Origin of the sequence: Micromonospora sp. NPDC048930, assembly GCF_043197935.1 — a bacterium.
In the GTDB taxonomy this organism is placed as follows: domain Bacteria; phylum Actinomycetota; class Actinomycetes; order Mycobacteriales; family Micromonosporaceae; genus Micromonospora.
In genome coordinates this window covers 430,594-488,264 of the sequence record NZ_JBICUB010000001.1, presented here as the reverse complement: position 1 = coordinate 488,264, position 57,671 = coordinate 430,594, and the positions used below count along the sequence as shown (strand labels likewise).

General features: G+C 69.4%; 41 protein-coding genes and 1 pseudogene (1 of these 42 running past the window's edge). 31 read left to right on the top strand and 11 right to left on the bottom strand.

Annotated elements, in window-relative coordinates; genetic code table 11:
* Positions 1-284 carry the 3' end of a TetR/AcrR family transcriptional regulator gene (locus tag ACGFI9_RS02375; protein ID WP_393174009.1) on the top strand. 343 nt of this gene lie to the left of the window's left edge, so 284 of the gene's 627 nt are visible here — the last part of the coding sequence; the start codon falls outside the window, past its left edge; it ends in the stop codon at positions 282-284.
* Positions 285-348: 64 nt separating this feature from the next.
* On the opposite strand, the gene ACGFI9_RS02370 is transcribed toward ACGFI9_RS02375, so the two are convergent.
* Entirely contained in the window at positions 349-768 is a 420-nt protein-coding gene (locus tag ACGFI9_RS02370; RefSeq protein WP_393174007.1) for a MarR family winged helix-turn-helix transcriptional regulator, read from the bottom strand.
* A gap of 80 nt (positions 769-848) precedes the next feature.
* On the opposite strand from ACGFI9_RS02370, the gene ACGFI9_RS02365 reads away from it, so the two are divergent.
* The 3 genes from ACGFI9_RS02365 (at position 849) to ACGFI9_RS02355 (ending at position 4,105) form a co-directional block, all read left to right on the top strand.
* On the top strand, positions 849-2,642 hold the full coding sequence (locus ACGFI9_RS02365) for an ABC transporter ATP-binding protein (protein ID WP_393174005.1): 1,794 nt from the start codon (positions 849-851) through the stop codon (positions 2,640-2,642).
* A gap of 102 nt (positions 2,643-2,744) precedes the next feature.
* Positions 2,745-3,431, top strand: coding sequence for a VOC family protein (locus ACGFI9_RS02360; RefSeq protein WP_393174003.1), 687 nt, complete (start codon positions 2,745-2,747; stop codon positions 3,429-3,431).
* A gap of 113 nt (positions 3,432-3,544) precedes the next feature.
* Entirely contained in the window at positions 3,545-4,105 is a 561-nt protein-coding gene (locus ACGFI9_RS02355; protein ID WP_393174001.1) for a M23 family metallopeptidase, read from the top strand.
* Positions 4,106-4,114: 9 nt separating this feature from the next.
* Here the strand turns inward: ACGFI9_RS02355 and ACGFI9_RS02350 are convergent, their stop codons facing one another.
* Entirely contained in the window at positions 4,115-5,155 is a 1,041-nt protein-coding gene (locus ACGFI9_RS02350; protein WP_393173999.1) for a hypothetical protein, read from the bottom strand.
* Between the two features lie 215 nt (positions 5,156-5,370).
* On the opposite strand from ACGFI9_RS02350, the gene pglW reads away from it, so the two are divergent.
* Positions 5,371-9,798, top strand: a complete 4,428-nt coding sequence (gene pglW, locus ACGFI9_RS02345; RefSeq protein WP_393173997.1) for a BREX system serine/threonine kinase PglW — start codon at positions 5,371-5,373, stop codon at positions 9,796-9,798.
* A gap of 144 nt (positions 9,799-9,942) precedes the next feature.
* On the opposite strand, the gene ACGFI9_RS02340 is transcribed toward pglW, so the two are convergent.
* The gene (locus tag ACGFI9_RS02340; RefSeq protein WP_393173995.1) at positions 9,943-10,482 is read right to left on the bottom strand and encodes a hypothetical protein; all 540 of its coding nucleotides are present in this window, start codon (positions 10,480-10,482) and stop codon (positions 9,943-9,945) included.
* Positions 10,483-10,542: 60 nt separating this feature from the next.
* On the opposite strand from ACGFI9_RS02340, the gene brig1 reads away from it, so the two are divergent.
* The 5 genes from brig1 to ACGFI9_RS02315 all read left to right on the top strand — a co-directional run bounded on the left by brig1 (position 10,543) and on the right by ACGFI9_RS02315 (position 16,544).
* Positions 10,543-11,427 (top strand): anti-phage DNA glycosylase Brig1, encoded by an 885-nt coding sequence (brig1, locus tag ACGFI9_RS02335; RefSeq protein WP_393173993.1) that lies wholly within the window; start codon positions 10,543-10,545, stop codon positions 11,425-11,427.
* The gene (locus ACGFI9_RS02330) at positions 11,424-12,335 is read left to right on the top strand and encodes a hypothetical protein (RefSeq protein ID WP_393173991.1); all 912 of its coding nucleotides are present in this window, start codon (positions 11,424-11,426) and stop codon (positions 12,333-12,335) included. The genes brig1 and ACGFI9_RS02330 overlap by 4 nt, the downstream gene beginning before the upstream one ends.
* A 563-nt stretch (positions 12,336-12,898) precedes the next feature.
* Positions 12,899-13,162, top strand: a complete 264-nt coding sequence (locus ACGFI9_RS02325) for a hypothetical protein (RefSeq protein ID WP_393173989.1) — start codon at positions 12,899-12,901, stop codon at positions 13,160-13,162.
* Between the two features lie 40 nt (positions 13,163-13,202).
* Entirely contained in the window at positions 13,203-13,922 is a 720-nt protein-coding gene (locus tag ACGFI9_RS02320; RefSeq protein WP_393173987.1) for a hypothetical protein, read from the top strand.
* 63 nt (positions 13,923-13,985) lie between these two features.
* The gene (locus ACGFI9_RS02315; RefSeq protein ID WP_393173985.1) at positions 13,986-16,544 is read left to right on the top strand and encodes a hypothetical protein; all 2,559 of its coding nucleotides are present in this window, start codon (positions 13,986-13,988) and stop codon (positions 16,542-16,544) included.
* Between the two features lie 12 nt (positions 16,545-16,556).
* Here the strand turns inward: ACGFI9_RS02315 and ACGFI9_RS02310 are convergent, their stop codons facing one another.
* Positions 16,557-16,817 carry a hypothetical protein gene (locus ACGFI9_RS02310; protein WP_393173984.1) on the bottom strand — a complete coding sequence of 87 codons (261 nt, stop codon included), beginning with the start codon at positions 16,815-16,817 and terminating at the stop codon, positions 16,557-16,559.
* Positions 16,818-16,819: 2 nt separating this feature from the next.
* Positions 16,820-17,098 carry a DivIVA domain-containing protein gene (locus ACGFI9_RS02305; RefSeq protein ID WP_393173982.1) on the bottom strand — a complete coding sequence of 93 codons (279 nt, stop codon included), beginning with the start codon at positions 17,096-17,098 and terminating at the stop codon, positions 16,820-16,822.
* Positions 17,099-17,411: 313 nt separating this feature from the next.
* On the opposite strand from ACGFI9_RS02305, the gene ACGFI9_RS02300 reads away from it, so the two are divergent.
* The 12 genes from ACGFI9_RS02300 to ACGFI9_RS02245 all read left to right on the top strand — a co-directional run bounded on the left by ACGFI9_RS02300 (position 17,412) and on the right by ACGFI9_RS02245 (position 35,980).
* Entirely contained in the window at positions 17,412-17,651 is a 240-nt protein-coding gene (locus ACGFI9_RS02300; RefSeq protein WP_393173980.1) for a winged helix-turn-helix domain-containing protein, read from the top strand.
* A gap of 72 nt (positions 17,652-17,723) precedes the next feature.
* Positions 17,724-21,299, top strand: coding sequence for a BREX-2 system adenine-specific DNA-methyltransferase PglX (pglX, locus tag ACGFI9_RS02295; protein WP_393173978.1), 3,576 nt, complete (start codon positions 17,724-17,726; stop codon positions 21,297-21,299).
* Positions 21,300-21,349: 50 nt separating this feature from the next.
* Positions 21,350-22,600 (top strand): hypothetical protein, encoded by a 1,251-nt coding sequence (locus ACGFI9_RS02290; RefSeq protein WP_393173976.1) that lies wholly within the window; start codon positions 21,350-21,352, stop codon positions 22,598-22,600.
* A 168-nt stretch (positions 22,601-22,768) separates the two neighbouring features.
* The gene (locus tag ACGFI9_RS02285; RefSeq protein ID WP_393173974.1) at positions 22,769-25,594 is read left to right on the top strand and encodes a hypothetical protein; all 2,826 of its coding nucleotides are present in this window, start codon (positions 22,769-22,771) and stop codon (positions 25,592-25,594) included.
* 26 nt (positions 25,595-25,620) lie between these two features.
* Positions 25,621-26,817, top strand: coding sequence for a hypothetical protein (locus ACGFI9_RS02280; protein WP_393173972.1), 1,197 nt, complete (start codon positions 25,621-25,623; stop codon positions 26,815-26,817).
* 209 nt (positions 26,818-27,026) lie between these two features.
* Entirely contained in the window at positions 27,027-27,641 is a 615-nt protein-coding gene (locus tag ACGFI9_RS02275; RefSeq protein ID WP_393173970.1) for a hypothetical protein, read from the top strand.
* A gap of 264 nt (positions 27,642-27,905) precedes the next feature.
* Positions 27,906-30,092 (top strand): EAL domain-containing protein, encoded by a 2,187-nt coding sequence (locus ACGFI9_RS02270; RefSeq protein WP_393173968.1) that lies wholly within the window; start codon positions 27,906-27,908, stop codon positions 30,090-30,092.
* Positions 30,089-30,409, top strand: a complete 321-nt coding sequence (locus ACGFI9_RS02265) for a hypothetical protein (RefSeq protein WP_393173966.1) — start codon at positions 30,089-30,091, stop codon at positions 30,407-30,409. Before ACGFI9_RS02270 ends, ACGFI9_RS02265 begins: the two co-directional genes overlap by 4 nt.
* A 493-nt stretch (positions 30,410-30,902) precedes the next feature.
* Entirely contained in the window at positions 30,903-33,539 is a 2,637-nt protein-coding gene (locus ACGFI9_RS02260) for a tetratricopeptide repeat protein (protein WP_393173964.1), read from the top strand.
* Positions 33,540-33,845: 306 nt separating this feature from the next.
* On the top strand, positions 33,846-34,298 hold the full coding sequence (locus ACGFI9_RS02255; protein WP_393173962.1) for a hypothetical protein: 453 nt from the start codon (positions 33,846-33,848) through the stop codon (positions 34,296-34,298).
* A gap of 57 nt (positions 34,299-34,355) precedes the next feature.
* Positions 34,356-34,922: a hypothetical protein gene (locus ACGFI9_RS02250; protein WP_393173960.1), complete on the top strand. Its 567-nt coding sequence runs from the start codon at positions 34,356-34,358 to the stop codon at positions 34,920-34,922.
* 101 nt (positions 34,923-35,023) lie between these two features.
* The gene (locus tag ACGFI9_RS02245) at positions 35,024-35,980 is read left to right on the top strand and encodes a hypothetical protein (RefSeq protein ID WP_393173958.1); all 957 of its coding nucleotides are present in this window, start codon (positions 35,024-35,026) and stop codon (positions 35,978-35,980) included.
* A gap of 114 nt (positions 35,981-36,094) precedes the next feature.
* On the opposite strand, the gene ACGFI9_RS02240 is transcribed toward ACGFI9_RS02245, so the two are convergent.
* Positions 36,095-36,487, bottom strand: a complete 393-nt coding sequence (locus tag ACGFI9_RS02240) for a hypothetical protein (RefSeq protein ID WP_393173956.1) — start codon at positions 36,485-36,487, stop codon at positions 36,095-36,097.
* A gap of 424 nt (positions 36,488-36,911) precedes the next feature.
* Here ACGFI9_RS02240 and ACGFI9_RS02235 point away from each other — a divergent pair, with 424 nt between their 5' ends.
* Both ACGFI9_RS02235 and ACGFI9_RS02230 read left to right on the top strand, forming a co-directional pair.
* Positions 36,912-37,484: a hypothetical protein gene (locus tag ACGFI9_RS02235; protein WP_393173954.1), complete on the top strand. Its 573-nt coding sequence runs from the start codon at positions 36,912-36,914 to the stop codon at positions 37,482-37,484.
* Positions 37,396-38,451 (top strand): hypothetical protein, encoded by a 1,056-nt coding sequence (locus ACGFI9_RS02230; protein WP_393173952.1) that lies wholly within the window; start codon positions 37,396-37,398, stop codon positions 38,449-38,451. Before ACGFI9_RS02235 ends, ACGFI9_RS02230 begins: the two co-directional genes overlap by 89 nt.
* Before the next feature lie 104 nt (positions 38,452-38,555).
* Here the strand turns inward: ACGFI9_RS02230 and ACGFI9_RS02225 are convergent, their stop codons facing one another.
* Positions 38,556-38,993 (bottom strand): hypothetical protein, encoded by a 438-nt coding sequence (locus tag ACGFI9_RS02225; RefSeq protein WP_393173950.1) that lies wholly within the window; start codon positions 38,991-38,993, stop codon positions 38,556-38,558.
* Positions 38,990-39,241, bottom strand: a complete 252-nt coding sequence (locus ACGFI9_RS02220) for a hypothetical protein (protein ID WP_393173948.1) — start codon at positions 39,239-39,241, stop codon at positions 38,990-38,992. The genes ACGFI9_RS02225 and ACGFI9_RS02220 overlap by 4 nt, the downstream gene beginning before the upstream one ends.
* Before the next feature lie 184 nt (positions 39,242-39,425).
* Here ACGFI9_RS02220 and ACGFI9_RS02215 point away from each other — a divergent pair.
* A pseudogene (locus ACGFI9_RS02215) lies at positions 39,426-40,075 on the top strand (DUF6642 family protein); the annotation flags it as partial.
* A 16-nt stretch (positions 40,076-40,091) separates the two neighbouring features.
* On the opposite strand, the gene ACGFI9_RS02210 reads toward ACGFI9_RS02215, so the two are convergent.
* The 3 genes from ACGFI9_RS02210 to ACGFI9_RS02200 form a co-directional block, all read right to left on the bottom strand.
* Positions 40,092-41,462: a helix-turn-helix domain-containing protein gene (locus ACGFI9_RS02210; protein WP_393173946.1), complete on the bottom strand. Its 1,371-nt coding sequence runs from the start codon at positions 41,460-41,462 to the stop codon at positions 40,092-40,094.
* A 370-nt stretch (positions 41,463-41,832) separates the two neighbouring features.
* A complete protein-coding gene (locus ACGFI9_RS02205) occupies positions 41,833-42,657 on the bottom strand; it encodes a hypothetical protein (protein ID WP_393173944.1) in 825 nt (274 codons plus the stop codon).
* Positions 42,658-42,758: 101 nt separating this feature from the next.
* Entirely contained in the window at positions 42,759-43,223 is a 465-nt protein-coding gene (locus ACGFI9_RS02200) for a hypothetical protein (RefSeq protein WP_393173942.1), read from the bottom strand.
* Positions 43,224-43,698: 475 nt separating this feature from the next.
* Between ACGFI9_RS02200 and ACGFI9_RS02195 the strand changes: the two genes are divergently transcribed.
* From ACGFI9_RS02195 to ACGFI9_RS02170, 6 genes are all read left to right on the top strand, one after another.
* Complete coding sequence (locus ACGFI9_RS02195; protein WP_393173940.1) at positions 43,699-44,394, top strand: hypothetical protein; 696 nt, start codon at positions 43,699-43,701, stop codon at positions 44,392-44,394.
* A gap of 144 nt (positions 44,395-44,538) precedes the next feature.
* Complete coding sequence (locus ACGFI9_RS02190; RefSeq protein ID WP_393173938.1) at positions 44,539-48,294, top strand: hypothetical protein; 3,756 nt, start codon at positions 44,539-44,541, stop codon at positions 48,292-48,294.
* Positions 48,291-51,026, top strand: coding sequence for a BREX-2 system phosphatase PglZ (pglZ, locus tag ACGFI9_RS02185; protein ID WP_393173936.1), 2,736 nt, complete (start codon positions 48,291-48,293; stop codon positions 51,024-51,026). The genes ACGFI9_RS02190 and pglZ overlap by 4 nt, the downstream gene beginning before the upstream one ends.
* The gene (gene brxD, locus ACGFI9_RS02180; protein WP_393173934.1) at positions 51,023-52,336 is read left to right on the top strand and encodes a BREX system ATP-binding protein BrxD; all 1,314 of its coding nucleotides are present in this window, start codon (positions 51,023-51,025) and stop codon (positions 52,334-52,336) included. The genes pglZ and brxD overlap by 4 nt, the downstream gene beginning before the upstream one ends.
* Before the next feature lie 9 nt (positions 52,337-52,345).
* Positions 52,346-54,469 (top strand): DEAD/DEAH box helicase, encoded by a 2,124-nt coding sequence (locus ACGFI9_RS02175; RefSeq protein WP_393173932.1) that lies wholly within the window; start codon positions 52,346-52,348, stop codon positions 54,467-54,469.
* Positions 54,470-54,639: 170 nt separating this feature from the next.
* Positions 54,640-57,546, top strand: a complete 2,907-nt coding sequence (locus ACGFI9_RS02170; RefSeq protein ID WP_393173930.1) for a M36 family metallopeptidase — start codon at positions 54,640-54,642, stop codon at positions 57,544-57,546.
* Positions 57,547-57,671: the final 125 nt, after the last annotated feature.

Below are 57,671 nucleotides of genomic sequence, written 5' to 3'. Positions count from 1 at the left end.
GCGCCTCGGCGCTGCGGGAGCCCTTCTCGCCGCAGCTGCGGCGCAACCGGGAGGCGGCGATCGCCCGGGTCCGGCGGGAGATCGAGCTGGCGTTCGACCCGGAGCTGGCCCACGCGGGGGAGGGGCGCGAACAGCTGCTGGACGCGCTGACGGTGGCCTGCACCTGGGCGGCCTGGGCGATGATGCGCGACGCGATGGGCCTCGACGTCGAGGCCGCCCGGGCCACCCTGGCGCGCACCCTCGGCGCGCTGCTCGTCGACGCCATCGCCGCCGGCCTGCGCTGATCCGCCGGCCGGTACTCACCCCTCGGGCCTGCGCCGCACGCCGGGTGGTCCGTAGCGCTGGCGCTCAGTCGTCGCGCAGGCGGCGCAGGATCCGGCCCAGCTCGGCCCGGTCGTCCGGGTCGAGGTCACCGAAGAAGCGGTCCGCCTCGGCGGCCCGCGCGACGCGGATGGCCTCGCCGACCCGGGAGCCCTCGCCGGTGAGCGCGACCAGGGTCGCCCGCCGGTCGGCGGGATCCGGCCGTCGCTCGATCAGCCCCCGCTCCTCCAGCCCGTCGACCACCTCGGTGGCCGAGCGGGGCGCGATGTGCAGGTGATCGGCGAGCGCGCTGAGCCGCAGCGGGCCGTGCCGCAGCAGCACGGCGAGCGCCCGGGCGTGCCCCGGGTTGATCTCCCACGGTTCGAGGGTGCGCTTGGCCTGGTGGCGCAGCCGCCGGGCGACCGCCCAGAAGGTCTCGGCCAGGCTCTCCTCGTCGCTGTCGGTCACCGGAATACGGTAGCAGCCATTCCTGTTGCTACCTCATGATGAGGTAACCTCAGCAATGTTCCCGACGAAAGAGGCATCCCTTGGACGGATTCCGAGACGGCCGCGGCGGCGGCCACCGCCCCCTCACCCCCGCCGAGAAGGCGCAGGCCCGCACGGTTCCGCTGCGCCGGGTCGGCGGGCTCTTCGCCGCCCACCGCGGCCGGTTGACCGCCGTCGTGGCGATCATCGTGGCGTCGTCGGTGCTGGGAATGGCGTCGCCGTTCCTGCTGCGTACCGTGATCGACCGGGCCCTGCCGGAGCGCGACCTGACCCTGCTGGCCTGGCTGGTCGCCGGCATGGTGGGGGTGGCCGCGGTGACCGCCGTGCTCGGCGTGGCCCAGACCTGGATCTCCACCCGGGTCGGTCAGGAGGTGATGCACCGGCTGCGCACCGACGTCTTCACCCACCTCCAGCGGCAGTCGATCGGCTTCTTCGTCCGCACCCGCACCGGTGAGGTGCAGTCGCGCATCACCAACGACATCGGCGGCATGCAAGCGGTGGTCACCTCCACCGCCACCTCGATCGCGGCCAACCTCACCACCGTGGTCGCTACGGCGATCGCCATGGTGGCGCTGAGCTGGCGGCTCTCCCTCGTGTCGGTGGTCGTGCTGCCGCCGGCCATCTGGCTGACCCGCCGGGTCGCCCGGCTGCGCCGGGAGATCACCGCGCAGCGCCAGCGGGAGCTGGCCGACCTCAACGTGGTCATCGAGGAGGGGCTGTCGATCAGCGGAGTGCAGCTCGCCAAGACCCTCGGCGCCGGGGCGGCGCTGGTCGACCGGTTCACCGCCTCCTCGTCCCGCCTGGTCGACCTGGAGCTGCGCTCCGAACTGGCCGGCCGCTGGCGGATGGCCGCCATGACGGTGATCTTCGCCGCGATTCCCGCCGTCATCTACCTCGGCGCCGGCCTACCCGGCACCGCCGGCACCCTCACCATCGGCACCCTGGTCGCCTTCACCGCTCTGCAGGGCAACCTGTTCCGGCCGCTCATGGGCCTGCTCAACGTGGGCGTCTCGCTGACCGCCTCGCTGGCGCTGTTCGCCCGGATCTTCGAATACCTGGACCTGCCCGTCGAGGTGGCCGACCCGCCCCGGCCGGTGCCGCTCGACCCGGCGCGGGTCCGCGGCCACCTGCGCTTCGAGGACGTCACCTTCAGCCACCCGGGCAGTGACACCGCCACGGTGGCCGGGATCAACCTGGACGTCCCGGCCGGCACCAGCCTGGCCCTGGTGGGGGAGACGGGCTCCGGCAAGAGCACCCTGGCGGCGCTGATCAGCCGGCTGCACGATCCCGACGCCGGCCGGATCACCATCGACGGCGTCGACCTGCGCGACCTGCGCCTGACCGACCTGGCCGCCGTCGTGGGCGTGGTCGGCCAGGAGACCTACCTGCTGCACGCCACCGTGCGGGAGAACCTCCGGTACGCGCGGCGGGACGCCACCGACGCCGAGATCGAGGCCGCCGCGCGCGCCGCGCAGATCCACCACCTGATCGCCGCGCTCCCCGACGGGTACGACACGATGGTCGGCTCCCGCGGCCACCGCTTCTCCGGTGGCGAGAAACAGCGCCTGGCCATCGCCCGGACGCTGCTGCGCGACCCGCGGATCCTGGTGCTGGACGAGGCGACCAGCGCGCTGGACACCGAGACCGAACGCGCGGTGCAGCGCGCCTTCGACGAGCTGGCCCACGGCCGGACCGTGGTGACCATCGCGCACCGGCTCTCCACCGTCCGCGACGCCGACCAGATCGCCGTACTGGACCACGGCCGGATCGTCGAGTCCGGCACCCACCAGAGCCTGCTCGACCGCGCCGGCCGGTACGCGTCGCTCGCCGCCTGACCGTGGGTGCCGCTGGTCCTCGGGGTGCGGCGGGGCTTCTACCGGAAAAACACCCGATCTCCAAGACATGATTTACAGGTCCACCATGGGTACAGTTGCGCGGTGCATAACGGAGTGCAGGCGCAGGTGCCGGTGCTGTACGTCGCGGACGTCGACAGCACCCGGCGCTTCTACGAGACGTTCGGCTACTCCGAGGTGCGCACCGGGGGCGATGGCGCCTCCCGCTGGTCACATCTACGGTGCGGCGAGCTGACCATGCTGCTGGCGGAGGTGAAGCCCCGCCTGATCACCGTCGAGTTGCCCCTGCACATCTACCTCTACGTCGACGACCTCGCCGCCACCATGAAGCGGCTGACCGCCGCCGGGTACGCCGTCGAGCGGGCCGGCCGCCCCGAGCACGCCCCCGGTGGCGAGTGCCGCACCACCGACCCCGACGGCAACGTGGTCGTCTTCGGGCAGCGCCGGGCGGTGCCCGAGCAGGCCCGGGACGCGGACGCCGGCAAGGAGGCCCGGTTCTCGCTGATCCGCGAGGCGGCCAAGGTGGTCCGGCGGTCCGACGGCGCGCCCGCCCGCTGCCAGATCGGCGGCCCGCGCGGCGACGCCTGCCCCGAGCCGGCCGAGGTGAAGCTCGCCGACTCCTGGGGCGACACCGTGTGGGGCTGCATGGCCCACGCGGACGAGGCGCTGCTCAACGCCCGCGGGGCGTTCCTGGCCACCGAGGACGGGTCGGGGCTGGCCGCCTTCCTGCGTAACCGCCGCTCGCAGCCGGAGCAGGTGCCGCAGCGCTGACCGGCGCCCGGATGTAGGAAAGCTTCGGTCAGCCAACCATGCACGAAGGTCTTTACCTTCCCCCGCGGCCACCCATAGCATCGATATGCATCGCTCGCTAGGGAGGGGGACCGATGACCGTGACGCTCACCGGGGCTCGGTGGCGCTTGCTCGCGCTGCTCACCACGGCGGTCGTGGCCGCCGGGACGCTGCTCGGGGCGCAACCCGCGCAGGCTGCCCGTCCGGCCTTCAAGATGCCGTTCCTGTGTGGCCAGACCTGGCAGGGCAACAACTGGAACGGGCACAGCCCGGCCCACTCCATCGACTGGAACCACTACGACGCCAACGGCAACCCCGACGACTACGGTCGCCGGGTCCTCGCCAGCGCCGGCGGTACGGTGCTCGAGTCGTACTACTCGACGACCACCGGCTACGGCAACACCATCGTCATCGGGCACGGCGACGGCTGGCGCACCCGGTACGCCCACCTCAGCGAACGCCTCGTCGCCAAGGGCGACACCGTGAAGCTGGGCACCGTCATCGGCAAGGTCGGCGCCTCCTCGGCGAAGTACGACCTCAGCCCGCACCTGCACTACGAGCAGATCCACGACGGCAGCGTCGTCGTCGCGGTCGTCCAGGGCGTCACCTGGTACGACTACCTCAAGCGCAACCAGACCAGCACCAACAACTGCTGAGCCGCCGGCTCAGGCGCCGGCCGGCCCGGGCTGTTCCGGGTCGCCCGACGCTGTCTCGCCCGGCTGAGCCGGCGTCCTCTCGCCCGGCGGGGCTGGGGCCCTCTCGCCCGGTTGGGCCGGTGCCGGGCGCGGGCCGGTGGCGGAGCGTGGGGACTGCGGGACGGGCGGCGGCAGCAATGGTTCGAGCGGAGTGAACTGCTCCACCGGGGAGTCCGGCGCGGACTGCCGCCGGCGCTGCTCCGCGGCCCGGGGTGGCGCCTCACCCGCGCGCTTGTGCGGCTGATGATCCTCCCGGAGGGCCTCCGGCATGCCAGCCGCCGGCGGCCCGTCCGGCTCCGTGGACTCCGCCGTTTCCCGTGCACGCCGTTCCTCGGCGTACTCGGCGCGCCGCCGGTCCAGGTCGCGCTCGCACTCCAGCGCGATGCGCTGGTCCCAGTACGGCTGGAGCAGTCGGCGGACCCGCTCGTCCAGGTGCACGGACACGTCCGGCTCGCAGGTGAAGCTGACGTCACCGCGTTCGTAGCGCCACGGGAGCGCGTCGTCCCCGGTCAGCGCCTCGTACAGGGCGATCTCCACCTCCCGCGGGCGGTGTGGCGGCGTTTCCCGGGCGCACCGGGCGGCGATCCGCCGCAGCCGCTGGTTCGCCTGCTGCTGGAAGTAGTCGACGTACCAGCCGAACAACTCCGGGCGCGCCGAGTCGGAGGTCCAGGTGAACGTGGCCCGCACCACGAAGCCGTACACCTGGCCCTGCGCCGGCACCAGCAGGGCCGGCGGAACCCGCCGGTCGACGATCGTCACGCTCGGCTGCGGCTCGTCCGACCAGCGGAACTGCGTCAGCACCGGCCGGAGCCTCGGCCACCACTCCTTCGCCCGGTCCCGTGCCTGGTCCCGCAGCTTCGCCGCCCGCTCCTGCCAGCGCCCGCGCCAGCCGTCGGCCGGCCGGACCCCCTGCGGTACGGGTTCGGCGGCCCCGGGCCCGCCGGGGCCGGCCGGCTCGCGGGTGTCGTCCGTCCCGCCGGCGCCGGTGCCGTCGTCGGACGTCCCGGTCATCACACCCCTTCCCGTGGCAGCGGCCATCCGGCCCGGGGCGTGGCGGTGCGCCGCGCGACCCGGGCGGTCGGGTGAGGGGTGTTGCCGAACCGCCGACGACGGATCGTCGTTCCACGCTAACAAGGCCAACCGGCGGCGGTCGACAGCCGCGCGGGCGGGGCTGCCCAGCCTGGCGGGCACCGGGGCGCGGGCGGAGTGGGCCTAGGATCTCCGTCATGCAGGAAGGCCGGTGGACGACGATCACCCCGTCGCAGTTCACGCATGAGCGGGAGGCGCTCGCGCACGTCCAGGCGCTGCTGCCGGACAGCGAGCCTTACCGGGCCTGGTCGAACTTCACCTTCACCGCCCAGACCGGCCACCCCTACGAGGTCGACCTGCTGGTGGCGGGCCCGGGCGGGCTCTACCTGATCGAGATCAAGAGCCTGACTGGCCAGCTGGTGTCCAGCGGCTCCAACTGGATCCTCTCCAGTCCGCACGGCACGCGGACCTTCGACAACCCGCTGCACCTGGCCGACATGAAGGCCAAGAAGCTCAAGTCCCTGCTCCAGGTCGCCGCCAACCAGCGCAAAGGCGCGCCGGTCAAGGTGCCGTTCGTGCAGGCGGCGGTGTTCCTGTCCAAGCCGGGCCTGCACGTCGGGCTCTCCGACCATCACCTGCACGCCGTCTACGGCCCGGAGCCGGCACCCGGGCACCAGCCCGGACCGCTGCCCACCATCACCTCGCTGCTGCAGCGGCCACCCCAGGACGAGAAACACCGGGTCACCAAGGAGATGTCGGCCGCGCTGCCCGACCTCCTCCACGCCATCGGTATCGCGCGGAGCCGCAAGCACTACGAGATCGGGTCGTGGCAGCTGGAACCGCGTCCGTTCGACCTCGGCCCCACCTGGCAGGACCACCACGCCCGCCACCGTGATCTGGAACGCGAGCACCGCCGGATCCGCATCTACCTGGTCGAGCGGAACGCCGTGCAGGCGGAGCGGGCGAGCATCGAGCGGGCCGCCAAGCGCGAGATGATGGTGCTGCACGGCATCAACCACCCCGGCATCGTGCGGGTCGACTCGATGGAGTCCCACGAGGCCGGGCCGGCACTGATCTTCCGCCACGACCCGCGCGCCCTGCGGCTGGACCACTACATCGCCCAGTACGGCGAGCGGCTCGACCCGCTGGGCCGGCTGGCGATGATCCGGCAGCTCGCGGAGGCGGTCGCGTACGCCCACCGGCGTCGCCTGCACCACCGCGCCCTCTCCGCCCGCAGCGTGCTGGTCACGCCCGGACCGAAGCGGCGCGGGGGCAGCGAGGAGGAGGCGTGGCTGGTTCCCCAGGTGCAGATCAGCGACTGGCAGGCCGCCACCCGGGCCGCCGACTCGGCCGGCGGGAGCAGCGGTGACCCCGTCACCCTCTCCTCCCACGCCGCCTCGCACATCGAGCTCTCCGCTGAGGCGTACCTCGCGCCGGAGCTGACCACGCCCCGGCCGGACCCGGTCGCCATGGACGTGTTCGGGCTGGGCGCCCTGGCGTACCTGATCCTCACCGGTCAACCGCCGGCCGCGAAGCGGCAGGAGCTGCTGTCCCGGATCGCCCGGGACAACGGCCTGCGGCCCTCGTCGGTGACCGACGGGATCAGCGAGTTCGCCGACGAGCTGATCCAGGCGGCCACCGCCCCGGTGCCCGCCCAGCGCCTCACCACGGTCGCCGACTTCGTCGAGATGCTCGAAGAGGTCGAGAACGAGCTGACCGCACCGCCGCCGGCCTCCGTACATCCGGAGGAGCCCGAGCCGGAGGAGCCCGACCCCCTCGAAGCCCGCGGCGGGGACCGGGTCGCCGAGTGGAAGATCAAGAAGCGGCTGGGCACCGGGTCGACCTGCCGCGCCTTCCTCGCCCACAACGAGCGCACCGGCCGGGACGAGGTGCTCAAGGTCGGCCTCTCCGACGAGAAGGCCGCCCGGCTCGCCCACGAGGCCCGGGTGCTCCGGCCGCTCACCGATTCCCGGGTGATCCGGCTGGCCCGGCCGGAACCGCTGCAGATCGCCAACCGTACGGTGATCGTCCTCGAACACGCCGGCGAGCTGACCCTTGCCCGGAAGCTGCGCGACGACGGCCGGCTCACCGTCGACGAGCTGGAGACCTACAGCGACTACCTGTTCGGCGCCCTCGACTACCTGGAGGGCGAGGGCGTCTACCACCGGGACATCAAGCCGGACAACATCGCCGTCCGGGTACGCCCCAACCGCACCCGGCAGCTCGTGCTCTTCGACTTCTCCCTGGCCGGGGTCTCGGTCAAGGAACTCGCCGCCGGCACCCCCCGCTACCTCGACCCGTTCCTCGGCACCGCCAGCCGGCAGGTCTACGACAAGCACGCCGAGTGGTACGCCCTCGCCGTCACGCTGCACGAGATGGCCTCCGGCGAGCTGCCGGTCTGGGGCGACGGCGGCACCGAGCCGCAGCTCACCGAGGGCCCACCCGTGCTGGCCGCCGAGGCGTTCGACCCGGCCGTCCGCGACGAGCTGGTCGACTTCTTCCACCGGGCACTGCACCGCGACCACCGGCGCCGCTTCGCCTCGCTCAAGGACATGCGCGATGCCTGGCAGCAGGTGTTCCGCCGCTCCGACGCCAGCGCCCCGGTCGGCTCCGAACACCCGGAGATCGAGGCCGAGGAGCCGGACGAGAAGGCCGCCGAGCAGGCCCGCGAGGAGGCCGCCGCCAAGGCCACCCGCGCCACCGCCCTGGAGGCCGCCGGGCTCACCCCGCGCGCCGTCTCCGCCGCGCACCGGGTGGACGCCACCACCGTCGGCGAGCTGCTCGCCGTCGGCAACAACACGTTCGCCACGCTCCCCGGCCTCGGCGCAAAGACGCGCAAGGAACTGCAACGCCGGGTCAAGGAGTGGCGCAACCGGCTGGGGGAGCGGGAAACCATCCCCACCTCGCCCGCCGCCCGCAAGGCGGCCACCGCCGAGGTGGCCACCGAGACCACCGCCGGGACCGGCGCCGCCGACCTGGTACGCGTCGGCCTGGACGCGATCGCCACCCTGCTCGTGCCGGCGAAGAATGGCCGCAACACCGCCGAGGTCGAAGCGACCCGGCTGCTGCTGAACCTGCCCGACGAGTCCGGCACGCTGCCGGCGCTGCCACTGTGGCCGCAGCAGCCGCTGGTCGCCGCCGCAGTCGGGGTGACCCCCGGCCGGATCGCCCAGATCCTCGGCAAGCAGCGCAAGCGCTGGCACGACCTGCCCGTGGTGGGCAGCGTGCGTACCCAGATCATCGAGCTGCTCCGCGACGGCGGGCAGGTGATGGGCGCCGCCGAGCTGGCCACCGCGCTGCTGACCAGCCGCGGGTCGGTGCGCACCGGCGACGACCTGCGGCTCGCGGTCGCGGTCGCCGCCGTGCGGGCCGCCGTCGAGATCGACGCCCTCGAGGAGGAGCCGCGCCTGTTGCTGCGCCGGCACGCCCGCGCCGACATCGACGGCAAGCCGCACCCGCGCGGCGACCGCCTCCTCCTCGCCCTCGAAGCGGGCGAGGACGACGCCCCGGACACCCCGGCCGCTCCCGCGCTGCTCGACTACGCCGACGCGCTCGGCAAGGCCGCCGACCGGCTCGCCGCCGCCGAGGTGCTGCCCAGCGCGGCCACGGTCATGCGTACCCTCGCGACGGTGACCGCGCCCGGCGGCGCGGCCGACGTGATCGACGAGCGGCGGCGGGTCCTGCTCGCCGCGGTGGCGTCCGAGCGGGCCGCCGCCACCGCCCGGCTGGAGCTCTACCCGCGCGACCTCGACCCGGTACGGGCGCTGCGGCTCGCCCAGGCCGGCGTCGTGCCCCCGGCGTCCGACAACCAGCGCGCCCTGAGCCCGGAACACGTGCAGCAGCGGGTCTCGGCGCGCTTCCCCGAGCTGGCACCCCTGCCGCCGCACCCGAAGCTGGGCCACCTTCTCGCCGAGGCGGGCTTCGAGCTGCGCTGGGACCGCGGCCACTACCTCCCGCCGCCGCCCCGCGCCGGCTCGTCCTCGATGTCGATCATCCAGCGACGCCCCTCGGCCACCAACGCGCCGAGCCGGTGGGCGGCCGAGTCGCCGGAACTGGCGGCGGCGATGCGGGCCGAGGAGCGGCTGACCGGGGCGAGGTCTGCAGGCGGGTTCCGGGCGCTGACGGTACGCCTCAGCCGCTACGCGCTGGCCCGCGAGGAGCTGGCCCGGCGCTTCGACGCCCGGCCGGTCAGCGTGGCGGCGGTGTTCCTGCGCGAGCTGCGCGGCCTGGTCGACGCGAAGCCCAAGCCCACCTGGGAGACCGTGGTCGGCGCGGACATCGCCGAGCCGGGCTCCCGCGGCGCCATCAAGCTGGGGGAGTACGTCGAGCAGGCGTGGCAGCTCGCCGTGCCGGCGCTGCGGGCGGAGTTGAGCGCCGACGCGGGGCCGGTGCTGCTGCACGACGCGGCGGTGCTGGCGCGGTACCGGGCGATGGAGCGGCTCCACGAGCTGGCCGACGCGGCACGCGCCGGGGCGGGGGACGTCTGGCTGCTCTGCCCGATGGAGGACCCGGGGACACTGCCCAAGCTGGACGGTGCCGTGGTGCGGGTCGGCGACAACGAGTGGATCGCCCTCCCGGACGCCTGGGTCGTCAACGCCCACCGCAGCGCCGTGATCGCCTCATGAGCTTGCCGCCAGCCGATGTGGCACGCGTACGCCGCTGGTGCGACCAGCGCGTGCCGGAAAGCGTCCGCGACCAGGTGCGAGTGGAGAGGTTGGCGGTGATCCCATCGGAGTCTTCTGGGGCTGATCGCGGCCGGGGCGGCGTGACTACCTGATTGGTGCGCCGAAGAGGGAGAGCAACGCGATCTGTTCGGGCGTCAGGCGCAGTGGGGATGCTGCGGTGGGGTTGGGGAAGATCCGAGCAGCGTCCAGATCGGCCCGTCGGATGCTCGTCGCAATGCCAATCTTGACGCCCCGACCGATCAGGGTTTCGAGCAGACGGTGGGCGTCGAAGAGGTAGGCCGCCGACAGTTGCCACTGGTGGTGCCGCACAGCGCCCAGGGGCCGCGGCGGGCCACTGAACACCAGGTAGAAGTCGCAGGGGTGCGGGCTGATGTCCAGCCCGGCGAACGCATCGCCGTAGATCTTCACGTTCACGGTCCGACCGGCGAGCGGACCGGATCGGAAGATGCCGTCGTAGCCGGCCTGGACGGCCGTACCGGCCAGCTCGATGTCGAAGACCTGCGCGGCGATGAACTCGCCGATGTCGCCCGGCCGGGCCGATCGTCCGGTGAGGGCCGCGATCCTGGCATCCAGGTCGTCGCGAGCCCGCAGCAGGGCGGCCAACTGGTGCAACGCCTCGGTCATGAGGTTGATTCTCGGCGCTGGGCACTGGCCTCACCAGTGACACATCGCTAACTTTTCGTCATGACGACCTCCGCACGGCAGCGTGTTGCGGCCTTCTGGGATGTCCACGTCGCAGCGTGGCTCGACGGCGAAGATCACTTACCGCAACGGTTGGAGGACTGGTTCGAATCCTATGTGGGCGTAGGTCCCGGCGAAGTTACCCGCGACGGCTTCCCGGAGCCGTACCACGGCGACCTCCTCGGCCTGGAGCACATGCCGCGGATGGTGGTGCTCGGCCTGAACCCAGGCGAGTTCCGTCCCCGCTACCAGGCGCGGGACGGCATCTTCGCCAAGGAGATCCGTCAGCATGGCTCGTACAGCAGGTGGGCGACGACCTGCCCGTACAACCGGCCGCCCTGGACGCTGCCGCAGGAGATGGGCAAGAACCGGTACTACCAGCAGCGCCTGGAGTTCACCCGTCGGTGGCTCCAGGACCCGAGCGCCGATCATCGCGATCTGCTGATCTTCGAGTGCTACCCGTGGCACTCGAAGGCCATCACGGCACCGCTGAGGCCGCCACCAGAGGTGATCGAGGAGTTCGTGTGGGAGCCGATCGCTGAGCTGCCAGTGCAGGACGTGTTCGCCTTCGGCCGGCCCTGGCATGATCTCGCCCAGGCCCTCGGGCTGAAGGAAACGGGCACGTTGGGATACGGCGGTGCTGACTACGGCTCGGCGATTGCCAGCCGGGCGGTGCGCATCTATTCGCTGCCGTCTGGCCAGCGTCTCGTCGTTGAGTGGCATGCCGGTGCGGCCGGGCCGCCGAGCGCGAAGGAGACCGCCCTCCTCCGCAAGGTTGTTACTGAACAGGGAACCGCCGGCAGCGGACCACCGGCTCCTCGGCCCAGGTCTGCAGCTTCAGTCGAGCCCGCAGCCATAGTCAGCCCGACCGAGGAGCCGTCGCCGTGAACGCCGCCAGCGACACTGTCGCCACCACCAGGCGCGTCGACCAGTTGCGCCAGTACATGACCGAACACGTTCTCGGGCCCTCCGGCGCCTGCGTCTGCCGGAAGCTGGGCAGCTGTCGACGGGCCGTCCTGCTCGACGGTCTTGGCGCACCCCGGCCCGGCGTGGGCTACGCCGCGGGTCAGCTTTCGCATGTCGGCCGGCACTACGACCTCGAGCTGGGCGGGGTACCGAGCCGGATCCTGGTCATCGCCATGGAAACCGCGCGACTACGGGAGGGCGTGACGCTAGAACAGCGGTATGCGGAGGTGATGGAATCCGCGAGGCTGCCGTTCACCCGCCGGAATCCCCACATGAAGGGTGTCGCCAGCGCCCTCCGGCTCGCCGTGGGCCGCGAGCCGGACTCCGACCGCGAAGGGGAGCAGCTCAACCTCGACGGCCTACCGTCACCCGTACACCTCTTCGACGCTTACGCCATGGCGAACCTGCGGCTCTGCTCAGCCACGGTCGGAGAGACGATGAAGTCGTTGAGCAATCCGACCATGAGCCGCAACTGCCTCCCTCACCTGTCAGCGACGATCAAGATCCTCCAGCCGACCTTGTGCATCGTGCAGGGAGTCGAGGTCTACAAGGCACTCACGGCACTCATGAGTTCCCGCCGCCAGCTGGCGCCGCACCTGGAACAAGCGCGACTGGCGGGCGTCGACACGCTCGTCGCGGCATTCACTCACCCCTCCGCGCGAGGTGCCCACCGCTGGGGCGGCCTCACGTACCCGTACCTCCACGAGGCCGTCGCGCCGGCGCTCCGGACCGCACACCGGATAATGACGAGCGGTCCCGCTTCGGCCGATGGTGCTGTGGTGCACCGGCAGCGAACGCCGACGGTCACGAACCGCCAGCCGCTGGGGTAACCGCTCCACCAGTACGGGCGACAGCGAGTCGGTCGCACTGCCGGGTGCCTGTCAACAACGCCCACCGCAGGTCGTCCCGGTGGACCAAGCGGTCCGGATCGGCCATGGCGTACTGTGCGAGCGGGTTCCGCCCACAGCCGATCATCCATTCCACGATGGACGATGTTCGTTGACCAAGCCCAACCGGTCCGATGGGCGGGACCGCTCTGCCCATTCGCGCCGATATTGCAATCGAGGGCCTTGATGGCGGGCCGCATTCCTCTTTACGGTGGACGTCTCACTCGGTTCGCAGCACTTCATTTCTCAACTGTCGCGAGCGCGACAGTTCGCCGTCCCCGTCGGATGCCCGATTTCTGGAGGCCAGAATGAGCCGACCGACCTGCCATTGTGGTGTGCCGATGTACGAGCGCTCCCGGGAGCGTCAGGAGCCGTACGGCTACTGGGCGGTTTTCGAGTGCAAGACAATCCGCTGTCCGAAGTGCGGAAACGGTCGCTGCCGCAACATCGAAAAGGCTTTTGTCCAGACCCGGTGACAGTCGTTTCTCAGTCAGCGGAGGACGCAGATGGAGTGCGCAGCAGCAGTTCTCTACTTCATTGGGTTTCTCGTCGCGATGGCCGTCCTGCGTCATCGTGCCGGTGTCGGGCAGGGCCGCCTGCAAATCCTGGGTCGCGAGGGCTTCGGTCTGGACTGGTTCGTCCCGCACGTCGCGGCGGTGACGTTCTGGCCGATCACGCTCGTCATCTGGCTCGCCAGGGGGCGGCCGGAGCCGCGGATCGTCTTCAACCACAAGGCGGAGGAACGGCGCCGGCGGGCCACCGGGAGGTGACCCCGGCGGCGGCAGGTCGCTCACGAAAGGGACGTAGGTCATGTCGACGAACGGACACGTACGGCCGGCGAAACTGCCGCGGGGCATCGCCGGGATGGTGGCCAATTTCGCCCGCTACGAGTGGTATGGCGAGCGCAGCGGAATGGCTCCCGAGGAGGGTTGGCGCATCCTCGTGACGCTGCTGCCGCTGAGCCAGTCCGACCCGGCGGGCCTGACCGCTGCGCTGGCCAGGGACGTCACCCCGGTCGGCGGCTGGTCGGCCTACGGGGCGAGCCGGGTGGTTGCCGAACTGCTCGGCCCCAGCTTCGCGAGCGACGACGCCAAGGCGGTGCTGGACGGCGGCATCCGCTTCCTGCGGCAGAACGGGATTCCGCCGTTGCGGGTACGCCCCTACGAGTGGAATCGCTGGGTGGACACCGGCGGAAGCGTCACCACCTGGCTCCCGCTGATTCCCCCGCCGCCGCAGGAGCGGTCCGGGCTGCGTGACCTGAGGCCGGGCGAGGTACGCCACGTCGCGACGATGACCGGGGATCGCGACTCGAACACGATTCACATCTGCCGCGACCCCTCGGGCGCATACCTTGCCCTGATCGACGCCCGCTACAGCGACGAGGACCCGACCCGGTCCCGGTCCGAGTGGAAACGGGCCAACTCTCTCTACGAGATCTTCCTCAGCGTCGGCCTGGCGCTGCAGTCGCCGCCCCACTGGGTCAGCGCCGAGTTGGCGCCCTACATCCCGCTTCCCCGGCCCACGATCTGACAACCGGCGGAACGATGCCCAACTGCGACCCGGAATGAGCCGCTCAGAGGACGGGCGATGCTGATGGATGACTTTGACTGGGTCTTCGACAACGAGGAGGTCGGTCCCGCCACCGATCTGTTCACGGACCGGGTGGCGGAGAACGTGGCCTTCGACCGGGCGGTGCTGCGCCATCTGGAGCGACTGCTGGACCGCACAGCGGTGCTCGGCAACCCGGTCCGGAACAACGTCCTCGTCTACTACGGCCAGGGCGGAATTGGCAAGACCGCCCTCTCCCGCCGGCTGGAGCGGTGGATCCGCGGGGAGTTGGCGCCCGACGAACACTGGGGACCTGCCCCGAGTTTCGACCAGCAGGTACGGACCGTGCGGGTGGATTTTCACGGGTCCTCGGTGGTGAGCCCGATCGATATTCTGCTCTCGTTGCGGGCAGCGGTGGCCGGGGTGGGCAGGCGGTTCCCCGCCTTCGACCTGGGCCTGGCGGCATGGTGGGCGATGGCCCGTCCCGGTACGCCGCTGCCGAACCTGGCCACCGGAACCTTCGACGTCCGTGCGCAGATCACGGACACGCTCAACGAGCTGCTCAGCGAGGCCGGCATGCGGCTCGGGGCCGGCCCGCTCACGGTGCGGATGGGGACGCAGCTCATCGAGGCGGTGCGCCTGCGCCGGATCCAGTCGGCGGCGTTGCGGGACTGTATCCCACTGGCCAGGATCATCGAGGAGATCCGGCTGAACCCGTCGCCCTATGTGGCCGCGACCCTTGCGGGGTTGTTCTCGTGGGATCTCGAACGGCTCGTGGTGGGTGAAGTGCCGCTGCTGATCGCGTTCGCCGACGCCTGCGAGTACGTCCAGGGCGGCAGCCGCGTACAGGAGCGCCTGGTCAACCGCATCGTCCACCTGACCCCGGGAGTGCTCTGGGTCGTCTCCACCCGAGACAGTCTCCGATGGCCCGCGTTGAAACCGGGTGGGGGTCTGCCCGCCGTCGGGCCGCAGGTCTGGCCCGGCCTGCGACTCGAAGCGGAAGCCGAACCGCGGCAGCACCGGGTTGGGGACCTCTCCGACGTCGACGTGGACCGCTACCTCGCCGCCGCCTCCGGGTCGTCCGGCAACCCGGTGCTGAGCGAGGACATCCGGCGCCGGATCCGCGAGGGCGCCCATGGTCTTCCGCTCTACCTCGACCTCTCGCTGGCGATCGCCAGAGCGGGCGCGGCCCACGGACCGCTCAACCCGGCCGACTTCGGCGGATCCCTCCCGGAGTTGGTCACCACGGTCTTCGCCGACCTGCCCCCCAGCGAACGCGACATCGCCCGGACGGCCAGCCTGATTCCCCGCTTCGATCCGGAAATCGTGGCGCAGGCCGCCGGTCACCGGCTGGCCGACGCGCAGCGCCTGTGCGCCCGCCCCCTCATCAGCCGCGACAGCCACCCCGTCCTGCCGTACCGGATGCACGACGCGGTGCGTACTGCCGTCTCCGGGGAGACCGCGGACGACGCCGACGGGTGGGCGGCAGAGGACCGGCGGGCCTGTGCGGAACGGCTGCTCGTCGCGCTCCGCGCCCGGTACGACGCGCTGACACATGTCGATCACCGGATGGACGTGCTGGAGGTGGCCGCCTGCTTGTCCGCCACCTTTGATCTGCGGGCGCCGTGGCTGCTCACCGCCCTGACCGCCATGCCCGGCATGGCGCAGACCGCCGCACGTCTGCCACAGCCGGCCATCGAGACGTGGATGGGACAGATATCCATGTTCTTCGACGGATGGCGAGACAGGACCATCCGGGAACGGATCAGTTACTTCCAGTCGCTCCTGGAGCAGCCGTTCGACCCGGACATCCGAGAGCTGATCCAGCGCTTCGTCGCGTACGGCTATCGTGGCATCCATCAGCCCGAGCCGGCCCTGGCGGTGTTCCAGGCCCTGCTCGCCCGGCACCCCGAGTCCGACCTCTACCGCTACCAGCTCGCCCGTACCTTGCGGGAGCTGCGCCGGTATCGAGAGCTGGAAACCCACCTTCGCCAATATCCGTTGGCGCCGCCGACGCACACCCGCATGGAGTGCGACATTCTCTTCGACCAGGGCTACCTGGATGAATCGATCGACGGCGTACGGGAGCGGGTTGCCTATCTGCGGTCGGTCGGCGACGAACGCCTCGCACTCGACAACGAAGCCGCCCTGCGGTGGCGAGAGGCGCTCGCCGGCAGGACCAGCGTCGCCTCGTGCGAGGACCTGATCCGCACCACGGACCGGTACGGCCAGCCCAGCAACATGAGGACCGCCATGGGCGCCAAAGCCGTCTGCCTGGCGGGCACCTCCGGCTTCGCTGCCGCCATCGCGGAACTGCACTCGGTCACCGAGGCGACTCTCGGCAAGACGGGGCACCGCGAGGTGGTCCCAGTCGTCCTGGACGCGCTACGCCGCGGCGACGCCGACGCCCTCGTGGCCGAGCGGGACCGTTGGGTGGCGCAGGAGCGGCACTGGTCGACCAACGTCGCGCTGGTCAACCTCCTGTTCGAGTACGCGGACCTGGGGCCCGTCACGTTCGCCTCCGAGCCGATCCCGGACATCGACATGACCCCGCACCGCGAGCGCTGGCTCACCACCATCGGCCGGATCGTGGCGGCGGACTGACGACCACGGCCATCACCGGTACGTCGCCCGCCGGCGGGGCACGGCCGGCGCCGGCTGCGGAGCGGGGCGGAGGCCGGCGAGCTGGACGAAGATCTCGCGCCGGTCGATCGCCTGGCCGCGCCGGTCGATGACGTAGCCGGTCAGCCAGACCCAACCGGTGTACGTCGGCTTGGGACAGACCGACGCGACGCGGAAGGTCAGGGCGCGGTCGCCGGCGAACTGCACCGAGGCGCGGCCGTCGATCCGCAGCAGGTCACCCGGTTGCGGTCGCACCGCTACCAGGGACCTTCGTTCGGTGGCCGGCACTCGCGGGCGTGCATGGTCTGCCAGTCGCGCAGCGCACGCTTGAGCCGCTCGTTCTCCTCGGTGAGCAGGCGTAGCTGCCGGTGGAGGTCGGTCAGCTCGTCGGCGACCAGAGCCTGGAACTCGCGTACCTGATCGGGGTCGAGGCCCCGGCGGCGCGGGTCGAACGTGCGGGTCCGCGCCTCGTGCGCGGTCAACCGGGCCGGCAGGCCGGTCCCGTAGAGCTGGCCGGATCGATACACCTGGGCCACGTCGGTCCTTTCCGGGGCAGGTGGGAGCGCGGAGGGTCGATGCGGTGGGTCTGGAAGGGCGGGCCGTCCGCACGCCGGCCGCGGGCGACCCGCCCGCTCCGCCGCCGCAGCTTGAGATCAGCGGTACGACGACGGAGCAGTCCGGTGGGTCGGGACGGGCACGCGCACCCGCCCCGACCAGGGGGATGAGCCGAACTCGGTGCCACGCGAGGACCGGCTCCGCTTCAACATATCTAGACATGTCAGATGAGTCAACGCTGCTTGTTAGGCGCGTCGCGGTGTGATCGAATCGGATTGCCACGCGAGGAGTGCCATGCGAGAAGTGCCGGATTACTGGCGCATCGCCGACGATGTGATCGCCGATGTCAGGACCAAGAAGCTAAAGCCGGGGGACAAGCTGCCCTCGATTGCCGAGCTGCGCGACCGCTACGACGTCAGTCACGGGACCGTGCAGATGGCCTATGCCCGTCTCGAAGCACTGCGGGTGATCCGGCGCCAGCAGGGCAAGGGCGTCTTCGTGACCGACCCAAAAACCTGGATGCGGGAGCCGTAGGTAGCGACCCGTCGGCCAGAACAGGCCCTACGGGTACCTCCGTCCCGTGAGTGGGACGGCTAGAGTCTTCGCGTGATCGACCGGAAGCTGCTCTTGTCCGACCTGCAGAAGCAGGTCAAGAACCTGGAGAAGGACCTGCGGGAGCAGGCCGAGTCGGTCGAGGAGGTGCGCCTCAAGCTACGCGGCGAGTACGACCACGCCTTCAAGGTCGGGCGTACCGCCGCCACCTGGGCGGCCTGGCGGGACGAGCGGGTCACTCAGGTCGCCGTCGCCTGGGTGCTCGGCACCGTCTTCGTACGCTTCTGCGAGGACAACGGCCTGCTGCCTGATCCCTACCTGGCCGGGTCGGGGGACCGGCTGGTGCTGGCCGAGGAAGCCGAGGCGCAGTTCTTCCGGGACCACCCCGACAAGACCCTGCGTGACTGGCTGCACCAGGGCTTCGACGCGATCGCCAGCACCCAGGCCGGCAAGTCGCTCTTCGACAAGCGGCACAACCCGCTCTACCAGGTCCCGCTGTCGCACGACGCGGCCAAAGGGCTGATCGGTTTCTGGCGCCGGCGCGGCGAGACCGGCGGCCTGGTACATGACTTCACCGACCCGGAGTGGGACACCCGTTTCCTCGGCGACCTCTACCAGGATCTCTCCGAGGCGGCCCGCAAGACCTACGCCTTGCTTCAGACGCCGGAGTTCGTCGAGGAGTTCATCCTCGACCTCACGCTGACCCCGGCGATCGCCGAGTTCGGTCACGACGTGGTCAAGATGATCGACCCGACCTGCGGCTCGGGCCACTTCGTCCTCGGCGCCTTCCACCGCCTCCTGAAGGAGTGGGAGCAGCACGCGCCCAACCGCGATCCCCACGAGCGGGTACGCCTCGCCCTCGACGCCGTCCACGGCGTCGACATCAACCCCTTCGCGGTAGCCATCGCCCGCTTCCGTCTCCTAGTCGCAGCGATCAAGTCCTCTGATCTCAAGACACTAGCCGACTCGGCAAATTACTCCTTTCCCATGCACTTGGCAGTGGGCGACTCCTTGATCAAGGCGCGTCAGCTCGACATTTTCGGTGCTTTCGACAGCGTTTCCGACTTCCAATACTCTACGGACGACCTTCAGGACCATCCAGGTATTTTGCGCGACGGCCAGTACCATGTTGTCGTTGGTAACCCCCCATACATTACAGTCAAGGACAAGAGTCTCAACCGCCTGTATCGAGAAATTTATAGATCGTGTCACTTGCAATATGCGCTGTCGGTGCCGTTTGCGGAGCGGTTCTTCGAGTTGTCGCAGCAAGGCACCGAAGATGGTCGGAATGCAGGTTATGTGGGCCAGATCACGGCAAACTCCTTGTTGAAACGTGAATTCGGCAAGAGGTTGGTCGAGGGCTACTTCGCGAATCAGGTGGACCTGACCCATGTCATTGACACGTCGGGAGCCTACATTCCGGGACATGGCACTCCGACTGTTGTCCTCGTCGGCCGCGCTCGAATGTATGGGCGCAGTGAAACAATCCGTGCTGTCCTCGGGATCCGCGGCGAGCCCGAGGCCCCGGTTGACCCGGCTCAGGGTCTCGTTTGGCGCTCGATTGTGGACCAGTTGGACCGGCCGGGCTCCGAAACGCAGTGGGTGAGCGTCGTCGACCTGCCGAGGTCCACCCTTCAGCGATTTCCCGTCAGTTTGTCGGGCGGTGGTGCCGCAGAATTGATGAACGCAATAACGGACCGAGGTGCGACAGTCGTGGGCGACCTGACTCGGTGTATAGGAAGATATGCCCATACTGGCTCCGACGAGAGCTACTTTGCTCCCCGGGGCACGTGGAGACGGTGGATAAAGCGCCCAGAATCCATCGTCGGCCTCGTTGAAGGCGACGCCATTCGAGATTGGCACGTCGCACCCTTCACCGAGTCACTCTTTCCTTATGACGATCAGCTGCGTGCGTCCCTTCAAGACTTTGCTGTTGGCCAAACCCTGTGGCGCACGCGGAGTCAGTTGGTGCTAAGGCGTGAGCCGGGCGGAACTCACGAGGAGATCGGGCTCACCTGGTTCGAGTGGAGCAGGTGGCACCCCGAGCGGTTCAATATACCGCTCGGGATCGGGATGCCATTCGTCTCCACGCACAATCACTTTGCCCTGGACCGCGGCGGAAAGGTGTTCAAGCAGACTGCGCCGGTGATCAAGTTGGCGGAGGGAGCGTCGGAGGACGATCACCTGCGACTGCTCGGGGTGCTCAACAGTTCGACTGGCTGCTTTTGGCTGAAGCAGGTGAGCCACGGCAAGGGCAACGGAGGCGTCAACGAGGGCTACCGAGGTGATGAGTGGGAGGAGTTCTACGAATTCACCGGTACCAAGCTGCAGGAGTTTCCGCTGCCGTCGGCGTACCCCCTCGAACTGAGCCGGGAGATCGACGGCTTGGCGCAGCGGCTCGCCACGGTGACCCCGGCGGCGGTCGCGGCCTCTGTTGTGCCTACCCGCGAGCGGCTCTACGCCGCCGAGCGGGAGTGGCACTCGATCCGGGCGCGCATGATCGCCTTGCAGGAAGAGTTGGACTGGCAGGTCTATTCGCTCTACGGGCTGCTGGACGAGGAGTTGACCGCCCCGGCCGGCTCGGTGCCGGAGTTGAAGCTGGGGGAGCGGGCGTTCGAGATCGTGCTCGCCCGGAAGATGCGGGACGAGGGCGTGGAGACGCAGTGGTTCGTTCGACACGGGTCGACGCCGATCAACGAGCTGCCGGCGCACTGGTCGGACGAGTACAAGACGATCGTGGAGCGGCGGATCGCGGTCATCGAGGGCAACCGCAACATCGGGTTGATCGAGCGGCCGGAGTGCAAGCGGCGCTGGGCCACCGAGGGCTGGGACGCGATGCAGGCGAAGGCGCTGCGCGACTGGCTGCTGGACCGGTGCGAGGCGCGGGAGCTGTGGTATCACCACGTCGATGGGCTGGAGCAGCCGCGTCCGCTGACCACCGCCCAGCTCGCCGACGAGCTGCGCCGCGACGCCGACGTGCTGACCGTCGCCGGCATCTACGCGCCCGGTCAGGATCTCGGCAAGGTGATCGCCGACCTGGTCGCCGACGAGCACGTGCCCCACCTGGCCGCGCTGCGCTACAAGGACTCCGGCCTGTCCAAGCGGGCCGACTGGGAGCAGGTGTGGGACCTGCAGCGGCAGGAGGACGCGCTGCCCGACGAGGCGGCGAAGCGGGAGTTCCGCAAGCAGATCCCGGTGCCGCCGAAGTACACCTCGGCGGACTTCCTCAAGGGCAGCTACTGGCGGCACCGGGGCAAGCTCGACGTGCCCAAGGAGCGGTTCGTCTCGTACCCGGGTGCCAGCCGCGACGGTGACCCGTCGCTGCTGGTCGGCTGGGCCGGCTGGGACCACCGCGAGCAGGCCCAGGCCCTGGCCACCCTGATCGTCGCCCGTGAGCAGGAGGACGGCTGGGCCGCCGACCGGCTGCTTCCGCTGGTCGCGGGGTTGCGCGAGATCCTGCCCTGGGTACGCCAGTGGCACGGCGAGTTCGACCCGCAGTGGGCTGCCTCGCCGGCGGACATCTACGCCGGCTTCCTCGCCGAGACCACCAACCGCCTCCACCTCACCGACGAGGCGCTGACCTCCTGGCGGCCGGCCAAGGCCACCCGTGGCCGCAGAGCGAAGCAGTGAACAAAGCAGACAGGTCGCCGCCTACCCTTCCCGCACGTCAGGAGCCGACAATGGATAACGAGATTCAGCTGATCAGTGACGGTGATGGGCTGGCGGTCATCGGAGATCCGACGGCCGTCGAACGCTTCCTCGTCGCTGAGGGACTGCCGTCGAAGGACCTCGGCCTGCCTCGGCTCGGGTCTGTCCTCAGTGCTGGGGCGGCAGCGGCACAGACGGGTTCCGAGATCGCCGCCCACTCAGGTCGCTGGGTGCAGCTGACCAAGGAGTCCGCGCAGGTTGTCCATAAATACGGGCTGATGCAGAGCAAGACTCCGGGCGTCAGCCATGCGATGGTGGGGCAGCCGGGCTCGATCAAGAAATGGCTCCAGATCTCGAAGGGGCCCGGGGCGATCGCGGGCAACCCGGCGCTGCTGGCCGGTGCTGCGGGGATCATGGCGCAGCTTGCGATGCAACAGAGCATGAAGGAGATCACCGACTATCTCGCCACGATCGACGAGAAGGTCGACGATGTGCTCCGCGCCCAGAAGGACGCCGTGTTGGCCCGCATGATCGGCGTGGGCTTCGTCATCGAGGAGTCCATGACCATCCGCGAGCAGCGGGGCCGGGTCGACGAAGTCACGTGGTCGAAGGTGCAGGGCGCGCCGGCGACGATCGCAGAAACCCAGGCGTACGCGTTGCGTCAACTCGACGCACTCGCGGAGAAGCTGGAGCGCAAGACCACGATCGGTGATCTCGCCAAGGCGGCCAAGGAAGCAGAGTCCAAGGGACAGGAGTGGCTCGCTGTCCTGGCTCGCTGCTTCCAGCTGCAGGACGCGATCGCCGTGCTCGAACTCGACCGGGTGCTGGACGCGTCGCCGGGGGAGTTGGACGGGCATCGCCTCGGGCTGAGGGCTGCCCGGCAGAACCGGCTCGAACTCATCTCCCGGTGCACCTTGCGCCTGCTGGCCCGCATGGAAGCGGCCGCGGGTAGGGCCAACGCCAAGGTACTGCTGAATCCGATGGACTCCCCGGCTGTGGTGAAGTCGAGCAACCATGTCTCGATCGCCATCGTCGACTTCCACGGGCGGCTCGGGATCGAGGGCGATCGGCAGTCATCGGAGGCGAGACGATGGACGGACGCGGCCATGGAGGTGCGGGACAAGGCGCTCGAGACAGGAGCAGACGGCGTCGGTGCCGCCGTGCGCCTCGGCAACGACACCCTCGGCCGCGCCAAATGGGCGACGGGCAAGCTCTCCAGCCGGATCGCCGAGCGAGGGCTCCGCTGGCGCGGGGACGACGAGAAACGCGACGAGAAGGACTGAAAGCTCAATCGCGGTGGCCTGACAACTCAACCACCGGCTCCTGGCCTCTGACCCGCCCTGCTCTTGAGGGCGGGTCAGGGACCCCCGTACGTGAGAAGCGTCGTTGTCGTGGAAGGCAGCATGGCGTCGCGGCCCCCCTCCGGGTACCAGATCAGGAAAGTGCACCCCATGCTGGGGGAACTGCAGCGGTACACCCTCAACAAGCCGCTGACCTTCCGCTGTTCGAGGTGCCAGCGCACCAACATGTCCAGCTCGGTGGTCACCATCGGCGGGGACTGGTCCCGTCTGCTCTGCGGTCATTGCTACGGCGGGTCGGTGGGATCCGGTAAGAGCGTGGCCCCGAAGGCGAAGGCCGCCGGGACCTCAGCGAGAGCGCAGCCTGAGACGCACCGGCCGGCCAGCCCGCTGCCCCGGGACATGGTGTGGCTCGCCGCGCTGCACCGTTCCGTCGCCGAGAGGAAGGAGCTGTCCCCGTCCGAGCAGGAGCTCTACCGCCGGCGTGCCGGTGAGCCCGCCTCCATCGCCGCCATCAGATACGCGGAGGGGCTGCTCGAGGTCGAGGTCCGGATCGCCGAACTGACCGGCGGCCGGGCCGCCGAGACGCTGAGCCGCACCCGCGATGAGTTGGCGCTCCGGCGGGTTGAGGCGTCCGAGCGCTTCCGTGCCTCTCGCCGGCATGTCCGGGGCGAGCATGCCTCCGCTGCTGCGCGGCCTGAGCCCTTGGCGATGCAGGTAGTCCGCGATGTTGCCGGCAGCACCTTCGACGCGGCGCTCGCCCAGGTGCTTCGCCGTCGGGGGCTACGTCTCGTCGATCTTGACCCGCCGGCCACCGACATCTGGGCGTGGCTGTGCCTGCATGAGAAGCAGGTCGCGCCGGAAGTGCCTGCTGAGGTGAAGCGCCTACGAAAACTGAGCCAGGCGGACTTCACTCGTGAAGCTGTGGCTGACGTCAATCGCTGGCAGTACGACGAAGCGCTGGCGCACCCGGCCGCGGCGGAACAGTGGGCAGCCTGCGCGGACGAAATCTTGGCGGAGACTGAGCGCGTGTACCGGTCACTTCAGGCCGACCCGAGCGGCGGGCGCGGCAAGGAGGTCGCGACACGTCTGCGACGGGCTGGCGAGGCACATGCGCGGGCCAGCGCGCGCTGCCTCGAGGCCCAACTGATGGTGGAGGACCTGCAAGTTCAGGCCACCCGAATCCATCGGGCACGGGGAATGCCGAAGCTTCGATCCGACTGCCTGGCCGAGGCGACCCGGGCGGTCCGCAAGAGCGATTCCGACCTGGCACGACAGGTCGACCGAGCGATCGAGGAGCACCGGAGAGGATGCCCGCAACGGCGTGACTGCGAGCGCCAGGCCGGTTGTGTGTCGTCGATCGGGGAAGCGGTGCGGTTCCGGCTGGCGGCGGTGGAACTGCCTGACAATGAGCCGCCCGCACCGAACGCGCGCCCAGTCGAAGGAGTGTCCTCGACGGAATTGGCGCGGTGCGGGCACGAGCGAGCCGCCTTCATCTGTCCCGACCTGCTCAAGCAGGTGTCGACCGACCTGGCGCGGGTCGTCGGTGTGGTGGACCTCGCGTACCGCGGCGAGGGGCGATTCGCGTTCGCCTGGGTGACGGAGTACGGGGAACTGGGCACCGGGGCCGACCACGCGATCAACGAGCACGACGCCTGGCTTCACGCGACGTGCCGTGGTGTCTTGGACCTGGGTGGCGAACTGTCGAACGTACACATTGCCTGTCGTGACGAGCGGGCGGCTTCCGTCGCGAGGTATGTGGTTGATGCCGGGCTCGTACCCGAGGCCTTGGGATTTTCGGTGTCGCAACGCACACGTGACCTGCTCGCTGCGCTGGTCGCGCGATCTGGCAAGACCTTCGTCGACGCTGACCGCTGCCCCGGACCACATCGGGGTTCGACTGCGGCTCAGCGCCTGGCAGCGGTCGTTCTTGAAACCGGGCGTGAGGCCGGTGGCGCGCAGGCGGTGAAGTCACTGGCGGATGAGATCTCCGAGGACCTGCGTGAGACGGCGGAGTCGCGGGCTCAGCTGCTACGACTGGCCGAGGCCGGGGAGTGGAGTCCCGCGGGTTCGAAGGCCGGGGAACTTCGGTGGACGGCGGCGGTAGGGCGGGCGCAGATCAACGGGGGCTGGGGCGCCATTCCCGCTGGAATGACGACACCGCCCGCCGCTGACAGCCGCCTCCGGCTTGCTGTCCATCATCCGGGTCACGCCGAGCGGGACGGACGGGCTGAGAGCGACGTGTTAATCCGGCATGTTGCCGGAAGTTGGGAGCTGCATGGCGTGGTGTGGCCGCCGGGTCTGCTTCCGGGGACCCTGGTCAGCTTCAGCTGGCGTCCGGGTGACGATGCGATTCTGGCCGGTACCGACCTACTGCCTCGCCCCGAGCGGGTCGACGAACTGACCTACCGGCACCGTTACGACATCCGCGTCGTCGTCCGGGAAACTGCGCCGGGAGCGGAGCAGGAGGCACGTGTGCCCGACCTCTCCGACGCGGGATGGGTCATGCGGACGCTGCGTAAGCTCGGCCATCTCAGCCCTGACGGGAGCGCCATCCTGGCGGAGAAGGCGCTCGTACGTAACTGCCGTGAGCTGGGCTTGCCGCAAAGCCGTGTGGGTCGCATCCATCCCGCTGTGGAAGACCTGATTCGTGAGCGGCGAATCGGAAGGGTACGAGGAAGCCTGGACCGAAACGGCTTGCCCAGCTATCCGCCGCGAGCCGGTGAGTCCCGCGTCGAGCTCCTGCGCTACGTCCCGAAAGTGGTGAGCATCGCCCCGCACTCGGACCACCGGCAGGAGGCCCGATCGCCGCGCCGTGACCACTGGGTGGACGGCTTTGTACGGCGGCTGCCGGCGGGTGCGCACGCCTCGGCGGAGCAGATCGAGGCGCACCGCGAAGCGATCCGCGCCGCCGAGGTCGTCGACCGGCCACTTCGCGACGGCTTCACCTACGTGCGCCGGCACCGGCGGGCACGCTGACCCGACGACTTCGAGGGGTGGGAACGGTGATCGAATCGACGGAGACACCAGACGTCGAAAGCTGGTGGAATGCTGCCGACGTGGACGAGGTGGCCGAGATGCTGGCGTCCCGGCGGTCTCGGCTCTGGCAACTCCTCGATCCTGCCGAGGTTGCCGCGTGGGTCTTCGCTGAGCCCGCCGCGGCACCGGTCGATCCGTCGCCGGTCGACGTCGATGGTGACTGGTCGGCTGGGCTGGACGAGACCCGCCGCCGATCCTGGGCGCTGGCCGGCTGGGTCGCTCGTACTGTGGTGCCCGAGGCGGCCAGCACAGCCGGAAGGTACTGGATCCTGTCCTGCCTGGACGACAGCGCACCGATGCTGCGGCTGACGGTCGGTGTGCTGGAGATCCTCGGGCTGTACGAGTCGGGTGAGGCGGTGTGGCTGCGGTTGCACGCCGCACCGGTCGGCCTCGCCATGGATGCCGGGATCCTCGACCTGGAGGAGTGGGAGCGGCACGGGATCGAGGTGTTGGAGGATGGCACGAAAACCCTCGCCGAGGAGAAGCTTCTCGTCCGCTGCCCTGATCTGGACACCGCGCTCTGGCTACTGCGGCAGCCACCGGTGATCGCCGGACTGCGGTTGCTGAGCTGTTGGGTGGCCGCCGGGCCGTTCTCGTTCGAGGGCCGCTACCGACCCGAGGTGGTGGGTCGGGCGTGGCAGGCGGCCGAGTCCCTGACGGAGGCCGAGACTGGCAGTGAGCCAGCCGCGGTGCAAGGCTTCGACCGCCCGTACAACGGGGTGACCGTGCCTGCCGACCTGCCGCTGCAGCGATCGTTCGACGCGGAGGCGTACCGCGCCGGGGTCGACGAGCATGACCGGCTTTGCCGACTGGTGATTGACCACCTCGCCGCGAATGGCCTGCGAGGCGGAGCCGGACTGCACGGTGTGCCGGTGGATCTCGCGTGGCGGGACGCCGAGGGGCGGCAGTTCATCGCCGAGGTGAAGAGCGTGGTCGGTGGCAATGACGTGGAGCAGCTACGCCTCGGCCTCGGCCAGGTGCTCGAATACCGGCATCGCCTGGCCGTCTGCGAGGTGCCGGCGATCGCCGTGCTGGTGGTTTCCGGCGGGGTGGATCCGATATGGCGAGACATCTGCGCCGAGAACAAGGTCCGTCTGCTGTCCGGTGATGACTCGCTAGCCACATGGGCCGAAGTGTTCGGGACGGCGCTATTTGAACCCTAAGGCGAGGGTACCTTCGCGCGACGGCAACCGAGGTGACGCGCGCCTACTTCGCCCTGTTGTGGCGCCTTGAGAGGATCAATGCTGGCCGTGGCGGCATGGGTCGCGGTCGGCGTGAGCGCTTCCTCGAATAGTCGAACGATCGCGGGTGCGGGAGTGGGAGCGGCTCCGGGCTCACGCGAGTGGTGTGATCATGCGGGGACTTGGAGTTGGTGAGCGTGCTGGACCTGTTGACGCAGTTGCCCGCGTTGCTCGGTGTCCTGATCGGCACAGCGGGCACGATGATCGCCACAAGCGTGAACGAGCGCGCCCGCTGGCGCAGGAGCCAGACCGTCCGGTGGGACGAGCGGCGTCTCGATGCATACGTCGACTTCACCCGAGCGGTCAAGGAAATCCATGCCGTGGCGACTCAGATGCTCGGCGACCACCGTCCCGGGTCGCGCCGGCCGCCATTGGACCGGGACGTCGGGCTGGCCCGGCTTGCCGAGGCCGATGTCCGGCACACCTTGGCCTGGGAGGCGGTTCTACTGCTCGGCGACGAGGTGACCGTTCGCGCCGCCGCTGGCTGGCGGGACGCCGTCCGGGACATCGAACGGACCGCACGGGAACTACCGACTCCGCCCACCCATCTGCCAGAGTTGATACATCGTGCCGACGAGAGCCGTGATCGGTTCTACCGCGCCGCTCGCGGCAGTCTGGGCGTCCGTGGGGGCTCGGTGGACCAGGTCCGGCACCCATTGCCGAGACCGGGCAGGGCGGAGCCGGCGGCACTGGCGCGTCGGCGTGGGCTCAGTGAAGGTCGTGGGCAGCCGACGCCGCCGGCTTGAACGGTGCCACTCCACCTATGACCTGTAGGCGGCCATGACGCGACTTTCTGGGACATCACGGCGCGCGAGGACACCGATATCGCGCGACCTGCCGGCGCAGCCGTCGGCCGTCGGCACCGCACGTCTGGATGATCTGTCTTGGACGTGACGGGTATCTGACTCTCGGCTCAGATCAATGGTTGCCCAAGATTCGATAGTGTTACTCAAGGCATTGCCCTGACTCCTGAATGTAGTTTTCGGGGCGGATCGCCTTTGGGGGTTCTGATGGCACCGAGCAGGCGGCGGGCCGTTCTCATCGGGGTCAATCACTGCGGGTACGACGTGCAGTTGCCGGCCCTGCGCTATGCCGAGAGCGATGCGAAGGCGATGCGGAGCGTCCTGCTGGACGAGCGGATCGGCACCTTCGACGACGGTGATGTCGACCTGTACATCGGCCCCCACGCCACCTGGCAGGACATCAAGGCAAGGCTGCGGGAGATCGCCCTCGACTCGCGCCCGTCCGACGTCCTGCTGGTCTACTTCGCCGGGCACGCGCTGGTGCCCGAATGGAGCACCCAGCTCGACGCGTACCTCGTCACCACCGATCTGGAACCGGACAAGCTGCGCCGGGAGCCGGACAACGGGCTGCGGATGGCGTTCCTCAAGCGGGACGTGTTCGAGACGTTCGCCGGCACCTCGTTCCTCATCCTCGACTGCTGCCACGCCGGGATCTACCTCGATGCCAGCCGGCGGTACGCCGAGGCGATGCAGACCTACCGTACCCAGGTCGACCGGCACAGCGCGCTGCTCGCCTGCCCCAACCGCTCGGCCGCCCGGGAGAGTGACGAGCACCAGCACGGGTTGTTGACCTACCACCTGCTGCGTGGGCTGCGCGGACAGGCGAACGACAGCGGCCGGGTGTCCTTCGCGCAGATGGCCGACTATGTGGCCGAGCAGGGGCTCGACCCGCCCCCGGTGCAACTCGTGCAGATGTACGGGCCGACCACCGTCCTCACCCAGCCGCCCGTCTCGCGACACGACCGGCAGGCCCTGAGCGCGCCCGCCAACCCCGGCACCACTCGGCCGTGCAAGAGCCCGCTCGACGACCGCGCCAGCTCGATCATGCAGCTGCTCGGCCGGGTGTTCCGCTCCGAGGCGCATCCGCTGCCGCTGTCCCGCCAGCAGGGCCAGGCCGAGCGCGTGGAAATCATCCGGTACGCCCTGGACGCCGACTCGGTCGCCGTGGTGGAGTTCTCGGGCCGGGGGATCGGCGTGGTCAACTACACGGCCCGGTTCGACAAGGAGGAGCTGTGGCCCCTGCTTGAGCTGAGTGCCGCCGACGCGATGCAGTACCGCACCTCGATGCCCGGGCACATCGTCTCGAACGACGCCGACCGGCGGCTGCTCTGCGTACCCGTGTCGTACGAGGACGACCGGACCCTGGCACTGATCGTGGTGGACCCCGCGCTCGCCCTGCTCGACATGGGCGAGCCGCTGGCCGTCATGCTGCGGACGATCTGGGATTCGAACCCGCTCGACGACCCGACCGAAGCGGAGATGCGGGTGATGACCGCCCTGCGGACCAACTTCGGGCGGTTGCCGCTCAACCTCTACCAGTACGCCTTCAGCCTTTACCAGAAGCTGATCCGCTCCATGACCATGGTGTTCCAGCCGGTGGTGGAGCTCGACCAGCGGGCGGCCGGGGTGAGCGTGCACAGCTACGAAGCCCTGGCCCGCCGGGCGGATCACGAGCTTCGCGCGCCGCTGTTCGCGCTTCAGATGGCGTACGCCTGGGGCGACCGCTTCATCATCGAGCGCGACGCACTCCTGCTCGAAAAGGCGGTCCGGTCGTACGCCGAAGCCGATGCCAAGACGCCCTGGGAGGGCACCAAGCCACTGTCGGTGAACGTCGCGGTCCGCTCGTTGCTCACTGACTCCTACCTCTCCCAGGTGAGCAAGGCCCTCGCCGACGCAGACCTCCATCCGCGCACCCTCACCCTCGAGATCTCCGAACAGGATCCGATCCAGCCCGGGCCGGGCGAACGGTGGCCGCAGGAGCCGCTCGCCTACTTCCACCGGCGGCTCACCGACCTCGCCCGAGAGCTGCGGATCAACTTCGCCGTGGATGACTTCGGGGTCGGCTACGCGTCTCTGGCTCGCATGGCGGAGTTGCCGTTGACCCAGATCAAGGTCGATCGGGCCGTGCTCCATCATCCGCTGGCCCTGGAGGAGCTCGCGCTCGTGGCTCGGGTGGCCCGCCACGCGCTCGACCGCGGGCATGCGCCCCAGGCCCGGGTCGTCACCGTCGAGGGCTACGACGACGAGGCGCCGGTCAGCCTCAAGCAGATCTACGACCTTGGCATCCACCACGTCCAGGGCTACTTCTGCGGGGAGGTGGCGACCACGTCGCTGCGCCCGCTGAACCAGCCGGTGCGGGACCGCATTGCCGCGAGAGTGAGAGGTGAGGAATGACGAGCGTCAAACTCCTGCTGCCGGCGGACGTCTTCGAGGAACTGGATCTGCCGTACGAGGGCGTCCGTGACGTCTCAGCCATCACCGTCGCGGTCGACGCGGTGAGCGTCATGGCCAACCTCGCCACGCTGGCCACCCTGCAACCGCAGCTGGGTGCGCTGGTCGCGGCGATCCGCAACTGGCGGCTGCGCGACCCACGGCCATCGGTGACGCTGACGGTAAAGGGGCCCGGCATCGACCTGAAGGTGGACCTGGCCCGCAACGTCAGTAAGGCCCAGCTTCTCGCTCAGCTCCGCCCGCTCCTCGAGGACGAGTGATCGTCGGACACAACATCCGACAATCCTCGGGATGGTTCGGCGTCGATGTCCTCGGTAGGGGTGAGTGCCTCCGTTCTCGTCGACCGGCTCGCCAACAACCGTAAGGCCAACAGCGTCGAGCAGTTGGTGCGGTCTGCCCGGTGGGCGCCGCTTGCGCAGCACCTTGGATTCCGACTGAATACCGGAATGGGCGTGGCCCGCATATTCCGGCCATGAGACGGCCGGAGTCTGCCATTCCGGGGTAGGGCAAGTGGACGTCGCTGCGCGGGGAGGGCAGAACAGAGCACCTCCCCAGGAGGTCAGTCGCGTCTGGCGGGGCACGTTTCTATCGATGCTCTCCTCTGGCCGGCCAGCCTTCGCCGGTCGACCGGAGCCGGATGTGGCCGTTTCGTCGGGTCGGTTGGGGAAAACGGATGCTGATGGGCCACTGCGCGCACCTATTGCCGTTCGCGGCCTTGCCCCCGCGTCACCTCAGCCCATAGAACGTCTTTGTATGAGGGTTCCTCCCCCTGTTGATGCAAACGGTGACTGGTCGCCGCACGCCGGTGAACTTTTCACGGATCGCGAGATCGAGTCGCAGGCGTTCAAATCAGCGTTGGCGAGTTTCCGGCGGCTGATCGACCAGGACGACGAGGTCGGCACCGAACGGCGCAATATCGTCACCTTCCATGGGCTGGGTGGCATAGGTAAGACAGCACTGTCGGAGCGGCTGGAGGCGTGGGTCAAGCACGATCTGCCGCTCGTCAACGGCTGGGGACCGTCGCCGGCCACGAAGGTCGACGCGAGCGTTCGAATGGATCTGCACGGCTCTGCCGGACGGATCGACATGACGGCGGTGTTGCTCGCGCTGCGCACCGGCGTCGCCGGCATTCGCCGCCGGTGGCCGCTCTTCGATCTCGCGTTCGCGGCCTACTGGTCCGCTGTGCGCCCCGGTGAGCCGCTGCCGAACATGCACAGCCGCAGCGAGTACGCCGACGTCGTCGCCGACACGACCGGTGAGGTCCTCAAGGATCTCGGATCCGTGGCCGATTACGTCGTCGGCACTCCTGTCGGCTTCGGCGTGTGGGGTATCCGCAAGATCATCGGCGTCCTGCGCAGGCGACGCGACGTACGGCTCGGCGTGGACTCGTTCGCTGGCTTCGAGAGCTTTCTTCTGCGCTGCGCAGACGAACCGAGCCCCACGGAATCGCGGCCCGAACTCGCCTGCGAAATCGCAGCGACGCTGTCCTGGGAACTGGCGACGATGACGCCGTCCCCGCTCGTGGCGGTCTTCATCGACACCGCCGAGCGCCTCGCCCTCGACCCGAGAAGAATATCCGAAGGACACCTGAATAGGCTGATCCATGACATGCCCAATGTCCTGTTCGTGCTGACCGGGCGGGCCATGCTCGACTGGTACCGCGAAAACCGGGTCGACCTGCCCTATCGCGGCCGGTGGATCTGGCCCGGTTTGGTGCCAGATGCGCAGGACGCGCCGCGACAGTATCTTGTCGGTAATCTCTCACCGTCCGACACCCGGGAGCTGATCCAGCGGGGGCGCCGTCAGCTCGACCTGCCCATGAGCGACGAGGTAGCGGAGGAACTTGCCCGGTCGTCGGCCGGGCTGCCGCAGTACCTCGAACTCGCCCGCCAGGTGGCGATCTCGATCAAGACCGCCGGCCAGGGCCGCTTGGTCCAGGTCACCGACGTGACCGGAGGGCTCGGCTCGTTGGTGATGCGCGTCCTGGACGGTATCCCGGCCGACGAGCAGCGGGCGATCCGCGCGGCCTGTCTGTTCCGCGTCTTCGACACGGCTCTCATCGCCGCGGCCGCCGATGTCGACCACGGGTGCGCCGAGCGGGCGGTCGCTCGTCCCATGATCGATCGGCACGAGGGCGAACGCTTCCCATACCGTATGCACGACGCCGTGCGGGAAGCCATCCGTCGCACCGATCACCAGGTCGCCGGCGGTTGGTCCGAGCGCGACTGGGAGCTGGCCGCCAGCCGTGCCGCCGTGGCGGTACGGCAAATGCACGACGACGCCAAGCAGCGCGAGGACAACAGTGAAGTACTGGATGCCATCGGCATCGCCATTGGGCTCGTGTGCGAGCAGAACACCACGTTGGAGCCCTCGCCGAGCGCCTCCTACGCGGATTGGCTGTCGCGGGCCATAGTGTTCAGCCCTTCCGTGCAGGGCCTACGCTCCCGGGTGCCGGCGGTGAGCAGAACCGCGTACGGCCAGCACGTGCTGAACTTCATCGCCGCCAAATCCCTGGAGACGCCCGGCGAGGAACGCCTACGGCTTCTGCGCGAGATCTCCGGCGCGGAGCACCCGTTGCGTCGAGTCGCCCGCCGGCATCTCGGCTACACCCTCAGGGCGCAGCACCGCTGGGACGAGGCGCTGGCAATCTTCGACGAGCTTGCGGCGCAGGCACCTACGCCGTTGCACCTCGGGCAGCGGCCGCAGATTTTGAGCACGGCGCGCCGGTTCATGGATGCCCGAGAGGCCGCCGAGGGCCTTCCCGTCCAGGCACTGATCACTCGCGCCCAGGAGTACGCGCACGGCCGCCCGGAGCGGTACTTCGCTGAGATTGAAGCGAAGCTCGCGGCGCTGCGGGGCGCCGGACGCCAGCGGGAGTACCTCGAGGAGGTCGGGGTCTACCTCCAACGTCGGGCCTTCCTGCATGACGACCTCGGCATCGACGAGATCAACAACCTCCGCGATCACGCCGAGCTGGCCGGCCATACCGTCGCTACCCGCTGCGCTCTGCTGGCCACAGTTCTCGTGCACCGATCGGATCCCGCAGAGGTTTCATTCGTGCTCGACCGGCTCAAGAGCCTGGACCTGGTGTCCGGACCCGCCGGCGAGATCGGGTTCCGGTACGCGTTTGCCGAGTTCTGCGACGCCCGACTCGCCGGCGACTGGGAAAGGCTGGCGGTGCTGCAGCAAGAGGTCGACCGGATACAGGTTCGCACCCGCCCGTGGGTTGCGGTCGAATGCTTCCTTGAGTCAGTAGGCCTGCCGGTCCGGCCGGCGCCGACGCAATGGATCGAGCCGTACAACGTCGTTCGGAGGCGCTGGGCGGCCCATTTGCGCTCCTACCTCACGCGCTACGGCGTCGACGATTGCGGGCAACCGGCCGACTCATAACCGCGGCTGGCCCGGACCTGTGCAACGTGGCCGGTAGCCGGCCGAAGATCCGCCGCCGATCATGTGCTTATCGCTAAATGGACGGGGGCGTCGCGCACCGGTCATCCGTCACCGCGCGGCTCCATCGCAATTGTCCGGGATCCGACAGAAAGAATGATCGACGGATATGGCTGTTCCGTTCGTTGGTCAAGGCCATCCGATAAGCCGATTAAGCAGACCTGGCCATTTGTAGGTCGGCTTGGTTAGATGGGCTTCACTGGCATCCGGCACCGGGCAGGGACCCGTTATCCTCAACCGGGAGATGACATGGGTTTGATGGATCATCGGAAGACGTGGCAATTTGAGTTGAAGGCAGCGCCGGACAGATGCCTGACGGCCTTCGACGTGGCGCTCAATGGCCGGAGCGCGTTCAGCATGCGCAAGGCCAGGTGGGACGTCAGGCGGACGACGTCTGGTGCCGGCTTGCCGGCTGCGGTGGGGACGTACGCTGGTCGGGATGGTGCGGCCGCGCTCTTGATGACGTTCGCAGGGCGAAGCATCGCCGAGGATGACCAGGCCGCCATAGGCTCCGAAATTAGCTTCGAGGTCCGAGCACATGACCGGAGTACCGGTCGAACAAAATGCGCGATGTGGCTGAGCCGCAGAGGCGTCCGTATGGTGGACTTCACCGCGCAGGCAGGCTTCCTTCGTGCCTCCATGAAGGACGTAGCCAGCAAGCTCGCCGAGCTCGACTCGAGCGTGACGGTTACGAAGATCTGAGCGTCGGTGGGCGACGCTGGCGGATAGATCTACAAGATCTGCTCGTGAGGAGCACACGTGTCAGTCTTCAGCCGTAAAACCAGAGTCACCGCTTTCTGGCAGGAGCCCCCGTTTCGATCGAACGATCTTGGCCAGCTCTATCAGTACGCCCTGAGTTGCGCAGGCCGGGAGGACGGGGTGGGCATGATGAGGAGCGGTTGGGCAATCTACCGACAGGCCGGCTTGCACTCCCACCAGGCTGCGGAATTCCTCCGGGACGGTTATCGGTCCTGGTCGCAGAGTCCCGACTGCCAGCCGAGCCTGGCAATAGAATTTCTGACCGAGCTCTTTGAACGACTCAACAGGAAGAGCCCGGCCCTACCACCCAACATCTACGCGGTGCCACGAGAGTTGATCGACCCGATTGCATGCCACTACGGCATGCGCTGCTGGGCTGGAAACGAACTCCTGGAAGCCGCAGATCGCGCGGCCCGCCCCGACGTGCGCGAGCGATACGAGCAGACCGTCTTCGAGGCGATCGTCCGCAGCCATGCGGACTTCGTACCACCACGCTCCAAAGTATGGGCTCGCGCCTACGCACGCGACCATGGCGAGCCCGAGCCTTGGCCTGGCCCAGGCGTCTGAAGCACAACTCGGCTGCCGAATCTACGCGCAGCAGCAGCGGGACAACTCCGTAGCGTCAGAGTGACCGAGTCGCCGTACCGAGCGGTCGTGATTGGACTGGCATGGACAAGAGAAGTTGGCTGCGCGGCGCCGACGGGGCGGTCGCCAAAGCGTCCGAAAGTACCGCAGCGTGGGCGCGGGACATGAGCGGAGCAGCTCGGGCAGCGGCGGCTTCTGCCACGGAACGCATCGCCGGCATGGACGGGCCGGCACTTCCCTTGGCGGAGGCCTGGAGCATCGGTCTGGGACGGATTTTGAGCGAACAGGCGACCCTGCCCGGCATGCTCCGCAGCGCCGTCCTCAATCTCGACCGCCTCGGCCGCTTGCAGATTTCTTCCGATTCGATCAGCTTCGACGGAACCGATGTGCCCTGGACGAAGGTCGAAGAGATCAAGTTCGGCAGCGCCTCGGCGTTGCTCGTGTCCCACGCCATCGAGCACGAGATCGAGCGCCTGACGGACCGGCTGCCACCCGTGCCAGGCAGAAGTTGGCTGGTGCGGCAGGCGGTTGAGGTGCTGGTAGCACTGTGCCATGCTGTCGGCACCGTCGGTGAGGACAGCGCGAAGCGCCGCGGAGCCGACGGGGTCGAGGTGCCGCTCGGCGTCCCGATGGAGGTCGTTTACCGCAGGCTTGGACGTCGGAAGAAGCTGACCCCGGGGGCCTTTGTAACCCTGGTCGCGGCGCTGGTCCCGAACACGCCCGAGACAATCGCGGCGCTGGCCCGCCAGCATCATGTCAAGATCACGACGGTCGCCTCGTCGCGGTATGAGAAGCACGCGGTCGCGATGGTCAACTTCGCCGCCGCACTGTCTGACCGACTTCGGCGTGAGGGCGAACCCGGCCCATCCGATATCGGTGTTGCCGACGACTCCGAACTCCTAGAGGTCGGCGAGGCGAATGAGGACGACAGCGCGCCGGGCGCCGATCGGCCAGATGCGCTGCCGAGGGGACGGATGGCGGAACAGGCAGGTGCGCCGGCGCTGGAACGAGATCCAGACGATGCACAAGCTTCTTCGTAGGCCCTATCCGGCAACCGTCAGAGCGGGCTCGGACAGCGTCATGCCTCGTGGGCGGCGAACGGGCGCCGGCCGCCGCCCATCGGCGGTGGCCGGCGCGGATCTGTGATGACGGGTTCAGTACCTGTCGGCACCCGTGAGGACACGTTCAAGGTTGTCCGCGGTTGAGGTCACGAGCGCCAGTGGCCTCTCGAACTCGTTGATGTTCAGATTGAGCAGGGGCACCGCGTGGCGGAATGTCAGAAGGTCGCCCACGACCGCCATTCCACCGCAGACCGTGTTGCCGACCTCCTCCAACGCGCGGGCCAGATTCACCGAGCCCAACTCGCCGAAGGACGACTCGATCTGAACCCATTCCTCCTCCCCATCGGCGAGGGTCAGGTGCCAGAGCAGCACCGCCTGCGAGCGCAGGTTTCCGGTCTCGAACACGAGCTTTATCAGATTCGGTCGTTCCTCCGCGATCCTGTAGTTCGATCGAACGTAGGACATAAGATCCGCCCAGGTCGCCATGTGATTCTCCTTTTCCGTTCGCGCAGAAAATGGCACCGATGCTCGGACAGGGACAGAAGTGGGAACCGCATCCGCAAGGCGGATAGAAAACAGTTCACCCGGCTTAGGGAAGAACCGCAAGGCCCTCACTCATCCGGTGTACAAGATCTGTCAGTTTCTGCGTCTCGGCCCGCCACCGACTCAGTGAGGAGCCCTTGGGAAAATTGCCCAGAGGTCCTCTTGACGTCTCCTCGACGGGTCATTCGGCGTCCGCCTATCTTCGGCTGATCCGACCAGACGGAGGAGGGCAGCCCCGGTCCGTGTGGTGCCGGACCCCGCTTGACCGTCGGAAACCTGCGGGCCGGTGCTGCCTCTATGGTGCCGCGACCGACATGTTGAGAGAAGGAACGCCAACTGCTGATTGATCAGCTGTCCTCAGGCCAATGTGGATCGCCACGACCGCGATATGGAGATCAGGGGCGAGGATTTCATGGTCTGCTACGCGAGGGCCACGCTGCCGCGTTGGCGCGGACGCGAGGAAACCGATCTCGGCGCTGTGGCCACCGACATCGGCAACTGGGCCGCCTCGACCGCCGTGCGCGATCTCGTGGACTGTTTCGAGGCGAAGTGGCTGGCTGGCGACATCCTCGAACTCCTCGTGGGTTTGGAGGAGATCTCCGCCCAGGGCCCGACAGGCTGCCGCCGCATCTGGCGAGACCGGTGGCCAGCGGCGCGCACGACTTGTCACCCGGTCGTCTGGACGTACTCCGCGTCGCATCACCTGGTCGACCAGGGCCACAACGCCGGCATCCTGTCCAATATCACCTATCCGCCTGCCAAGGAGGTCGTGCAGGGGCACGGCACCGCGCCGGAGATCGGGGGAGAAGTGTGGGGAAGCGCGATCGCCTGTTTGGCGGCACACTCGACGGGTGGGATTGTTCGAGATGACCGCAGGCGGGGAACTGGTTCCGGTGCCGTCCTCCACGTTCGCCGCCGAGCAGATCCTCGAGCGGGCTGACCTTCAACGCGCGCTCCGTGAGCACATCGCCGCCCTCGGGGAAGATCTACTCGTCGTCGCAGAGGAGTTCGGTGATTTTGAAGTACGTCGCCGTATCGACCTGCTCTGCATCGACCGCGCCGGTCGGTTGGTGGTCGTGGAGCTCAAGCGCACCGAGGACGGTGGCCATATTGAGCTGCAGGCGCTTCGTTATGCCGCGATGGTCTCGGCGATGACGTTCGAGCAACTCGTGGACACGTACGAACGGCATCTCACGCAGACCGACCCAGAGAACGCGGACAGCGCGCGGGAGCGTGTCGCTGAGTGGCTCGACGAGGCGGGCGGAGACGCCGCGGTCATCCAGCGTCAGGTGAGGATCATCTTGGCCTCCGCCGGCTTCGATCCCCAGATCACCACGACCGTGCTCTGGCTGAACGACATCTACGGCCTGGACATCACTTGTGTTCGGCTGACTCCCTATCGCATCGGCGAGAAGAGGCTTCTCGACGTGCAGCAGGTCATTCCGTTGCCCGAGGCAGCGGAACTGACGGTGCAGTTGCGCCGCCGAGAGACCGCCGCACGGGCTGCACAGGCGAGCAGCGGTCGTGACCTGACCCGGTACGTGATCGCCACTCCGTCGGGGACGACGGATCCGCTGCCCAAGCGCAGAGCGATGCTGGCGCTCGTCACCGCGCTGCACAAAGCGGGCGTCGACGTCGCCGAGATGACGAAGGTACTTCCCAGGTGGCCGCGGCTTCTGCCAGTGGACGGCACGCTTACCGGCGATGCGCACGAGCAAGCATTCGCCCGTACCTACCCCAAATACGCCCATCAGCTTGAGCGATGGTTCTTCGAGAGCCCCTTCCACCGCGACGGCAGGACGTGGGTGTTGTCGAAGATGTGGGGCGCTGACACGGCGGAGGGCCTTGACGCCCTGCTCGCCCTCGCGCAGTTCCCCGGATATGACTACGAGCCGGTTGCCGCGTGACCGCTGCCGGGCGCGCCGTCACGTGGGGAGTCCTTGCCAGAGGTCAGTCGTCATCCGCTCTCGCAAGACACTTGCCGTGCTCCCAGACGGCCCGCTCCACGACGTCAGCCTCCATACCGGCGCCCACTTGCTCGCCATCTCCTGTGCCCAGGCGAGATATTCGCCGTACTGATCGGCAGAACGCGGAGCGCCTCACCGAGGTGCCACTCAGTGCGGCCGTTGTTGAGGTCGAACACCTTGCGCAGGCGTGCCGGCCCTCGCCCGCTGGGCAGTCCGCTGCCCCACACGTATGCACCGATCAGAATGTCGATGGCCGTGCGGCCGGTGTCAGCGTCGGCGCCTGCACGCAACAGGTCTCCTCGCGTTATCCGGGGCCACCGTCCGGCGCGGGGAAGGCCATCGAGCCACGGCGGCAGGTCGATCGAGTCCGGCAACCGCCGTCGCCAGGCCGCCGGATTGAACCGGAACCCGTGACCGAGGATGTAGGTATCGCGCGGCGGAGGTGTCTCCCCATACGGTGGGTACCCGGCTGCCCTCGTCACCAGGACGCCCTCTCCAGTGGGACGAACCTGACGGCTCCGTGGGCGAGATCGGGATGAGCTGTGAAGCCGGCGTCACCCCACGATCGGCTGTGCGGGTGGGATCGATCGCCGTTGGCCCACCACGCCTCGTAGCGATACGCCGACGGCGGCAGCCCACCCGGCACCAGCTCCGAGAGTTCTTCGAGCGTATACCTGATCTCGCCCTTCCGCCGGCGGAGGTGATCACGTAGGGCGTCGTACTTGGACACATCGTCCTCCATCGACTGATCAACAGATCCTTGCTCCGCAGAAGAGAGCTGGAGCGTATTGCTAGCAGATGGTTCAGGCTTCGTCCGATCGGCTAGACCAGCGCCACGGCCAGTGCCAAAGGATGGAATCGTCAGCGGTGTGCGAACGTTGATCGGCTTCGCTATGGTCACCGCCTGGGACCAGATGAGGGGAGCTGACGTGGCGAAGCCGGGGGGTGTCTTCTGTTTCGAGGGCCAGTGGGCCGACGACCTCGCGGAGCGGGGCTCGGTGCTGCCGACCCTCGAACTGCTTGACCGACTGGGCAGCATCCGGTTCATCCACCGCGACACGGCCACTCCTCAGGAACTGCGCTACTTCCTGGAGCGCTGGCTGTCCCGCAAGTACTCCGCCTACCAGGTCGGCTTCTTCGCGCTACACGGGGCGCCCACACGTTTGCAGCTCTCCGACTCGCACACCGTCGGGCTTTCCGAAATGGCCAGCTGGGTGTCGGGCCAGTGTGAGGGCAAGCGTCTCTACTTCGGCAGCTGCTCGGCCCTACGGGCATCCGACACAACGCTCGGGGAGTTCCTCCGTGAGACCAAAGCGGCGATGTTGTGCGGCTTTACGAAGGACATCGATTGGATCGAGTCTGCGGCATTCGAAACGGTGGTCCTCAACAACATGGTCAACGGTGGCAGAGTCGACAGCGTTGAGCGGCTCGTCAAGTCCTCGCGATGGGCGCCGTTGGCGCAACATCTCGGGTTCCGTATCGTCTACCAGAACGGCCGGTCAACATAGCGCCACCGCTGCGGCGATCTGGAATGGCGGGCCACGTCCTGCCGCAACGTCCGCCCGGCCCGCAGCGGAGGATCAAGGGCATACGCCGATGCGGGTGGCGAAGCTGCGTAGCCCAGGCAGCGTCTGGCGACGGTCCGCGTCGAGCAGCGCTACGCTGAGCTGCTGCGCCCACGGCCGATACCGGACCTCCTGCGGCGCGGTGCGCTCGGCGGCCTGCAGCGCTCGGAACGACTCCGCGTACGCGCCGCGGCCGTGCAGCGCGAGAGCGTAGTCCTCCCAGTAGCGGGCGCGGCGCTCGACGCTCCCCAATTGGTCGGGTCGCAGGGCACGGGCGTACTGCACCGCCGCCCCAAAGTCGCCGAGCACTCGAGCGACGCTGACGCGGTAGAGCGCGACATCGACGCTGGCAAACCCGTCGCCGGCGCTACTACGACGCCCCGCCTCGCCGGCCTCGTGGAGCAACTCCAACGCGGTGTCCCGGCGGTCCGCGAGCGCCTCCGTGTACGCGGCCGTCGCCAAGAGCCGTCCGTAGGTGGCGACCTGTGGGCCCGATGTGAGGCCGGTCGATTCGTCGAGGGCCTGCGCGGCGCCGATCAGCGTCTGCTGGGCGCGTTCGACGTGCCGGGTGCGCCGCAGCACGATTGCCGACATGCGCGCGGATTCGGCACGTAGCAAGGGATCGTCCGCGTCGCGGGCTGCCTGCGTGGCGCGGTCCATCGCCGACCACGCCATTCCGTCCTCATGCAGTTTCAGCAGCACCTCGATGGTCAGGTGATACGTCCGGGTCAGCGTGGCAGCTGCCATCGCTCGTTCGTTGCCGGCCGCCGCGGCATGGCCGGCCGTTGCCGTGGCGACCAACTGTGGCAGCCGGGCAGACAGCCCGGCGTATCGGCATGCGCGGAAATCGGACCAGGCGCTGGCGAGCGCGGTCCTTAGGCGGGATGGGTCGACGGGGCCGGCTGGCGTCGGGCAACCATCGAGGAGGACGTCTTCGAGGCTGGTGACGACGCGACGCGGAGGCGTGGCCCGCGCAGGCGGGCTTCCGGCGAGCGCCGAGCCGACCAGGCCGGCCAGCCCGCCGAGTACGTCACGCCGTCGCACCGGATCGTCCCCACCCTCGCGCCGTGTTGCTTCACCGCGCACCCTATCGATCGGCGGGCCCGATTGGTGGTATGCCGGGCCGTCAATTTCCATGAGCCCGAAAAGGTCGGGTGGGATGTCGAAGATCGCCGACAGCCGTCGCAGGACGGTGACATCCGTCAGCCGTTGCCGGCCCCGCTCGATCCGGGACAAAGTCGCCGCCGAGTAGCCGCACCGCTGGCCGGCCTCGATCAGGGTCAGCCGCGCCGCCGTCCGTGCGACACGCAGGAGTGTGCCGAAATCGCCGATGGCAGCCGCCTGCCTGGCCTCCGGCAACTCAGACCACCGGCGCTCGACGCCCATGGCAGCCTCCCCGCAGCACCCTCACTCTCAATCTGCGCCGTGAATCTCGTGTCACGCAAACTTCTTTCATCCGGCGCATCGGCGCGAGCCGTGAGCGGCCCTCGCTTGCTGTCCTGAATCCGAGGCAGGAGGAACGGGGAGGCGTTCATGGGCCGGGTGGGGAAGGTGAGCAGCACCCGACGACCGGAAGCGATCATCAGCCGCGTTTGTGCTGTCGGTGCGGTCGCTGTTATCGCAATGGTCGTGATAGCGCTGGTTGGCGGGGAGGCGGCGGCAACCGCAGCCGTTGCCGGCGTCGGAGGAATCGTCGGCGCGCTCGTCAGGCTGGCCAACCGATACCTCTGCCTAGTGGACCGGCATCGGTGAGGAATTACCGCAGCCGTCGGGAAATCAGGCTGCGGGTGGCCGGGCTGAGCTGAGCGCCGATGAAGTCGTTCAGCTTCTCCGGGTCCGGCGCGAACCGCTGCGCCTCCTCGAGTTCCTCCCAGGTGTCGTAGTCGCATGGATTGCCCGCCGTCACGACCCCGATGCCGTGCATGCGGGCCGCCGTCGCGACCTCGTCGACATCGTGTTTCAGCGCGGCCGCCTTGTCTGGAGGGATGTAGAACAGGACGTACGAGCGGGTGGCCGCCCGGCGATGCGCCAGCGCCTCGTAGACCGCCTGCACGTTGACGGCGCTTGGGGACTTGATCTCAAAAGTGTTCACGTCGAGGTGTTTTCCCGGCACGTACTCGAACGTCCGCACCTCGACCGTGGTGATGTCCGACCGCGTCCAGATGCCGTCCGGTCGGCTGCCGCCGAGCGCCGTGATCTCCACCGCGAGCAGGTCCTGGCGGTGCTCCTGCGCCCAGTCACGCTCGATCACCGCCCGCATCGGCTCGTACAGGCTCAGTTCGTTGGTGATGGCCGCCTCGATCGTCTCGGTGTCCGGCGCCCCATGCTGGACGACCACGGCGAGCCGGTCAGCGTCGGCCGACTGCTCTGGTTGGGCCCGGCGGACCACACCGCCTCGCCCTCGGCCCCGGGCGACCAGGCCCCGGTCGACGAGCCCGTCGCGTGCCACGAAGTAACGGTTCCGGTTCCACTTCAGATACTGACGGAGGGACGGGTTGCTGACCGCCGACCCGTCCGTGGGTAACGCGTTGAACAGGGCGCACTCGTCGTCGGGGAGCGACGACAGGTCCGGGGCCGTCATCCCTCGACGGTATCGACGCCGTCCCATGGCTGGCAATGGGACCGCGAAGCGCTGAGTAGGGTGTTTGCGCAGATTACTGGATGTCGATCGGCGGAGGCGGTCTACTCGGTGGCCGCCGCGGAGTACCTGTCCACCTGCTTGCCGAGGAGGTCAGCCACCACGTCGGCGTCGGCGCTCACGACGCCGGCTGTGCCGGTGGAGACGAGAGTAGGTCCGACGAGGGCGAAGCCTTGCAGCGCGGTAGCGCCCTGCAGTGCGATGCGTACGCCGAGGCTCCTGTCGCCGATCTCGGGAAGGTTCATCAGGGCATACGTGACCTTCTGGCCATCGGACGTGTCCTTGCGACAGGTCTCCAGCGTCTTCGCCATCTTGTCGAACGACGCCTTGGCCTGCTCGGGGCTCGCGTACTGCCGCAGGCTGACCAGGATCAGCTGGGCGCTCAGTCCGCCGCCCTTCTGGTATGACTTGGACACTCTGATCTTGGCGGTGTAGGGCTGCCGGTAGTTGCAGAACGTCTTGTCGGTCTCGGAGTTGTCGGACTCGTCCTCGCTGTATCCGGTCGGCATGGCGTTGAGTGGCAGCAGGGCCTTCGCCAGACCGGCCCTGTCCAGAACCCGGTATGCCGGGGCAGTTGGTGACGCGGCCGGGGCGGGCGCGGTGCTTGGTGCTGGTGCCCCCGATCCGGCGGGCTGCGCCGGTGGCGATTCGGCGCCGCAGCCAGTGAGGGCAAGGAGGACGGTGATGGCAGCAGCCGCAGGACCGACTGTCAGAGCGCGAGGCATGAGCGTCCTTGCCTGGTGGGTCGACGAGAGCAGGAGGCCGGGCACAGTCGGAAGTGAGCCGGGCTCGGATCTCTCTCACCATAGGGCCGCCGACCGACAGTCTTCGGGCTTGCCCGGCAAATTCCGGCCGAGTGGGCAGCGCCAACCCCGATGACGACGAGTCCAACTGCCCGGTTGTCGTACCTGTGCGCTTCATTTGGACGTGAGCTAGTCGGTCCGTCCGTGGAGACGGATGACCCAGAGGGCAGAAGGAGGAAATGTGATCAGAGTGGACTGTGCGGTGGCCGACGCTGAGCGACTGGCCGGATATGCGGATGAGGTGCTGGGCCCTCCCACCACCTGGCGGCCGGCGCCGCCGGGCTACCCCGACAGCCTGGCGTTGTGCGTCATCGACGCCATCTGGTCCATCGGCGTTCGGTATGCGGGTGTCGAGAACGTCGTCGAACGCTATCGGACCTCTCGCCAGAGGGCGGGAGGTGATCCTGATCGGGACGGCCTCCCAGAGTTGCTGGAGCACTTCGAGCGGATCGGTGGGCCCGAGACGTTCGCGGCAGAGGTGAACAACCGGCAGAGGGTGTCGACGCATTCCGGCGCGGTGCTGAAGGCCGAGGCGGTGTACCAGGCGGCCCTGGGGCTGACAGAGGCGCAGGTGGGGACGTGCGAGGAATTGCGGGTCGCGGCGACCGGACCGCATCAGGCGCAGGTGAAGAACGCCTGGGTGGATGTGCCGGGCCAGGGCTCGGGCATCTCCTGGCGTTACCTGCTCATGCTGGTCGGCCTGCCTGGCGTCAAGCCGGACCGGTGGATCTGCCGATTCGTCGCGCGTGCGCTGGGGCGGGCGACGATCGTTCCGGACACTGCCGCGTGCCTGGTCGTGGAGAGCTCCAACCTGATGGGAGTGTCGCCAACGTCGCTGGATCACGAAATCTGGCGCTACGAACGCGGCATCCGCTGAGGGGCGCCGTCGAGGCGCGCCCTGGACTCGAACGAGTACCCTGCTCGTCATCGCGGTGAGGGTGCCGCCGACGCCGGTCGTACGATGTCGTCACCACCGGGTGGCGGCTCATGACTCCGCGGTGTTACCGATACGGTAAGGACCATGTCTTCGCCCGCCCCTGCGCCGCTGCTCCGGGAGTTCATCGACATCCCGGAGCGCACGAGCACGAGCGACTTCGTGCTCAAGCTCGCCGACAGTGTCGCCGACGCCGACGCCACCCTCCGCGACTACGTCGTCACGGAGCGGTTGCTGGCGAACTTCGACGAGGCGCTCGGGCTGATCCGCTCCGCGGTCGAGGGGCACGCCTCGAAGGCCGCCTACCTGCACGGCTCCTTCGGCTCGGGTAAGTCGCACTTCATGGCGGTACTGCACGCGCTGCTGCGCGGCGAGCCGGCGGCGCGCGGGCGGGACGAGCTGGCGCCGCTGGTCGCCAAGCACAGCGTCTGGCTGGACGGGCGGAAGTTCCTGCTCATCCCGTACCACCTGCTCGACGCCCGCTCGCTTGAGCAGCGGGTGCTCGGCGGCTACGTCGACCGGGTGCGGGCGCTGCACCCGGAGGCGCCGATCCCGGCGGTGCACCGCACCGACGCGCTGCTGGAGCAGGCCGCCTCGTTGCGGGAGAAGATCGGCGACGCCCAGTTCATCGCCGGGCTCCCCGGCGGCGACGTCGAGGACGAGTGGGGCGAGACCGAGGCGTTCTGGACACCGGAGCGGCTGGACCAGGCGTTCGCTGGCGCGTACAGCGACGAGCTGCGGCGCAAGCTCGTCAACGACCTGCTGACCAGCTGGAACAAGGGCTTCTTCAGCAACGCCCGGGAGGACGCCGAGGCGTTCATCTCGCTCGACCGGGGCCTGACCGAGATCAGCCGGCACGCGAAGGAACTCGGCTACCACGGCCTGATTCTCTTCCTCGACGAGCTGATCCTCTGGCTGGCCAACTCCATCGGCGACCAGCAGTTCGTCTCCCGCGAGATCCAGAAGATCACCAATTTCGTCGAGGGTGGCGACACCCGCCGGCCGATCCCCGTGATCAGCTTCATCGCCCGCCAGCGTGACCTGCGGGAGCTGGTCGGCGAGGAGGTCGTCGGCGCGAACGAGCTGAGCTACCAGGACACCCTCAACCTGGCCAGCGGTCGGTTCGACGTGATCAAGCTGGAGGACCGCAACCTCCCGGAGATCGCCCGCCGCCGTCTGCTCAAGCCCCTCAACCCCGAGGCCGGCGAGGCGATCTCGCGCGCCTTCGAGAGCACCACGAAGGTACGCCGGGAGGTGTTCGACACCCTGCTCGGCACCGACTCCGGCAGCGGCGCCGACATCGACGCGTTCCGCTCGACGTACCCCTTCAGCCCGGCCTTCATCTCCACGCTGGTGCACGTCTCCAGCGCTCTGCAGCGCTCCCGCACAGCCCTCAAGCTGATGCGGCAGCTCCTCGTCGACCGGCGGGAGACCCTGCGCCTGGGGCAGCTCGTCCCGCTCGGCGATCTCTACGACGTGATCAGCAGCGGCGGTGACCAGCCCTTCACCGAAAAGCTGAAGGCCGAGTTCGAGATGGCCCAGAAGCTGTACGACCTGAAGCTGCGGCCGCACCTGCTCGGCCAGCACGGGCTCGCCGAGGAGGACCTCGACGCGGCCCGCCGTGGCGGCCAGCTGAGCCCGGAGGTCGCGGGCCGGATCCGGGCCTTCACCGGCGACGACCGCCTGATCAAGACGCTGCTGCTCGCCGCCCTGGCGCCCAGCGTGCCGGCGCTGCGGAACCTCACCGGCCGGCGGCTCTCCGCGCTCAACCACGGCAGCATCACGAGCCCGATTCCGGGTGGTGAGGTTGCCCAGGTCAACCGCAAGCTCGCCGACTGGGCCGGCCAGTTCCCCGAGATCCGCATCGGGGAAGGCGACGATCCGGTGGTGTCGCTGGAGCTGGTCGGCGTCGACGTCGACAGCGTGCTCGCCACCGCGAAGCACTACGACAACGAGGGTGCGCGCAAACACATCGTCCAGCGTCTGCTCTGGCAGCAGCTCGGCGTGCCGTGGAGCGACTCGTTCTTCGCCGAGGCCCCGCTGAGCTGGCGCGGCAGCCGCCGCGTCATCGAGCTGGTGTACGGGAATGTCCGCGACCCGAACGACATCCGGGACGAGGCGTTCCATCCCGACGACCCGGATGGCTGGCGGTTGATCGTCGACTACCCGTTCGACGACGGCAGCCACGGGCCGGCCGACGACCGGCAGCGCGTCCAGGACCTGCTCACCCGGACCAACGCCCGTACCGTCTGCTGGATCCCGGCCGCCCTCACCGTGGAACGCCGCAACGAGCTGGGCAAGCTCGTCATCATCGACAAGCTGCTCGAGGGGCAGCGCTTCGACAGCCACGCCGAGCACCTCAACCCCGACGACCGGCGACGCGCGCAGGCCGCGCTCACCAACCAGCGCAGCGCGCTGCTGGCGAAGATGCAGGGCGTGCTGCGCCAGGCCTACGGGCTGGCGCAGAAGCAGCCCACCGACGTGCAGCTCGGCTTCGACGACCACCTCCAGTCACTGACCCGAGCGCTGGAGCCGAAGCTCCCGATGGGGGCCACCTTCAACGACGCGCTGCGCAGCATCGGTGACCAGATGCTGAGCCAGCAGTACCCGGCCCACCCGGACTTCGACCCGGACCGCAAGGGCGACCCGGTTCGACTCCAGGAGGTCAAGACCGTCTTCGGGTACGTCCAGCAGGCGGTCGAGTCGCCGGAGGGCCGGGTCGAGGTGGAACGGGCCCACCGGCAGATCATGCGACGGATCGCGAACCCGCTGAAACTCGGCACGATGCACGAGGCTGCGTTCGTCATCGAGGGGGAGTGGGCGCAGCACTTCCAGCAGAAGGCGGCCAGCGAGGGCATCACCGGCGAGCTGCGGGTCGCCGACCTGCTGCGGTGGATCGACGAGCCGAAGCCGCGCGGCCTCGACCCGATCGTCGCCCAGCTCGTGGTGGCGACCTTCGCCGAGCAGACCGACCGGGCGTTCTACCTGCACGGCAGCCCGGTCACGCCGGCCCCCGAGATCGGCAAGCTCACGGCCGACCACACGCTGCGCGAGGAGAGCCTGCCCAGCGAGGAGGACTGGGAGAAGGCGCGGGCACGGGCCGCGTCCATCTTCGGAGTTCACCAGCTCGGTCTGCGCCGTGGCCGACTGGTAGCCCTTTTCAGCCGGGACCTGAAGACGGCGGCGGCCCGGTACAAGGATGTTGCGCACACGCTGCTGAGCCGGCTCGAAGATCGGGCAGCGTGGCTTCAGCTCAGCCAGGAGACCGGACGGTTGCCCACAGCTCGTGCGGCGGCTGATCTTCTCGACGCGCTGGCGAATGCCGGTTCGGCGAAAGAGACGGTCGAACGGCTCGCGCATGCCGAACTGACTGGTCCGGCGGATCGGATGGGCAAGAGCATCAGCAGCGCGGGCGAGGTGTCGAGCGCGTTGGCTGCCGCGCCCTGGGACAACTTCGAGATCGTCGCCGGTCTGGCGGAACCCCACGCCGCCAGGGCGGCGGCGATCCTGGACGCGGTTCGTCGTGCCGCTCAGGCGGACGAGCTGACGGCTCCGCTCGCTCCGGCCCTTCGTCGCGCGCAGAGCGATGCGACTGCGCTGCTTCGGGTGGTTGCTGGCGGTGGCTCGGGTGGCGGGTCCGGCGGTGGTGCCGGTGAGGGCTCTCGCAGCGGCGGCGGATCGTACGGTGGCTCCGGCTCCCGTTCCGGCGGTGACGACACGACGGCGGGAGGCACCCGACAGGTGCGGGCCAGTGGACTGGACGAAGCCCTGGCAGACCTTCGCAAGTTCGCGGAAGCGCACGGCGACGCCACCATCGAGGTGAGCTGGAGAATCGTGCAGTGACGGAGGTAGCAACTGCTACGCAGGCGCTGCGGATCAGCCCGGCGGCCCTGGCTCAGAAGGTGGCGCAGCAGCTCGACCGGCACCGCAACGGTGAGGCGTACCCGGTCATGGTGGTCCGTGCGGAGCCGGCGTGGCCGCACGACCCGGTGTTGCCGTTGCCCGGCGGGCGCCAGGTCCGCGTCGTACCGTGCGTCTCGCCGCTCGCCGTATGGGACCACCTCGTCGCCGACCGTGGGGACGAGGTGCTGGTGCTGCTCACCGACATCCCCGAGTCCCGCCTCGGGCCTGGGGTACGCAGCCGGATCTTCCGGCAACAGGTGATCACCGTCGAGCCATGGGATCTTGTCGTCGGTGCATTTGGTGCGCAGGTGTCGGACATCGCCCTGGAGCGGGAGCGGTGGGCCGGGCAGGCGCTGCTCGACGCCATGCCGCCCGGCGGTTGGCCCCGGCTCACCACCAAGGTGCTCAGCCGGGACGTCGCCCTCCGTCACCTCGCCGCTGTCCGGCTCGGCTTGACCCGCCGGGGGAACGATCCGGACGACCTGGACGTGCCGACTCTGCTGCGATGGAGCGTCGAACCGGCTTCCGTCGAGGCATTCACCCTCCTCGGGCAGGACGAGCGGGACGGCCTCGCCCGCTGGCTGGTCGAGCAGTTCGGTCGGCCGGCCCGGGCGCTGTTCGCCCTCGTCGACGTCGGGCGCGGCACGGATGCGCTGCCGTTGGGCCTGCTGTGCGACGCGCTCTGGGCCATCGACACCCCCGACGCCGTACGGGCCCAGGGGCGCGTCGACCAGTACTTCGGCGGCCTGAACGACGACGCCACCGTACGGGGGCTCGCGACCGCCGCCGTTCAGGTGATCGGCGCGATGGTGAGCGACCGGGACGCGGGCGTCCGGCGGCAGGGGCGGGCCGTCCTGGACCGGGCCGAGCAGCTGCTGATCCAGTTCAACGCGGCCGACAGCGCCGGTCACAGTCGTGTCCTGCGTACGGGTTTCACCCGCCGGATCGGCGAGGCGGCTGCTGCGCTTGTCGCCGGTCTGGCAAACCCCAGCGACCCGGCTCTGGACGCGGCGGTCGACCGGCTTGCCGGACACCTGCTGGCCGAGGAGGAGGCGGACCGGGTACGGCGGGTGCGGATGGCCCAGCGGGTCGTCCGGTGGCTCGGTACCACGGTCGAGCCGCCCGCCAGCGTCGCCGACGGAGTGCAACGGCAGATGGCCGAGTGGGGCTGGGTCGATCTGGCGCTCAGCCATGTCTGGGCCGGCGAGGACGTCCAGCCCGAGCTGCAGCACGCCTTCCGTGAGGTTTACGAGCGGGCGCAGCAGCGGCGCCGGGAGCTCGACGGCGCCTTCGCGAACCGGCTCGCGGCCTGGGCCACCGCCGGACCGGGTAACGACGGTGGTCTCCTCACGGTCGAGAACCTGTTGCCCCGGGTCGTGGACCCGCTGCTCCAGGAAAACCGGCCGGTGCTGCTGGTCGTGCTCGACGGCATGAGCGCGGCAGTCGCCGTCGATCTGGCCGACGAGCTGTCCCAGCACTGGGTGGAGTACGACCCGTTGGCCGGTGGCGGCACCGCCCGACGCCGCGGAATTGCGGCGGCGTTGCCCACCCTAACGGCTGTCTCCCGGACCTCGCTCTTCGCCGGTGCCCTGCGCGCCGGCACCCAAGCCACGGAGAAGCAGATCTTCGAGAAGGGACGGTGGGGCGGCGACGCCCGGATCTTCCACAAGGGGCCGGCTCGGGGCGGCGCCGGTGAGGTGCTTGCCGGCGAACTCACCGACGCGATGGCGAGCGGGGCACGCCTGGTCGCCGTAGTGATCAACACCGTCGATGACTCGCTGGCCCACGGCAGGGAAGGTGACGAGGCCGGCTGGCAGCTGAGCGATCTCGGCTTCCTGCGTAGCCTGCTGGACCTCGCCCGGTCGTCGGGGCGGGCCGTCATCATCACCAGTGACCACGGTCATGTTCTCGAGCGGGGCGGAGAGCTGGTCAAGGCCAGCGATGCCGCCTCCGCCCGGCACCGGACCGGTCCCGGCCCGGCGGGTCCGGGCGAGGTCGAGCTCAGCGGCCCCCGCGTCGTGGCCGAGGAGAACCGGATCATCGCGCTCTGGGACCCGCTGCGGCGCTACCGTCCCACGAAGGCCGGCTACCACGGGGGAGCGTCGCTCGCCGAGGTGACCATCCCGCTGCTGGCCTACCTGCTGCCCAACGCCGCTGACGTGCCAGACGGCTGGGCACCGGTGGAGGTGCGCCGACCCCGGTGGTGGCAGGCGGCCGAGCCGGTGGCCGACGCCGCGCCTGCGCCGGTCCCCACCCCGAAGCCTCGGCGTAAGGCACCGGTCGTCGCGGGCGAGACGGCGCTGTTCGACGTACCAGAGGTGACGTCGGCTCCCGTCGCGGCGCCGGCGGCCGGCGATGATCTGGTGAAGGCGCTGCTTGCCTCCGACATCTTCAAGGCGCAGCACAGTTTGACCCCGCGCAAGCTGGATCTCGGCAAGGTGGAGGCGGCACTGCAGGCGCTCGTCGACGCCAAAGGGGTGCTTTCGCTCGCCGTGTTGGCCCAGCAGGCCGGCGAATTGCCCGCGCGGGCGGGTGGCTTCGTCGCGACCCTGCAGCGGATCTTCAACGTCGACAACTACCCGGTGCTGTCCTTGATCGATGACGGACGCACCGTCCGGCTCGACGTGTCGCTGCTGCGGACCCAGTTCGGCCTGCGGCAGGGTGCCGCGTGAGCGCGGTCAGTCCGGCGCGGCGCCGCGAGGTCGTCGATGCCCTGCGGCGCGGTGCCGTGCCGTCGGCCGGGCTGGACCTCCTCGCCGTCGGGCTGGATCGGTTCGTGACCTCGATCGGCGAGGATCTGGAGAGGGTCGCTGCCGGCGGCTCGGTGTTCAAGGCGATCCGTGGCGAGTACGGCTCCGGCAAGACGTTCTTCACTCGCTGGATCGCCGAACGGGCCAAGCGGGCCAACCTCGCCACTGCGGAGGTGCAGATCTCGGAGAACGAGACACCGCTGCACAGGCTGGAGACCGTCTACCGGCGGCTGACCGAGCGCCTGACCACCGCCACGTTCCCGCCGAGCGCGCTGCGGCCGGTGGTCGACAGCTGGTTCTACGCGCTTGAGGAAGACGTCCTCGCCGCCGGGGAGGTGCCGCCCGACGACGCCGAGGCGCTCGACCGGGCTGTGGGAGTCCTGCTCGAGCAGCGGCTTGCCACTGTCAGCCGCAGCGCGCCTGCCTTCGCGGCCGCCCTTCGCGGTTACCGGATCGCGAGTCTCGCGGGCGAGGCGGCCACGGCGGACGCCGTGCTCGCCTGGCTCGGCGGTCAGCCGCACGTCGCAGCGTCCGCCCGCCGCGTCGCCGGTGTGCGAGGCGATCTCGACCACTTCGCGGCGCTCAGCTTCCTGCAGGGGTTGCTTGCGGTGCTGCGTGACAGCGGTCATCCCGGACTGCTGCTGGTGTTGGACGAGGTGGAGACGCTGCAGCGAGTCCGGTCGGACGCCCGGGACAAGGCGTTGAACGCGCTGCGTCAGTTGATTGATGAGGTGCACTCCGGCCGGTTCCCGGGCCTGTACCTCGTCATCACCGGCACCCCGGCCTTCTACGAGGGCCCTCAGGGCGTCCAGCGGCTCGCGCCGCTCGCGCAGCGGCTCGCGGTCGACTTCACCACGGATCCGCGCTTCGACAACCCGCGTGCGGTGCAGGTCCGGCTGCCCGGCTTCACCGTCGACTCGTTGGTCGAGCTGGGCGGCCGGGTGCGGGACCTGTACGCGGACGGGTCGGCGGCGCCCGAGCGGGTGAAGGCTCTGGTCGACGACGCGTACCTGGGGGAGTTGGCCCGGGCCGTCGCCGGTGGTCTGGGCGGCAAGGTGGGGGTGGCGCCGCGGCTGTTCCTCAAGAAGCTGGTGGGGGATGTGCTCGACCGGGTGGACCAGTTCGCCGAGTTCGACCCGCGGCAGCACTACGCGCTGACCTTGTCCGCCACCGAGATGACCGACGTGGAGCGCAACGCGACCAGGGCAGACGAGATTGCCTTGGACCTGTAGGAGAGTCAGATGCTGACGGGCGCCGAGCTGTTGCATCCAGTCGTCCTGCACCATGTGGTGAACTCGCTGCAGTGGCCGGGACTCCGGCCGCTGCAACTGGCGGCGGTGCGGCCGCTCCTCGACGGGGAGGACGCCCTGCTCCTCGCGCCCACCGCCGGCGGCAAGACGGAGGCGGCCATGTTTCCGTTGCTGTCGCGGATGGCGCACGAGAACTGGTCCGGCACCTCCGTGCTCTACGTCTGCCCGCTCAAGGCCCTGCTGAACAATCTCCTGCCTCGGCTGGAGACCTACACCGGCTGGCTGGGAAGACGGGCGGCCCTCTGGCACGGCGACGTGACGATGGGCCGGCGCCGGAAGATCCTCCGTGAGCGGCCGGACGTCCTGCTGACGACACCCGAATCCCTGGAGTCGATGCTGGTCAGCAGCGCCGTCGACCACGACGAGTTCTTCCGTGGCGTGCGGGCGGTCGTCGTGGACGAGGTGCACGCCTTCGCCGGCGACGACCGGGGCTGGCACCTCCTGGCCGTGCTGGAACGGCTCAGCCGGGTCGCCGGTCAGCCGATCCAGCGGGTCGGGCTCTCCGCGACCGTCGGTAATCCCGATGCGCTGTTGGCCTGGCTTCAGGGATCTGGTCGCGAGCGACGGCCCGCCCGCGTCGTCGCGCCCGAGGTGGCGTCGGCCTCGGCCGTTACTGCCTCTCGACCGGCTGGCGAGGTCGAGTTGGACTATGTGGGCTCGGTGCACAATGCGGCGAAGGTGATCGCCGCACTGCACCGAGGTGAGAAGCGCCTCGTGTTCTGCGAATCCCGGGCACTGGTCGAGGAGCTTGGTCAACGGCTCCGGGCGCTCGACGTCACGACCTTCCTGTCGCACGCTTCGCTGTCGATGGAGGAACGGCGCCGCGCGGAGGAGGCGTTCGCGCAGGAACGCGACTGCGTCATCGTCGCCACCAGCACTCTCGAACTCGGTATCGACGTCGGAGATCTCGATCGGGTGATCCAACTCGACGCTCCGCGCAGCGTCGCGGCCTTCCTGCAGCGGATCGGCCGGACCGGCCGCCGTCCCGGCTCATCCCGGAACTGTCTCTTTCTCGCACTGGATGGTGACGGACTCCTTCAGGCGGCCGGACTGCTTCACCTCTGGGCTCAGGGCTGGGTGGAGGAGGTCCTGCCGCCGCCGGAGCCCCGGCACATCGTCGCCCAGCAGATGCTCGCGCTCTCGCTGCAACAGCACCGGCTGGGAGACCAGCTCTGGCGGCACGAGTGGAACAACTTGCCGCCCTTCGACAGGTCCGCCGAGGTCATCGTGCGTCACCTCGTGGACCAGGGTTACCTCGACTCGGACTCCGGCATGCTCTTCATCGGCCCGGAAGCGGAGGCGCGCTTCGGCCGACGGCACTTCATGGACATGTTGGCGGTGTTCACCGCGCCGCCCCAGTTCACCGTGCTGTCCGGTCGTACCGAGATCGGTCGTACCGACCCGGCGCTGCTGACCGCGAAGGTGCAGGGGCCGCGGCTGCTGTTGCTCGGCGGACGCAGTTGGCGGGTCACCTACATCGACTGGAAGCGCCACCGGTGCTTCGTGGAGCCGGTGGAGAGCGGGGGCAAGGCGCTCTGGATGACCGGCGGCGTGCCGCAGGGGCGGTCGTACCGGATGCTCCGGGCCATGCGGGACGTGCTGCTCGGTGCTGACCCGCCGGTCGCGCTCACCGCCCGCGCCACCAACCGCATGGCAGGTCTGCGCGAGGAATTCGCTTCGCTGGTGCACCCGGGCGGGACGCTGGTGGTCCGGGAGAGTGACGGCGAGGTGCGCTGGTGGACCTGGGCCGGGTTCCGCGCGAACGCCACCTTGATCTCCACGTTCAGCGAGTTGGCCGATCCGACCCAGCGGTACGACGACGCCTCGATCCGCCTTCGGCCCGACCTGAGCCGCGAGATGCTCCGGGCCGGGCTCGCTGACGCGGCTGGTCGGATGTGCCTGCCGGATGTCAACGACAAGGCCCTGGATGGCCTCAAGTTCAGCGCCGCGCTGCCGCATCGGCTCGCCGTCGCGACCCTGGCCTCCCGACTTGCCGACCTGCCGGCGGCGGAGGCGGTGCTCGCCGAGTCGGTACGGCTCACGTACCTGGCATAGCGTCGCGAATATCCGGCGCGCCAGCTGTCGTCGCCAGGGCGCGAGCCATCGACGCAACGTCATTTATGGATGTTCGGATGGTGCCGAGCACCACTGTGGCCTGGTCGGATGGCGGGAACGGACAACGCCGTTCGACGACAGGAGGGACCGTGCGCACACCATCCCGTGCGTTGACGGGGACCACCGCGCTGCTACTCGCGGCCGCGCTGGTCCTGACCGCAGGAGCTGGCGGCCAGGCGGCACCCCGGGACGAGAACCCCACCCAGGCGGCGCCCGCGCACCTGCCGGGCGACATCCACGACAGCAAGACTAGGGACAACCGGCACGGGCGGATCGCCCCCACCGGTCGGCAGCGGGACCGCGCCGCCGCGCTCGGCGCCCGCGTCCGCTGGACCGACTTCGGCACCCCCGCCGCGCTGACCTCGACCGGCCGGCCGCTGGCCGGCGGCCTGCCCACCGACCCGGCCGCCGCGGCGCGGGCGTACGTGGCCGCCAACCGGGACCTGCTCGGGTTGACCGCCGATGGTGCCGCCGCCCTGGAGCAGTTGACCGTCGCGCCGATGGGCGAGGGCGCGACCGTGCTGTTCCGGCAGCGCTTCGGTGGCCTGCCGGCCGCGGTGGACGGCGTCCTCGCGGTCGGCGTACGCGACGGCGCGGTCTGGCACGTCAGCTCGTCCCTGGCCCGGGACGGCGGCACCCCGGCGCCGGCCACGGTCACCGCCGAGCAGGCGCGGCGGGCCGCGGCGGCCGACGCCGGCCTGACCGACCCGGTGGTCCTGCGTACCTCGCTGGTCGCGGTGCCGACCGCCGACCGGGGGCCGCGGGCCGCGTACGAGGTGGTCCTCGGCGCGGACGTCGCCGGCGACCCGGCGGCCTACGCCAGCTACGTGGACGCCCGGGACGGCACCGTGCTGGTCCGCGAGGACCTGGTCGACCACGACTCCGACAACCCGTCCTGGGAGGTCTTCCCGAACTCGCCGTTGGTGGACAAGTCCTCCACCGACACCCGGGTGCGCTGGTGCGCCACGCCGGCCGCCGGCTGCGCCGAGGTGGTCGGCGTGCCCGGCTCGCCGGCCTGGGACGTGGACCCGGTCACCGGGGCGTCCACCGCCACGACGAACGGCAACAACGCGATCGCCGTGCAGAACTGGTTCAGCAACGACTCGCGCAGCGTGGGCACCGAGACCGCCACGCCGCGTCCCGACCGGAATTACGCGTACCCGTGGACGAACCAGTGGTACGAGCAGAAGTGCAGCCCGGACACCTTCACCTCGCCGCAGGCCAACGACATCGATGCGGCCCGGGCGAACCTGTTCGCGATGCACAATCGGATGCACGACTGGTCGTACCACCTGGGCTTCACCGAGGCGACCTGGAACCTGCAGCGGGACAACCTCGGCCGCGGTGGGCTCGGGAACGACGCCGAGCAGGGCAACGCCCAGGCCGGCGGGGTCAGCGGCGGCCCGCCGAACTTCGCCGCCCGGGACAACGCCAACCAGATCACCCCGCCGGACGGCGTCGCCCCGACCACCAACATGTACCTGTGGCAGCCGATCGCCGGCTCCTTCTACGCGCCCTGCGTCGACGGTGACTTCGACATGTCGGTCATCGCCCACGAGTACGGCCACGCGATCAGCAACCGCATGATCGCCGGCCCGAACGCCGGGGTCAGCTCCCCGCAGGGGATGAGCGAGAGCTGGTCGGACCAGCTCGCCATGGAGTACCTCTACGAGCACGGGTACGCGGCGCCGGGCCGGCGCGGCTTCACCATCGGCGAGTACACCACCGGCGACCCGGACGCGGGCATCCGCAACTACAACATGAGCGACAGCCCGCTCAACTACAGCGCGATCGACTACGACTTCGTCGGCCTCCAGGTGCACGCCTCCGGTGAGGTGTGGAGCGCCACCAACGCCGACATCCGGGCCGCCATGATGCGCCGCTACGGCGCGGGCGACGCGGCCCTGCAGAAGTCCTGCGCCGCGGGGACCACGCCGGTGACCGCCTGCCCGGGCAACCGGCGCTGGATCCAGCTGGTCTTCGACTCGTTCCTGCTGACGGCGGTCAGCCAGGTCAGCATGGTCGACGCCCGGGACGCGATGCTCGCCGCCGACCGGCTCCGGTTCGACGGGGCCAACCAGGACCTGCTCTGGAACGCCTTCGCCGCTCGCGGCCTGGGCGAGAGCGCGGCCAGCGCCGGCAACGCCGACGTCAACCCGACGCCGAGCTTCGCCTCCCCGTACGCGGACGAGGCGACGGTGACCTTCCGGCCGGTCGACGACGGCGTGGCCGTGCCGGGGGCGCAGCTGTTCGTGGGCCGCTACCAGGCCCGGGCCGTGCCGGTGGCCGACAGCGATCCGGCCACCCCGCTCACCGACCAGGTCCGCCTGGTCCCCGGCACGTACGAGTTCGTGGTCCGCGCCCCGGGCCACGGGCACGTCCGGGTCGGCCCGGTCACCGTCACGGCCGGCCAGGTCCGCGACCTGCCGGTCCAGGTACGCCCCAACCTCGCCTCCACCGCCGCCGGCGCGACGGTCAGCGGGGACGGGATCAACCTGGCCCGGATCGCCGACGACGACGAGGCCACCAACTGGGCCTCGGTGGGCAGCCCGGTCGCCGGCCGGCAGGTCACCGTCGACCTGGCCGGCGGCGCCCAGCAGGTCCGCCGGGTGCAGGTCAGCGCGATGCTCCGGCCGCCGGTCACCGGCGACCCGGACGCCGGGACGCAGAGCCGGTTCTCCGCGCTGCGCCAGTTCCGGGTCCTCGCCTGCGCGGCGACGGACGGGGTGGACTGCACCGACCCGGCGAACTTCCGGCTGGTCTACACCAGCCCGGCGGACGCCTTCCCGTCGGTGGCGCCCCGGCCCCGGGCGCCGGAGCTGATCATCCGGTCCTTCGACATCCCCCGTACGAAGGCGACCCACCTGCGGGTCGAGGTGGTCACCAACCAGTGCACCGGCGCGCCCGACTACGCCGGTGAGCAGGACGCCGACCCGCGCGCGGCGACGGACTGCGCCACCGCCAGCCGGCAGGCGAACAACGTACGGATCGCCGAGTTCCAGGCGTTCGCCCAGTAGCCGACCGGGGTGGGGGGGGGGGGGGCCCCCCCCGCCCCCCCCCCCCCCCCCCGCCCGCGCCGCCGCGAGAAAGAAAAATTGGCGGGGGGGGGGGGGGGGCCCCCGCCCGGCCGGTACCCCCACCG

Coding starts and splice junctions, on each gene's coding strand:
- ACGFI9_RS02355 (WP_393174001.1), top strand. CDS start 3,545: ATGACCGTGACGCTCACCGGGGCTCGGTGGCGCTTGCTCGCGCTGCTC.
- ACGFI9_RS02350 (WP_393173999.1), bottom strand. CDS start 5,155: ATGACCGGGACGTCCGACGACGGCACCGGCGCCGGCGGGACGGACGAC.
- pglW (WP_393173997.1), top strand. CDS start 5,371: ATGCAGGAAGGCCGGTGGACGACGATCACCCCGTCGCAGTTCACGCAT.
- ACGFI9_RS02340 (WP_393173995.1), bottom strand. CDS start 10,482: ATGACCGAGGCGTTGCACCAGTTGGCCGCCCTGCTGCGGGCTCGCGAC.
- brig1 (WP_393173993.1), top strand. CDS start 10,543: ATGACGACCTCCGCACGGCAGCGTGTTGCGGCCTTCTGGGATGTCCAC.
- ACGFI9_RS02325 (WP_393173989.1), top strand. CDS start 12,899: ATGGAGTGCGCAGCAGCAGTTCTCTACTTCATTGGGTTTCTCGTCGCG.
- ACGFI9_RS02320 (WP_393173987.1), top strand. CDS start 13,203: ATGTCGACGAACGGACACGTACGGCCGGCGAAACTGCCGCGGGGCATC.
- ACGFI9_RS02315 (WP_393173985.1), top strand. CDS start 13,986: ATGGATGACTTTGACTGGGTCTTCGACAACGAGGAGGTCGGTCCCGCC.
- ACGFI9_RS02300 (WP_393173980.1), top strand. CDS start 17,412: ATGCGAGAAGTGCCGGATTACTGGCGCATCGCCGACGATGTGATCGCC.
- ACGFI9_RS02290 (WP_393173976.1), top strand. CDS start 21,350: ATGGATAACGAGATTCAGCTGATCAGTGACGGTGATGGGCTGGCGGTC.
- ACGFI9_RS02285 (WP_393173974.1), top strand. CDS start 22,769: ATGCTGGGGGAACTGCAGCGGTACACCCTCAACAAGCCGCTGACCTTC.
- ACGFI9_RS02270 (WP_393173968.1), top strand. CDS start 27,906: ATGGCACCGAGCAGGCGGCGGGCCGTTCTCATCGGGGTCAATCACTGC.
- ACGFI9_RS02265 (WP_393173966.1), top strand. CDS start 30,089: ATGACGAGCGTCAAACTCCTGCTGCCGGCGGACGTCTTCGAGGAACTG.
- ACGFI9_RS02260 (WP_393173964.1), top strand. CDS start 30,903: ATGAGGGTTCCTCCCCCTGTTGATGCAAACGGTGACTGGTCGCCGCAC.
- ACGFI9_RS02255 (WP_393173962.1), top strand. CDS start 33,846: ATGGGTTTGATGGATCATCGGAAGACGTGGCAATTTGAGTTGAAGGCA.
- ACGFI9_RS02245 (WP_393173958.1), top strand. CDS start 35,024: ATGGACAAGAGAAGTTGGCTGCGCGGCGCCGACGGGGCGGTCGCCAAA.
- ACGFI9_RS02240 (WP_393173956.1), bottom strand. CDS start 36,487: ATGGCGACCTGGGCGGATCTTATGTCCTACGTTCGATCGAACTACAGG.
- ACGFI9_RS02210 (WP_393173946.1), bottom strand. CDS start 41,462: ATGGGCGTCGAGCGCCGGTGGTCTGAGTTGCCGGAGGCCAGGCAGGCG.
- ACGFI9_RS02205 (WP_393173944.1), bottom strand. CDS start 42,657: ATGACGGCCCCGGACCTGTCGTCGCTCCCCGACGACGAGTGCGCCCTG.
- ACGFI9_RS02200 (WP_393173942.1), bottom strand. CDS start 43,223: ATGCCGACCGGATACAGCGAGGACGAGTCCGACAACTCCGAGACCGAC.
- ACGFI9_RS02190 (WP_393173938.1), top strand. CDS start 44,539: ATGTCTTCGCCCGCCCCTGCGCCGCTGCTCCGGGAGTTCATCGACATC.
- ACGFI9_RS02175 (WP_393173932.1), top strand. CDS start 52,346: ATGCTGACGGGCGCCGAGCTGTTGCATCCAGTCGTCCTGCACCATGTG.